General features: G+C 70.1%; 46 protein-coding genes (2 of these 46 only partly in view). 32 read left to right on the forward strand and 14 right to left on the reverse strand.

Annotation, left to right across the window (positions count from 1 at the left end; genetic code table 11):
- The 3 genes from VZQ01_RS06065 to VZQ01_RS06075 form a co-directional block, all read left to right on the forward strand.
- On the forward strand, window positions 1-105 hold the 3' portion of the coding sequence (locus VZQ01_RS06065) for a sodium-translocating pyrophosphatase (protein WP_426747135.1). It extends 1,914 nt beyond the left edge of the window; the window shows 105 of its 2,019 coding nt (coding positions 1,915-2,019); its start codon lies beyond the left edge, outside the window; it ends in the stop codon at window positions 103-105.
- Window positions 106-387: 282 nt separating this feature from the next.
- Window positions 388-585 (forward strand): hypothetical protein, encoded by a 198-nt coding sequence (locus VZQ01_RS06070; protein ID WP_223748913.1) that lies wholly within the window; start codon window positions 388-390, stop codon window positions 583-585.
- Between the two features lie 86 nt (window positions 586-671).
- Entirely contained in the window at window positions 672-4,190 is a 3,519-nt protein-coding gene (locus VZQ01_RS06075; protein ID WP_426747136.1) for an Ig-like domain-containing protein, read from the forward strand.
- A 69-nt stretch (window positions 4,191-4,259) separates the two neighbouring features.
- On the opposite strand, the gene VZQ01_RS06080 is transcribed toward VZQ01_RS06075, so the two are convergent.
- Window positions 4,260-5,360, reverse strand: a complete 1,101-nt coding sequence (locus tag VZQ01_RS06080; RefSeq protein ID WP_426747137.1) for an alkene reductase — start codon at window positions 5,358-5,360, stop codon at window positions 4,260-4,262.
- 396 nt (window positions 5,361-5,756) lie between these two features.
- On the opposite strand from VZQ01_RS06080, the gene VZQ01_RS06085 reads away from it, so the two are divergent.
- The 3 genes from VZQ01_RS06085 to VZQ01_RS06095 are packed head-to-tail and all read left to right on the forward strand — an operon-like array spanning window position 5,757 to window position 7,465.
- A complete protein-coding gene (locus tag VZQ01_RS06085) occupies window positions 5,757-6,497 on the forward strand; it encodes an SDR family oxidoreductase (protein WP_426747138.1) in 741 nt (246 codons plus the stop codon).
- A gap of 24 nt (window positions 6,498-6,521) precedes the next feature.
- Window positions 6,522-6,839 carry a DMT family transporter gene (locus VZQ01_RS06090; RefSeq protein ID WP_426747139.1) on the forward strand — a complete coding sequence of 106 codons (318 nt, stop codon included), beginning with the start codon at window positions 6,522-6,524 and terminating at the stop codon, window positions 6,837-6,839.
- Window positions 6,836-7,465 (forward strand): TetR/AcrR family transcriptional regulator, encoded by a 630-nt coding sequence (locus tag VZQ01_RS06095; RefSeq protein WP_223748908.1) that lies wholly within the window; start codon window positions 6,836-6,838, stop codon window positions 7,463-7,465. The genes VZQ01_RS06090 and VZQ01_RS06095 overlap by 4 nt, the downstream gene beginning before the upstream one ends.
- 75 nt (window positions 7,466-7,540) lie before the next feature.
- Here the strand turns inward: VZQ01_RS06095 and VZQ01_RS06100 are convergent, their stop codons facing one another.
- The 5 genes from VZQ01_RS06100 to VZQ01_RS06120 form a co-directional block, all read right to left on the reverse strand.
- Window positions 7,541-10,195 (reverse strand): SBBP repeat-containing protein, encoded by a 2,655-nt coding sequence (locus VZQ01_RS06100; RefSeq protein ID WP_426747140.1) that lies wholly within the window; start codon window positions 10,193-10,195, stop codon window positions 7,541-7,543.
- Between the two features lie 286 nt (window positions 10,196-10,481).
- On the reverse strand, window positions 10,482-11,432 hold the full coding sequence (locus VZQ01_RS06105) for a hypothetical protein (protein WP_223748906.1): 951 nt from the start codon (window positions 11,430-11,432) through the stop codon (window positions 10,482-10,484).
- A 127-nt stretch (window positions 11,433-11,559) separates the two neighbouring features.
- Window positions 11,560-14,025, reverse strand: coding sequence for an ABC transporter permease (locus VZQ01_RS06110; protein WP_426747141.1), 2,466 nt, complete (start codon window positions 14,023-14,025; stop codon window positions 11,560-11,562).
- Window positions 14,026-14,155: 130 nt separating this feature from the next.
- Entirely contained in the window at window positions 14,156-15,367 is a 1,212-nt protein-coding gene (locus VZQ01_RS06115) for an erythromycin esterase family protein (RefSeq protein ID WP_426747142.1), read from the reverse strand.
- A gap of 150 nt (window positions 15,368-15,517) precedes the next feature.
- Window positions 15,518-17,356, reverse strand: coding sequence for a bifunctional metallophosphatase/5'-nucleotidase (locus VZQ01_RS06120; protein ID WP_426747143.1), 1,839 nt, complete (start codon window positions 17,354-17,356; stop codon window positions 15,518-15,520).
- Window positions 17,357-17,914: 558 nt separating this feature from the next.
- Between VZQ01_RS06120 and VZQ01_RS06125 the strand changes: the two genes are divergently transcribed.
- Genes VZQ01_RS06125 through VZQ01_RS06180 form a run of 12 tightly spaced genes read left to right on the forward strand, consistent with a single transcriptional unit; the run spans window position 17,915 to window position 32,144 of the window.
- Window positions 17,915-18,781 carry an HpcH/HpaI aldolase/citrate lyase family protein gene (locus VZQ01_RS06125; protein WP_223748902.1) on the forward strand — a complete coding sequence of 289 codons (867 nt, stop codon included), beginning with the start codon at window positions 17,915-17,917 and terminating at the stop codon, window positions 18,779-18,781.
- 31 nt (window positions 18,782-18,812) lie between these two features.
- Entirely contained in the window at window positions 18,813-20,045 is a 1,233-nt protein-coding gene (locus tag VZQ01_RS06130; RefSeq protein WP_223785277.1) for an aminotransferase class I/II-fold pyridoxal phosphate-dependent enzyme, read from the forward strand.
- Between the two features lie 30 nt (window positions 20,046-20,075).
- Window positions 20,076-20,606 carry a MaoC family dehydratase gene (locus VZQ01_RS06135; protein WP_223748900.1) on the forward strand — a complete coding sequence of 177 codons (531 nt, stop codon included), beginning with the start codon at window positions 20,076-20,078 and terminating at the stop codon, window positions 20,604-20,606.
- Between the two features lie 4 nt (window positions 20,607-20,610).
- Window positions 20,611-21,609 carry an NAD(P)H-quinone oxidoreductase gene (locus VZQ01_RS06140; protein ID WP_267697091.1) on the forward strand — a complete coding sequence of 333 codons (999 nt, stop codon included), beginning with the start codon at window positions 20,611-20,613 and terminating at the stop codon, window positions 21,607-21,609.
- The gene (amcB, locus tag VZQ01_RS06145) at window positions 21,602-21,874 is read left to right on the forward strand and encodes a cispentacin biosynthesis acyl carrier protein AmcB (protein ID WP_426747144.1); all 273 of its coding nucleotides are present in this window, start codon (window positions 21,602-21,604) and stop codon (window positions 21,872-21,874) included. Before VZQ01_RS06140 ends, amcB begins: the two co-directional genes overlap by 8 nt.
- Window positions 21,871-23,265, forward strand: coding sequence for an amipurimycin biosynthesis protein AmcC (gene amcC / locus VZQ01_RS06150; RefSeq protein WP_426747145.1), 1,395 nt, complete (start codon window positions 21,871-21,873; stop codon window positions 23,263-23,265). The genes amcB and amcC overlap by 4 nt, the downstream gene beginning before the upstream one ends.
- Window positions 23,262-23,699 carry an acyl-CoA thioesterase gene (locus VZQ01_RS06155; RefSeq protein ID WP_426747146.1) on the forward strand — a complete coding sequence of 146 codons (438 nt, stop codon included), beginning with the start codon at window positions 23,262-23,264 and terminating at the stop codon, window positions 23,697-23,699. Before amcC ends, VZQ01_RS06155 begins: the two co-directional genes overlap by 4 nt.
- Window positions 23,648-24,178 (forward strand): cispentacin biosynthesis cyclizing decarboxylase AmcE, encoded by a 531-nt coding sequence (gene amcE, locus VZQ01_RS06160; protein WP_408891110.1) that lies wholly within the window; start codon window positions 23,648-23,650, stop codon window positions 24,176-24,178. The genes VZQ01_RS06155 and amcE overlap by 52 nt, the downstream gene beginning before the upstream one ends.
- Window positions 24,172-25,293, forward strand: coding sequence for a cispentacin biosynthesis acyltransferase subunit AmcF (gene amcF / locus VZQ01_RS06165; RefSeq protein ID WP_426747147.1), 1,122 nt, complete (start codon window positions 24,172-24,174; stop codon window positions 25,291-25,293). The genes amcE and amcF overlap by 7 nt, the downstream gene beginning before the upstream one ends.
- A complete protein-coding gene (gene amcG, locus VZQ01_RS06170; RefSeq protein WP_426747148.1) occupies window positions 25,290-25,853 on the forward strand; it encodes a cispentacin moiety biosynthesis protein AmcG in 564 nt (187 codons plus the stop codon). The genes amcF and amcG overlap by 4 nt, the downstream gene beginning before the upstream one ends.
- A gap of 6 nt (window positions 25,854-25,859) precedes the next feature.
- Window positions 25,860-27,260: an adenylate-forming 2-oxoglutaryl-ACP ligase AmcH gene (gene amcH, locus VZQ01_RS06175; RefSeq protein ID WP_426747149.1), complete on the forward strand. Its 1,401-nt coding sequence runs from the start codon at window positions 25,860-25,862 to the stop codon at window positions 27,258-27,260.
- Window positions 27,261-27,317: 57 nt separating this feature from the next.
- Window positions 27,318-32,144 carry a non-ribosomal peptide synthetase gene (locus VZQ01_RS06180; RefSeq protein WP_426747150.1) on the forward strand — a complete coding sequence of 1,609 codons (4,827 nt, stop codon included), beginning with the start codon at window positions 27,318-27,320 and terminating at the stop codon, window positions 32,142-32,144.
- On the opposite strand, the gene VZQ01_RS06185 is transcribed toward VZQ01_RS06180, so the two are convergent.
- The gene (locus tag VZQ01_RS06185) at window positions 32,141-32,446 is read right to left on the reverse strand and encodes a hypothetical protein (protein WP_426747151.1); all 306 of its coding nucleotides are present in this window, start codon (window positions 32,444-32,446) and stop codon (window positions 32,141-32,143) included. The genes VZQ01_RS06180 and VZQ01_RS06185 overlap by 4 nt on opposite strands.
- Before the next feature lie 129 nt (window positions 32,447-32,575).
- A complete protein-coding gene (locus tag VZQ01_RS06190; RefSeq protein ID WP_426747152.1) occupies window positions 32,576-34,933 on the reverse strand; it encodes a hypothetical protein in 2,358 nt (785 codons plus the stop codon).
- A 168-nt stretch (window positions 34,934-35,101) separates the two neighbouring features.
- Between VZQ01_RS06190 and VZQ01_RS06195 the strand changes: the two genes are divergently transcribed.
- Both VZQ01_RS06195 and VZQ01_RS06200 read left to right on the forward strand, forming a co-directional pair.
- Entirely contained in the window at window positions 35,102-36,571 is a 1,470-nt protein-coding gene (locus VZQ01_RS06195; protein WP_426747153.1) for a S41 family peptidase, read from the forward strand.
- The gene (locus VZQ01_RS06200; RefSeq protein ID WP_267697100.1) at window positions 36,568-37,200 is read left to right on the forward strand and encodes a hypothetical protein; all 633 of its coding nucleotides are present in this window, start codon (window positions 36,568-36,570) and stop codon (window positions 37,198-37,200) included. The genes VZQ01_RS06195 and VZQ01_RS06200 overlap by 4 nt, the downstream gene beginning before the upstream one ends.
- A gap of 97 nt (window positions 37,201-37,297) precedes the next feature.
- Here VZQ01_RS06200 and VZQ01_RS06205 read toward each other — a convergent pair whose 3' ends face one another.
- Both VZQ01_RS06205 and VZQ01_RS06210 read right to left on the reverse strand, forming a co-directional pair.
- A complete protein-coding gene (locus VZQ01_RS06205) occupies window positions 37,298-37,732 on the reverse strand; it encodes a RidA family protein (RefSeq protein ID WP_223785272.1) in 435 nt (144 codons plus the stop codon).
- A complete protein-coding gene (locus VZQ01_RS06210) occupies window positions 37,716-38,147 on the reverse strand; it encodes a winged helix-turn-helix transcriptional regulator (protein WP_426747154.1) in 432 nt (143 codons plus the stop codon). Before VZQ01_RS06210 ends, VZQ01_RS06205 begins: the two co-directional genes overlap by 17 nt.
- A gap of 159 nt (window positions 38,148-38,306) precedes the next feature.
- Between VZQ01_RS06210 and VZQ01_RS06215 the strand changes: the two genes are divergently transcribed.
- The 4 genes from VZQ01_RS06215 to VZQ01_RS06230 all read left to right on the forward strand — a co-directional run bounded on the left by VZQ01_RS06215 (window position 38,307) and on the right by VZQ01_RS06230 (window position 41,233).
- Window positions 38,307-38,435, forward strand: coding sequence for an NAD(P)-binding domain-containing protein (locus VZQ01_RS06215; RefSeq protein WP_426748933.1), 129 nt, complete (start codon window positions 38,307-38,309; stop codon window positions 38,433-38,435).
- A gap of 308 nt (window positions 38,436-38,743) precedes the next feature.
- The gene (locus VZQ01_RS06220; RefSeq protein ID WP_426747155.1) at window positions 38,744-39,094 is read left to right on the forward strand and encodes an imine reductase family protein; all 351 of its coding nucleotides are present in this window, start codon (window positions 38,744-38,746) and stop codon (window positions 39,092-39,094) included.
- A 232-nt stretch (window positions 39,095-39,326) separates the two neighbouring features.
- Window positions 39,327-40,379 (forward strand): fatty acid desaturase, encoded by a 1,053-nt coding sequence (locus VZQ01_RS06225; protein ID WP_223748881.1) that lies wholly within the window; start codon window positions 39,327-39,329, stop codon window positions 40,377-40,379.
- Window positions 40,380-40,657: 278 nt separating this feature from the next.
- Window positions 40,658-41,233 (forward strand): hypothetical protein, encoded by a 576-nt coding sequence (locus tag VZQ01_RS06230; RefSeq protein WP_223748880.1) that lies wholly within the window; start codon window positions 40,658-40,660, stop codon window positions 41,231-41,233.
- 264 nt (window positions 41,234-41,497) lie between these two features.
- Here VZQ01_RS06230 and VZQ01_RS06235 read toward each other — a convergent pair whose 3' ends face one another.
- From VZQ01_RS06235 to VZQ01_RS06245, 3 genes are all read right to left on the reverse strand, one after another.
- The gene (locus tag VZQ01_RS06235) at window positions 41,498-42,721 is read right to left on the reverse strand and encodes a lipase family protein (protein ID WP_426747156.1); all 1,224 of its coding nucleotides are present in this window, start codon (window positions 42,719-42,721) and stop codon (window positions 41,498-41,500) included.
- Between the two features lie 192 nt (window positions 42,722-42,913).
- Window positions 42,914-44,131, reverse strand: coding sequence for an SGNH/GDSL hydrolase family protein (locus VZQ01_RS06240; protein WP_426747157.1), 1,218 nt, complete (start codon window positions 44,129-44,131; stop codon window positions 42,914-42,916).
- Between the two features lie 163 nt (window positions 44,132-44,294).
- Entirely contained in the window at window positions 44,295-44,681 is a 387-nt protein-coding gene (locus VZQ01_RS06245; RefSeq protein WP_426747158.1) for a hypothetical protein, read from the reverse strand.
- A gap of 184 nt (window positions 44,682-44,865) precedes the next feature.
- Here VZQ01_RS06245 and VZQ01_RS06250 point away from each other — a divergent pair, with 184 nt between their 5' ends.
- The 3 genes from VZQ01_RS06250 (at window position 44,866) to VZQ01_RS06260 (ending at window position 50,382) form a co-directional block, all read left to right on the forward strand.
- Window positions 44,866-45,891 carry a DUF3592 domain-containing protein gene (locus tag VZQ01_RS06250; protein ID WP_426747160.1) on the forward strand — a complete coding sequence of 342 codons (1,026 nt, stop codon included), beginning with the start codon at window positions 44,866-44,868 and terminating at the stop codon, window positions 45,889-45,891.
- 234 nt (window positions 45,892-46,125) lie between these two features.
- Window positions 46,126-47,754 (forward strand): alpha/beta hydrolase, encoded by a 1,629-nt coding sequence (locus VZQ01_RS06255; RefSeq protein WP_426747161.1) that lies wholly within the window; start codon window positions 46,126-46,128, stop codon window positions 47,752-47,754.
- Between the two features lie 189 nt (window positions 47,755-47,943).
- Window positions 47,944-50,382, forward strand: a complete 2,439-nt coding sequence (locus VZQ01_RS06260; protein ID WP_426747163.1) for an aminotransferase class V-fold PLP-dependent enzyme — start codon at window positions 47,944-47,946, stop codon at window positions 50,380-50,382.
- Window positions 50,383-50,693: 311 nt separating this feature from the next.
- On the opposite strand, the gene VZQ01_RS06265 is transcribed toward VZQ01_RS06260, so the two are convergent.
- Window positions 50,694-51,065: a hypothetical protein gene (locus tag VZQ01_RS06265; protein WP_223748873.1), complete on the reverse strand. Its 372-nt coding sequence runs from the start codon at window positions 51,063-51,065 to the stop codon at window positions 50,694-50,696.
- 388 nt (window positions 51,066-51,453) lie between these two features.
- On the opposite strand from VZQ01_RS06265, the gene VZQ01_RS06270 reads away from it, so the two are divergent.
- The 5 genes from VZQ01_RS06270 to VZQ01_RS06290 form a co-directional block, all read left to right on the forward strand.
- Window positions 51,454-51,738: a hypothetical protein gene (locus VZQ01_RS06270; protein ID WP_370640378.1), complete on the forward strand. Its 285-nt coding sequence runs from the start codon at window positions 51,454-51,456 to the stop codon at window positions 51,736-51,738.
- 31 nt (window positions 51,739-51,769) lie between these two features.
- Window positions 51,770-52,114, forward strand: a complete 345-nt coding sequence (locus VZQ01_RS06275; RefSeq protein WP_223748872.1) for a hypothetical protein — start codon at window positions 51,770-51,772, stop codon at window positions 52,112-52,114.
- Between the two features lie 135 nt (window positions 52,115-52,249).
- Window positions 52,250-56,326 carry an IPT/TIG domain-containing protein gene (locus VZQ01_RS06280; protein WP_426747164.1) on the forward strand — a complete coding sequence of 1,359 codons (4,077 nt, stop codon included), beginning with the start codon at window positions 52,250-52,252 and terminating at the stop codon, window positions 56,324-56,326.
- A 30-nt stretch (window positions 56,327-56,356) separates the two neighbouring features.
- Entirely contained in the window at window positions 56,357-57,043 is a 687-nt protein-coding gene (locus VZQ01_RS06285) for a response regulator transcription factor (protein ID WP_223748870.1), read from the forward strand.
- A 2-nt stretch (window positions 57,044-57,045) separates the two neighbouring features.
- Window positions 57,046-57,418, forward strand: partial view of a sensor histidine kinase gene (locus tag VZQ01_RS06290; protein WP_426748934.1) — the beginning only. Its footprint extends 998 nt past the window's final position; the window shows 373 of its 1,371 coding nt (coding positions 1-373); it begins with the start codon at window positions 57,046-57,048; its stop codon lies off the right edge, out of view.

Raw genomic sequence — 57,418 nt, forward strand, 5'->3', positions numbered from 1 at the left:
GTGGGCGACCCGTTCAAGGACACCTCCGGCCCGGGCGTCGCCATCCTCATCAAGGTGATGAGCGTCGTCTCGCTGCTGGTCGCCTCGCTCATCGCGCTGCGTTAGTCCCCGAAGCAAGCGGCACGGGCGCCCCGACTCACCGGGGCGCCACGCCGACAGGCAGTGCCCCATCCCCTCGGGAAGCCCGTAGGGGGTGGGGTCCTCCCCCCAGTCCATTGGAAGCGCTCGCGCCCGTCGATGACGCGCGACGCCGGCCGGGACTCGGGATTCAGGCTGTGGGCCAGCCGACACTCCGACAGGCATTGGCGCCGGGCGCGGTTTGGGGGCGCCGAGCACACGCATGCTAGGCTTTGCCGTGTTCCGCCTGTGCTGACACAGAGGTGTCCCATGGTCCTGGAGCTCTCCCAGCAGCAGATGAACCTCCTCAATGCCAATCTGGCGGAGAGCATCGAGGAGCTGCACGACGAGGTCCTCCACACCGACGAGCGGGAGATGCGCCAGGAGCTGAAGGCGAAGCTCCAACAGCTGCAGGCCCTCAAGCGACAGGTGGCGGCCCAGCTCCAGGGACACCAGCCCACGCTCTGAGCGGGAAGCCCCCGGGCGGCACGTGACAGCCCAGGCCCGCGACGCGGTGGACGCCCCCGCAACGACAGGCTAGGAACTGTCATCCTATGAACTCAGGAACAAGCCGCCTTGTCGGGTGGATGGGGCTGTACGCCGTGCTCGTGCTCCTCGGATGCACGAAGACGCCAGACGCGCCTTCCACCACGGAGAGCCGCGCTCAGGCGGTGACGACGCCGGTGACGGCCTCCGAGGCCGTGGCCATCACCAGCCAGGGCATCACCCAGAACGGCGCGGCGCACCGCAACGAGGCGCTGCTGGGGGTGTTCCAGACGGAGGACTACGAAGTCCAGACGCTGCTGCGCTTCCCCCAGCTGGGGATTCCGAGCGGCGCGGTGGTGCAGGGCGCGACGCTGCGCGTGGCCGTGGAGACCTACAACGGCGACTTCGAGCTGCGGGGCACCTATGTCCAGGCGCCCTGGAGCGCGACGGCGGCGGGGCTGGGCTGGCAGTTCCGCGACGACGGGCTGGAGTGGGAGCGGCTGGGCGCCGTCGGCGCGGGGACGGACCAGGTGGCGGGGAAGGCCTTCGTGCTGGATGCGTTCCCCGTCGTGGTGAACGTCATCGACGTGCCGCTCGACGTGGCGGTGGTGCAGTCCTGGGTGGATGACCCGTCGACCAACCAGGGGGTGATGCTGGCGAACACCCGCGTGGGCCGGGTGGCCAAGGTGTTCACGGGCCTCGCGACGCAGCCGGAGCGCAGGCCGGTGCTCACGCTCGAGTACACCCCGCCCGTGCCCCGCACGGACACCACGCCGCCCACCGTCGCCATCACCTCGCCCGCCCCGGGCGCGACGGTGGCCGGAGTCATCAACGTCGTCACGAGCGCGAGCGACAACGTGGGCGTGGCCCACGTGCAGCTGCGCATCGACGGGCGCAACCTGTCGTCGGCGGCGCTGGACACGCGCCTGCTGCGCAACGGCGCCCATGTCCTGACGGCGCACGCGCGCGACGCGGCCGGCAACCTCACCACCTCCGCCTCGGTGCGCATCACCGTCGACAACGTGCTGGTCGACACGGCGCCGCCCCAGGTGCAGGTCACCCTGCCCGCTCCCAACGAGACGGTGAGCGGCCCGTTCACCGTGCGGGCGAGCGCGACGGACGACGTGGGCGTCACCCGGGTGCACGTGCAGCTCGACGGCGTCCAGGTGGGCGAGGCGGACCTGGCCGCGCCGTGGGCCGTGACGCTCGACACGGAGACGCTCCAGCCCTACGGCCCGCGCCAGCTCACCGCCGTGGCGCGTGACGCCGCGGGCAACGTCACCGTCTCCGCGCCCATCTCCATCACCGTGAGCGCGCCGCCGCCGGACACCACACCGCCCCAGGTGCAGATTGTCTCGCCCGCCACGGGCACCACGGTGGGCGGCACCGTGCAGATTCGCGTCGACGCCCACGACAACATCCGCGTCGCCGGCGTGCGGCTGCGCGTGAATGGCCAGGACCAGGGCGCCGAGGACACCAGCTACCCGTACTGGTTCAACCTCTCCACCACGCTGGTGGGTGACGGCACCTTCCCGGTGACGGCGGTGGCGAGGGACCGCGCCGGCAACCTCACCACCTCCGCGCCCATCCAGCTCACCATCGCCAACGGGCCTCCGGTGGTGCTCTCCATCCCGGTGGCGCATCCGCGCGTCTGGTTCAATGCGTCCCGGCTGGCGCGGGCCCAGGCGTACTTCGCCCAGAACCCGTACACGCCCGTGGCGAACGTGCAGGGCCCCGAGCAGGCCATCGACGCCGCCATGCACTCGCTCATCACCGGCGCCGCCGCGTCCTGCCGCTCGGCCATCACCTGGGCGGTGAACACCCAGGTCCCCATCAGCGAGAACACCATCTCCAGCGACCCGGCCCGCTGGTACGGCGAGGCCGTCATCCTCACCTACGACTGGTGCTTTGCCCACCTGCTCCCGGCGGAGCAGACGCTGCTGCTGACGCGGTGGAACTCCGTCATCGCCGCGCTCAATGACAATCCCTGGGGCGGCATCGGCATGGAGGGCAACAACTACTACACGGGCTACTTCCGCAACTCGCTCCTGTGGGCCATCGCCAGCTGGCACGAGAACCAGCCCTACGCCCACCAGCTCCTCCAGTACGCGATGAGCTCGCGCTGGAAGTTCTCGCTCAAGCCCTATCTCGACGGAGCGGCCGCGGGCGGCGCGCCCCACGAGGGCTCCACGTATGGCCGGCGGACGTTCGGCTACATGACGGTGCCGTTCACCACGCTCGGCCTGTATGGCCAGGATTTGTGGGACCAGACCGACTTCTTCAAGGAGTCCGTCTTCTGGTCCATCTACTCCACCACGCCGGGCCCGAGCCGGATGGGACAGTTCCAGCTGTATGAGACCTTCCCGTTCAACGACGACGAGCGCTGGCTGAGCCGGTGGGACCCGAGCAACACCGCGCAGACGTCCTTGGGCAGCTACCTGGCGCCGCTCATCGAGGAGTGGGCGGACCAGCCCATCGCGGGCTACGCCAAGCGCTTCCTGGAGCTCACCGGCCACCCGATTGACGACCGGTGGGTGCGCTACGTCTACAGCGACACGCTGGCGTCGGTGCAGGCGCGGGACCTGTCCACGTTGCCGCTCGACTATCGCGCTGTGGGCCTGGGCCAGGTGTACGCGAAGACGGCGTGGGCGCCCGACGCGACGATGGTGAACCTGCAGTTCGGCATCACCTCCAACGCGGGCCACGCCCACCGCGACTCCGGCAGCTTCCAGCTGTGGCGGGCCGGTGAGTTCCTGGCGCGCGAGACGGTGGGCTATGCCAACCAGATTGTCGGCCATGCGGGCACGGGGGCCGTGGACACCGAGTCGCCGGTGGCGCACAACACCCTGCTCTTCGACGGGCTGGGCACGGTGGGCTACTACCACCACGCGCCGCGGATGCTGCGCCTGGAGTCGTCCACGCACGCCCACTACGCCGTGGTGGACCTCACGGGCGCGTACGACGTGAGCGACGACTGGGCGCACCGCGAGGCGGAGGTCGGCAATCCCTCCGCGGGCCGGGTGGTGCGCGAGGCGCTGTTCGTGCGGCCGCTCGACACGCTCGTCGTGTTCGACCGGATGGAGAGCTCGCAGGGCGACGCCTCGGTGGACAAGACGTTCCTGATCCACTTCCCGTCGAGCCCGGTGCTCACGGGCAACACCTGGTCCGCGACCAGCGGGACGCAGGAGCTGCGCGTGAGCACGCTCGTCCCGGCGAGCCCCACCCGGCGCGTCATCGACGAGCGCGGACCGCTGCGCCCCAATGGCACGTACACCTACCCCGTCGGCCAGTTCCGCGGCGAGGTGGAGACGCAGGGCCAGGTGGTGAGCCACTTCCTGCACGTGGTCCAGGCCAAGGACACGGCGGCCGCGAACCTGACGCTGGCGCTGGACGAGACGTCGACCGCGTACACGGTGACGATGACACACCCGACAAAAGGCAGCGCGGTGGTGCGCTTCGACAAGGGCATCCAGAGCACGGGCGGCGCGTTCGGCTACGCCGCCAGTGGCGCGGTCACCCTGACGCCACTGCGCTCGGACGTGCAGGGCATGAGCGTCACCCCGAGCGGACCGGTGTGGGGGCCCTGAGGGGCACCCTGCCCCGAGCCGAAGGCACGCCTCCACCGTCGAGGCGTGCCCGGCGCCGCCAGCCTCCGCTCAGAGCGTGGGGTAGTCGGTGTAGCCCTTGGCGCCGCCGCCGTAGAGCGTCTTCTTGTCCAGCGGGGCCAGGGGCGCGTTCTCGCGCAGCCGGCGCACCAGGTCCGGGTTGGAGATGTACGGCCGGCCGAAGGAGACCAGGTCCGCGCCCGCCTCCACTGCCTTGCGCGCCAGCTCCCCGTCGTAGCCGTTGTTGACCATCCAGGCGCCCCTGCCGCCCGCGTCGCGGTACGCCTTCTTCAACGCGACGTAGTCGAACGGGCGGTCCTCCAGCTCACGCGGGCCTCCGGTGGCACCCTCGATGACGTGGATGTACGCGAGGCCCAGCTTCGCCAGCTCGCGCACCACGTGCTCGAACAGCGGCTGGGGGTTCGCGTCGAACGCGTCGTTGGCGTTGGTGACGGGCGACAGGCGGATGCCGGTGCGCCCCGCGCCCACCGCGTCCACCACCGCGCGGGTGACCTCCAACAGCAGCCGGGCGCGGTTCTCGATGCTCCCGCCGTACGCGTCCGTGCGCTCGTTGGAGCCCGTCTTCAGGAACTGGTCCAGCAGGTAGCCATTGGCGCCGTGAATCTCCACGCCATCGAAGCCCGCCACCTCCACCGCGGCGCGCGCGGCCCGGACATAGTCCTGCACGATGCCGGGCAGCTCCGCCAGCTCCAGCGCGCGCGGGACCGAGGTGGGCTCGAACGTGGGGACGCCGTCCCGGAAGAGCACCGTCCGCGTCTTCGCCACGACAGCCGAGGGCGCCACGGGCGCCGCGTTGCCCGGCTGCAGCTCCGTGTGCGACACACGCCCCACGTGCCACAGCTGCGTGACGATGCGGCCGCCCGCCTCGTGCACGGCCTGGGTGACCTTCTTCCACGCGGCGAGATGCTCGGGGGCGTACAGCCCCGGGACGTCCGCATAGCCCTGGGCCTGATGGCTGATGGCGGTGGCCTCACTGATGAGCAGGCCGGCGGTGGCGCGCTGGGCGTAATAGGTGACGGCGAGGTCCGGCGGGATGGCGCCAGGCGAGCGGTTGCGCGTCAGCGGCGCCATCACGATGCGGTTGGAGAGTCGCAGGTCACCCGCGTTCGTCGGGTCGAAGAGGGTCGGCATGGGGCGTCTCGGGGGGACGGGGGAAAGTTCCGGCCAGCGTAACGACCCGCCCTCCACGTCACCACAAAGTGTTCGATTCGCCCTCCACGTGAAGATTTCCGCCGGGACGCGCATCGCGGAGGCGCGACTTCTCATCCCAGACTTCTCCTGGATGGATTTTCAAAACGCGATTTCCCGACCGAGCGCGAAACAGGAGACGAGATGCGCACCTTCGCGAACGACAGCGTGGCCGCGCCCAATGGCCCCGGGACCCGCCGGGTCCCCATGGTCCCGGACCTGGCCCCGCCGGCGCCCTGACGCAGTATTTTAGAACCGCTCGGTTCGAAAGTATTGCCGACGCGGCCCCCGGCTCGTAATCATTTCTGAACGACCGGTTCAAAAGTCGGGAGAACACACATGGGTGACTTCACGGGCAAGGCGGCATTGGTGACGGGCGGCGCGCGCGGAATCGGCGCGGCCATCGTCCGGCATCTGGCGAAGGGGGGCGCGCGCGTCGCCTTCACGTACGTGCGCTCGGAGGACAAGGCGGCCCGGCTCGTGGCCGAGTTGGAGGCGCAGGGACAGCGCGCCGTGGCCATCCAGGCGGACAGCGGGGACGTGGACGCCGTGCGAAGGAGCGTGGAGCGCGCGGCGGCGGAGCTCGACGGGCTGGACATCCTGGTCAACAACGCCGGGGTCTTCCCCTTCGGCCCCTTCGAGGCCGTCACCGTGGAGGAGCTGGACCGGACGCTCTCCATCCACGTCCGGGGGGTGTTCGTCGCCTCGCAGGCCGCGCTCGCGCACATGAAGCAGGGCGGCCGCATCATCTCCATCGGAACCTGCTTCGCGCAGCGGGTCCCCCATGGCGGCGTCACGCTCTATGCGATGACCAAGTCGGCGCTGATTGGCCTGACGAAGGGGCTGGCCCGCGACGTGGGCGGGCGCGGAATCACGGTGAACGTGGTCGACCCCGGGCCGACGGACACGGACATGAACCCGGCCGACGGGCCCCAGGCCGCAGCGGAGCTGGCGCTGATGGCCATCAAGCAGTTCGCCGGCCCCGACGACATCGCCGCCACCGTGGGTCACCTCGCGGGCCCCGGCGGACGCTTCATCACCGGCGCGTCCATCGCGGTGGACAGCGGCACCAACGCCTGAGCCCAGGGTAAGGAGGAGGCCCCCATGGCGTGGCTGCTCCTGGTGGTCGCGGGTGCCCTGGAGATTGCCTGGGCGCTCGCGCTCAAGCAGTCCGAGGGACTGACGCGCTTGTGGCCGAGCGTCGTCGGCATCGGCATCGCCCTGACCAGCCTCGTGCTGCTGGGCCTCGCGTTGAAGCACCTGCCCCTCGGGACGGCCTATGCGGTCTGGGTGGGCCTCGGTGCGTCCGGCGTTTCGCTCGTGGGGATGATGTTCCTCGGCGAGCCCGTCTCCCTGGCGCGAATCCTCTGCCTGGTGTTGATTGGGGTCGGTGTCGCGGGATTGAGGGCCCTGGAAGGATGACGACTCGCAAGGCGCGCAAGAAGTCCGCCGGTCCGCTGGGCCGGCCTCGCAGCTTCGACCGGGACGAGGCGCTCGAGGCCGCCATGCGCGTGTTCTGGGCCCGGGGCTACGAGGGGACCTCCATCCAGGACCTCGTCGAGGCCATGGGCGTCAACAAGCCCAGCCTCTATGCCATCTTCGGCTGCAAGGAGGCGCTCTTCCGCGAGGCCGTCGAGCTCTTCGACAAGACCGAGGGGCAGCCCGTCTCCCGCGGGCTGGAGGAGGCCCCCACCGCTCGGGCCGCCGTGGAGCAGATGCTGCGCGCCAACGCACGCGCCTACACGGCCAGCGACAAGCCCCGGGGCTGCATGATCGTCCTCGCGTCGTTGCTCGGCGCGCCGGAGAACGAGCCCGTCCGGACGTTCCTCGCGAAGAACCGGCGGAGCGGTGAGCGCGCGCTCGAGGGCAGGCTCCGGCGCGGCGTGGAGCAGGGGGAGCTGCCCGCCGGCACGCCCGTGGAGAAGCTCGCGGCGTTCTACACCGCGGTGCTGGAGGGCCTGTCCATCCAGGCCCGTGATGGCGCGTCCGCCCAGAAGCTGAACGCCATCATCGACACCGCCATGCTCGCGTGGCCTTCCGGGCGGTGAGCGCACGAGGAGGCCCCCTGCCTCCTCCGCGCTCCTCCGGCGGCCGCGGCCGGAGGAGGCGTCGGGAACAGGCCGCTACTCCTGGGCGAGTTCCACGTTGTCGATTCCCCAGGAAGGAGCCGCCAGCAGCGGGTGGGCGACCCCGTTGTTCCAGCGGGAGAAGGTCAACACGATGGGGGTTGTCCCGCTCGTGTCGAACCGCCACTTGAACCGGTAGGTGGAGTCCCCGTCCTGGTAGCCCAGCGTGTTGTTGGCGATGGAGCCGGTGCGGGCCGCGCTGCCGACACGCGGGTAGGACTGGGTGCTCGTCGTGTTGGAGAAGGTTCCGCCCACCAGGGCGGACCCCTGTTGCAGGTACCAGGTGTTCGTCCCCGGAGCGCTGTCACCCGTCCAGGCCTCGAGGATGTACAGGTCGAAGCTGAGCGAGACGACGCCGGGCCTGCCCGTGGCCGGCAGCGTCAGACGGACCGCCTCCGTGGTGAACGGGCCGAGGAAGGCCTGCGCACCATTCGGGGACCTGGAGATGAGGTTCGTGTTCCACTCCTGGCCCACCGCGGCGCCGAAGTTGGCGAAGTACAGCCGGGTCCCCGCGGGCACGGGGGCCGGCGCCTGGGGGCCGCGCTGGGCCTGGACCTGGGCCTGCAGCCGGACCGTGGACGCGATGAAGCCCGTGTCCTGCGTCACCGCGACGTCCACGGTGCAGCTGTCGAGGAAGACGCCCGTCTGGACGCCCCCCGCGAGGCACCGGTTGCGCGCCGCGTCCCGCTCCGTCGCGGGCAGGTCCGCGACCGTGGCGGGCGCCGCCGGGAAGTCCGGGATGGTGAAGGTCGCCGTGCTCTGCCCGGAGGCGTAGTCGAAGAGGGACTCCGCCTGGGAGATGCGCCAGCTCGCCGCGAAGCTGGTCGGCCCCACGTAGAGCTCGGTGAAAGACAGCGTCGGCGTCAGCTGGGTGCCGTTGCGCAGCGCGTACTCGTTCGTCGTGACGCCGTCGTAGTTGCCCAGCAGGCCGCGAATCCGGCCGCGCCGCGTCGGCTTCAGGGCGAAGTTGAAGTCCATGTACGTGCCGTTGAGCCTGACGAGCGCCTTGTCCCCGCCCGGGTAGGACAGCACGTAGGACGCGGCGTCCGGACGCAGGACGCGTCCGCCGCCCGCCACGGGAATGGTGTCCCCCACGGGCACGGAGGTCAGCACGCCGTCGACGCGCAGCTCGTGCCCGCTGGTCGTCAGGTAGAGGCCCACCCGGCTCGCGCCCAGCCGCGTCGCCACCGCCGTCATCACCGTCACCCGGTTGTTGTTCACCCACGGCTGCATGCGCGCCTGCGCGACCAGGGGCGCGTTGGTGTCCGTGCTCTCCACGAAGATGAACTCACCGGCGCCCTGGAAGTCGTAGTGGCGGTTGTCGAAGGTGACCAGGTGCGGGTCCCCCCAGCCGTAGCCGATACCGCACTGACCCGGGGTGTTGATCTGACAGCCATCCTCGTAGCGGAACACCACGTAGTCGTCGCCGCCGGCGTTCGGCAGCGGGGAGCTGGCGAACTCGCCCTGGGTGGCACCCGTGACGTAGACGCTGTCATTGATGTCCGCGGCCACGCCGTTGCCGATGTCATCCTGCATCGCGGGGTCGTTCATGTTGGTGGAGCCGAACTGACGCGTGAGCAGCAGTCCACCTCCCGAGTCGTACTTCTGCATGAAGAAGTCGTGCGAGGAGTTGGGCAGGTTGGTGACGAAGTCGTAGTTGCTGCGCCCCGTGATGTAGACGTTCGCGCCGCCGTCGGAGGCGATGCCGAGGGCCAGCTCACTGCCGGGCGTTCCGAACTGACGGGACCACACGCGGTTCCCGGCGCCATCGAACTTCACGACGATGGCATCCTGGCCTCCCTGGTGGGTCTGCAGGTCGAAGGCCGCGTCCGTGTAGCCCACCACGTAGACGTTGATGGCGCCGCTCGCGAGCCGCGACGTGGCGACACCGTAGATGGACTCCGACCCCGTCGTTCCCATCTGCTTTCGCCACTGCTGGACGCCCGCGCTGTTGTATTTCACGATGAACAGGTCCGTGGAGCCGGCATGGGTCGCGCCGAACGAGCCCGTCGTGGAGCCGACGACATAGACATCGTTGTTCGCGTCCGCGGCCACGCCCCGAACCACCTCGGACTGTGGCGAGCCGAACTGGCGGACCCAGAGCAGGTTGCCAGCGGAGTCGTACTTGGCCAGGAACCCATCCTGGCCGCCAGCACTGGTATTGAGCGGCAGCGTGCCCGCCGTGTGTCCCGCCATGTAGATGAAGCCCGCGGGGTCCGTGGCCACCCCCTGGGCCTGGTCCAGCGCCGGGGTGCCGAGCTGACGCACCCACTGGAGGGCTCCGTTGGCGGGATTCACCCGGGCCAGGAAGGCGTCCTGCACACCCTGGAATCCCCCACCCCAGCCTCCCGTGGTGTAACCGGTGACGTAGACCTGCGGCGTGGCTGGCACGGTGTACGTGGCGATGCCCGTCCCCACTTCCAGGGAGGTCGTGCCGAGCATCACGGACCAGACCTTGGTGCCGTTGGCCAGGTGCTTGGTGACGACGACGTCGGAGCCTCCCACGGGAAGACTCGAATCGAATGACCCCGTCGATTCGCCCGTGGAGTAGACGCCCTCGGCGGTCGCCGCCACCGCGCGCCCCCGGTCCGCGTTCGCGGTGCCTCGGTGCCAAATCCAAGCCGGGACCTGCGCCATCGCGGGCAATGCCACGAAGGCACACGCTCCTAGAATCCATGCACGCATCTGAACCCCCCACAATGAAAGACAGCAAGGTCGTCAGACCTCACGTCCCGCAATAGCAACTCGCGACGCCCGCAGCATTTCGCGATGCGCAATCCGAAACATCGATACAGGTTCGACACCCCCTCGAACCACGTCTTCGGGCGTCACACCTCGCGATGTCTTTTTTGTCCCTGCGGGGAAGCCCTGACCTCCAGCCTCCGCGAGCACGGCGCGGGTGAAGAGTTCTCGTGGGGAGCGCTCTTCACGTCACACGTCAGTCACCCTGTCCCGACACCGTGACGAGCTTCGTCAGGAGGACCTGGAGGTTCTGGTGGATGAGGCGCACGGCGGCCTGGAGCTCACCGAGCATGTTCGCCCGCGTCTGGAGGGCGTCCAGCGTGTAGCGCCCGCCCCGGCCGAAGTACGGCGCGTCGCCGCCCGTCTCCTCCACGTACCCGGACGCAATCCACCGCGCGCGGACGTTGTGGCGGATGGCGTGGCGCTGCGCGTTGCTGAAGTCCTTGTGGCTCAGGACAAACCAGAGGGACGCGGGGAAGTCCGCGGAGCGCGCGGGTTGTCGCCAGATGTCCGCGAGCAGGTTCCTGGGGTGCTCGAAGTCCAGCGAGGGGGACGAGAAGAGCGCCGCGAGCCCCAGCCCCGCGCCCACCGCGCCGCCGGTGATGTCGATGATGTCGTTGGCGCGGTCATTGTTCGAGATGGCGGTGACGGTGGTGGTCAGCGCGCCCACGACGATGGAGGACACGGTGAGCAGCGTCTGCCGCCGCGTCTCCTTCGCATCCAGGAGCCTCGCCATCTGCGCCGTGCGCCGCGCCTCGCACTCCAGCTCCGCCGACACGCTGGAGAGCGTCGTCGAGAACAGGAGCAGCCGCAGCTCGATGTCCCTCAACAGCGCGTCGCGCTGGGCCCGGGTGTCGGTCCCCGGCGCCAGCCGCGCCAGCGTCTCCAGGGGCACGAGCACTCCGGCCGCGTGCGCCAGCAGCAGGTCCTGGCGGGTGAAGCGAGCCTGGAGCTCGGGGGACTCCGGGAGGGGCGCCTCCACGTCGAGTCGCCCGGCGGAGTCGTCACGCGGGGACTGCGCGGGGACGCAGTAGTCCGGCTCCGCGCGCTGACGCGCCAGCCCACGCGACGAGGTGGCACAGCCGGACGACACGAGCGCGAGCCCGAGGGCCAGCGCGAACCGGAGGACGAGGAGGCGTGGGAGCACCCGTCCTCGCTACGTCGTCCGAGGAGGCAAGGGCCAGCGGATGGCTCTGGCCTATCTCACACGCGACAGCGCCTGGCCCCGGTGCGGGCCAGGCGCGTCATCCGGTGGACGGCGGCAGCGGCTGGCCTCACGCCTCCGAGCGGAGCACCGTCATCGGGTCCACGCGGGAGGCGCGTCGGGCCGGCAGCCAGCTCGCGAGCAGGGCCACGCCCAGCAGGAGGACCGCCACGCCCACGATGACCCACGGCTCGGTGGGGCTCACGCCGTACACCATGCCCTGGAGCACCTGCCCCAGCCCCAACGCCGCCACCACCCCGAGCGCCACGCCGAGCCCCGCGAGCACCACCGCCTGCCGGAGCACCAGTCGCAGCACGTCCCCGGCCGTCGCCCCCAGCGCGAAGCGGATGCCGAACTCCCGCGTGCGCTGCGCCACCGCGTAGGACACCACGGCCCCGAGCCCCGCCACCGAGAGCAGCAGCGCCACCGCGCCGAAGGCCCCCAGCAGCAGCAGGCTGAAGCGCCGCGAAGCCAGCGAGCCCGTGAGCAGGCTCTCCACCGTGCTCAGGCGCGAGGGCAGCTCTGGAGCGAGCTCGCGCAACACCGGCCCCGCCGCGCTCACCAAGGCCTTGGAGCCGATGGAGCCATGCACCGCGACATGGAAGCGGGAGAAGGCCCGCGCCCGCTGCCGGGAGCAGCCGTAGAACGTGGGCTTCGGCGCCTCGTCCAGCCCCCGCTCCCGCACGTCCGCCACGACGCCGACGATGGTGAAGGCCCGCAGGTCCCCATCCATGTTGCCGAACTGGATGAGCTTGCCCAGCGGATCCTCGTCGGGCCACCGCGCCTTCGCGAGCGACTCGCTGATGAGCGCCACGTGCGGCGACTCCATCGTGTCGTTCGCGTCGAACAGGCGCCCGCGCACCAGCGGGATGTCCATCGCGTGGAAGTAGCCCTCGCTCGCCACGCGGTACTCGGCCGCGCCCGTGCGCTCGGGCTCGTGCGCCAGCCGCCCGAAGTCGTCGAGGTTCTTCACCTCGTCGGGACGATTGAGCACCAGGAAGGTGCCGTCACCGCCCGAGCCGCCCTCGAGCGGGAAGACATTCACCGCCCCCACCGCGCGCACGCCGGGCAGCGCGCCCAGCCTCGACAGCAGCGCATCCTGAAGCTGGATGTTGTCCCTCGCCTGCGGCGCGTCCTTGTCCTTGACCGGAGGCAGCACCAGGCTCAGCACCGCCACATCCTCGGTGCGGTAGCCCGGGTCCAGCGACAGCAGGCCCAGCATGCTGCGCCCCAAGAGCGCCGCGCCCACCAGCAGGACCAGCGCGAGCGCGAGCTGCCCCACCACCAGGGCACGCCGCGCCTGGTCCGCGCTCCCTCCGCCCGTCTGTGTGCGCCCCGCCTGCGTCAACGTGGCCCACGGGCTCTGGCGCCCCGAGCGCAGCGCCGTCACCAGCCCCAGCCCCACCGCGAGCACCAGCGACAACCCCAGCGCGAACAGGAGCACCGTGGCGTTCACGTCCACCTCCGCCACGCGCGGCAGGTGGCCCGGCTCGAGCGCGAGCAACACGTGCACGCTCCAGGTGGCGAACAAGGCGCCGAGCGCCCCACCCGCCAGCGACAACACGAGCGACTCCGCGATGAAGCGCCGCACCAGGGCCCCCGGCCCCGCGCCCAGCGCCACATGCACCGCCAGCTCGCGCCCCCGCGACGCCGCCCGCGCGAGCAGCAGGTTGGTGACGTTGGCCCCCGCCACCAGCAGCAGGAAGGCCGCGGCGCCGAGCAACAGGTAGAGCGTGGGGCGCACGGGGCCCACCAGGCTCTCGCGCAGGGACACCACGGCGACATCGCGCATGTTGGTCTCCTGGCCGTGGAGCGCGGCGAGCTCACGCGCCAGGCCTGTGAGCTCCGCCCGCGCGGCCTCCAGGTTCACGCCGCCCGCCAGCCGCCCCACCACGCGCCAGTTGTGTGCGGTCCGGCTCGTCAGCCGTCGCTCCAGCTCACGGGGAATCCACAACTGGGTGCCCGCCGGGTAGTCGAAGGACTCGGGCATCACGCCGACCACGGTGTAGGCGCGGCCCTCGAAGGTGAGCGTCCGGTCCATGGGCAGTGGCCGCGCGCCCAGGTAGCGCTTCCAGAAGCCGTGGCTCACCACCACCGCCGGAGCGCCTCCCTCCTGCTGCTCGTCCGCGGCGAACAGGCGCCCCTGGGCGGACGGCACGCCAAAGGCGGGGAAGAACCCGCGCGAGACCCACGACAGCGCGGCGAAGGTGGGCTCGTCCGTGCCCGTGACGGCGACGCTGGCCGGCCCCGAGACCTGCGCCAGCGACTCGACGGTGCGGCTCCGGGCCTGCACGTCCTCGAAGTTGGGGTCCGAGAACCGCATCGTCTGGCCCTTCACCCCGAGCTGGGAGAGCTCCACGAGCCGCTCGGAGTCCGGATAGGGCAAGGGGCGCAGCAGGACGCCCTCCACCACGCTGAAGAGCGCGGTGCTCGCGCCGATGCCCACCGCGAGCAACAGGATGCACCCCAGCGTGAAGGCTGGGCTGCGTCGCAGCGCGCGCAGCGTCTGCCGCAGGCCACTGAGAAGGATGTCCACGCAAGAAACCTCCGGGCACCTCGGTAGGCGCCTCGATGGGCGCCTACGAAGGCGGTGGCCGACGATTGCGTCGCGGAGGCCCCTTTCCGACAGCGGCACACCGTCCGTGCGCGGCGGCTGTCGCCCGCCCTCACTCCGCGCGCGCCGAGGACGGCAAAGCCCGCGGACGCGGTGGTGCTTCTTCGCGGAAGACGAGCAATCCGTCGATGACCGTGGCCCAGGGAGCCATCATCCAGCGGTAGTTCACGGCGCGGGCCACCCTCGTCCCATTTTCGCGAAGCTGGTGTGCGTCCACGTACCGGCTGTCCGCGGAGGGGCTCGACAGGGCCCAGGCCTCCAGGGAGTCGGCGCGGGCGGGCTCGAGGTCGTACGTGCGGGGCGTGCTGGCGAGCGAGTACTTCCCCTGGAGCGCGGAGAAGCCCAGCACGAAGGCCTGCTCGCCGAACCTCGCCCGCACGTGGGAGCCGAAGGGCACCGGAGGCCCACCGCCATCGTCCATGTGCTTGAGGTCCTTGGCCGCGTGCACCGTGGCGAGCCAGACGATGGCCTTGCGCGGACCGGGTGAGCGAGACAGGTGCCATTGCAGGTTCGCGAACATGGACTGGTCGCGGTCGTTGAAGGTGCTCCAGTCCGTGGGGCTGCCCTCGGGAGGAGGAGGACGGGACATCACGGCCACCTGACGCGCGAAGAAGCGCTCCAGGTTTCGAGCCATCCATCCGTGGCTCCGGGAGGTCGAGGCCCCCGCCGCCAGCTCCGCCCAACAGCCCTGGATGCGCGCCGCGCTCGCCGCCGTGAAGCGATGCGCGTCGTCGTATCGCCAGGACAGGTAGCGCTCGATCTCCTCGCCGCACTCGGCCCGCCGCGAGTCCGCCAGCGCGGGGAGGAGCTCGGGAGCCATCTCCAGCTGTGCGTAGGTGCCCCGGTTGACCTGGTCGTCGATGCCCCCCGCGACGACGGTTCCCTCGCGGAGCCACCGCGTCAGCAGCGGAATCAAGGGCGCCACCTCCTCGTTGGCCCACATGCCCCCCACCGCGTCCGAGACCATGTCCTCGGTGATGGGCTGGCCCGCGTCCAGCCGCTCCTGGATGCGCAGGAAGTCATAGACGCCCGCCTCGATGAAGAAGGCGTCGTACTGACACTCCTCCACCAGCCTGCGGGTCAGCTCCACCTTGACGTCGAGCGTCCTGGCGCTCCCGTGGTGGGAGTCCTCTCCGAGCAGCGCCACGCGCTTGTCGCAGAGGTCCCGGACGACGCGGTCGACCTCCGTGGCGCCAGGTCCCTCCGCGCGCCTGGGGGGCGTGGCACAGCCTGCGAGCAGCAACAGGAACAGGACGCTTCTCATGGTCGTGGGGCCCTCCGGGGCATCGCGTCACGGACGCGCCCTGCCTCAACGAACGTCCCACCCCGAATCCCTCACCCCCACGCGCGGGGGGACGAGCGCGCCCAGGCCGCGCGCGCCTCCCCCCAGGACTCCGACGTCAGCGCCCCGGCTTCAGGGCGCGCACTTCGCGGGGCCGAGCGTGGCCGCGAAGTAGCGCGTGTACAGGTCCGGCGCGAGCGTGAAGTTGCAGGTGTTCACCCGGTCCGGGGACAGCCCCTGGTTCGCCTGCATGTAGCGGGCGACGTAGTCACGCACGCCGTCGGCGGAGGTCCACAGCACCTTGCCCTCCTTGAACATGGAGTACCCGCCGCCGCCGCCCGCGCGGTAGTTGTTGATGGCGACGACGAAGACCTGGTCGTCCCGGACCTCCGCGCCCTCGAAGCGCAGGTGCGTGAGCCGGGAGCCCGCGGGCTTCGTCAGGTCGTAGCCGTACTCGATGCGCGAGTAGAGGTCCCAGTTGTAGTCGGCCACCACCGGGGAGCTGGCCTTGGCGCCCTCGGGCCGCTCGGGCAGGTTGGCCGCGTCGAGCCTCGCGAAGTAGAGCGTGTTCATCTCCAGCGCGCGCCGGAGGATGGAGCCGTTGATCTCCATCACATACAGCGTGTTGTCGTAGATGTAGATGCTGTACGCGTCGCGCAGGGTGACGTCGCCGGCCGGCAGCGCGCCGTCGTTGGTGAAGATGGCCGCCAGGGAGAAGTCCACGTCGAAGCCCGCCTCGCGCGCGGCCTCCTCCTGGACGATGTTGATGAGGTCACCCAGCGGGCTGTCCACGTAGCGCGCGGCGAAGCCTCCCGGGAACGCCGCCGTCGTCGAGCCGATCTTCTGGTTCACGTACGTCACCGTGGTGTCGTGGTAGCTCTGCGCCAGCTGCGTCACGGCGGCGTCCGCCGCCACCTTCTCGTCCACCACGTGGAGCTGGGAGTCATGGGTGTCCACGCCCCACCGCTCGCCGCGCCAGGTGACCTGGAGCTCCACGTCCGCCAGGTGGCTGCCCCAGCGGTTGGGCTGGGTGAGGAGCACCTCGCGGCCCTCCGGGTTCTTCAGCAGCATCTTCGGGATGGGCTGGTGCGTGTGGCCGGTGAGGAGCACGTCGATGCCGGACACCCCCTGGGCAATCTGCACGGCCGGGTTCTCTCCGGGCAGGTTGCCCCGGTCCGCCCACTTCGACTCGTCCGCGTAGTCCGCGAGCCACGAGTCGGGGTTGCTCGCGCTGCCGGTGGGCTGCTTGTCGGGGCCACCGTGGATGGCCACCACGATGACGTCCGCGCCCGCCTCCCGCATCCTCGGCACATAGGCGCGCGCCGTCTCCACCGGGTCGTCGAAGCGCAGGCCGGGGATGTTCTCCGCGCGCTCCCACGTCGTCACGCCCGGCGTCACGAGGCCCAGGATGCCGACCTTCACGTCGCAGACCTCCGTGAGCACATAGGGCTGGAAGGCCTCGGTGCCGTCCGCGCTCTTGCGCACGTTGGCGCCGAGCACGGGGAAGTCGACCTCGCTCTTGAACTTGTCGAGGACGCCCAGGCCATAGTTGAACTCGTGGTTGCCCACGGCCATGGCCACGTACCCCAGCTCGTTCATCGCGACGGCCATGGGGTGGCGGGGCGTGTTGTCCACCAGCCCGTAGTAGGTGCCCAGCGGCGTGCCCTGGATGGTGTCGCCGGTGTCGACCAGCAGCGTGCAGTCCGGGTTCGCCTCTCGCGCCTGCTTGATGAGCGTGGCCACCTTGGCGAGGCCGCGCTTCGCATCGGGCTTCCCGCTGAAGTAGTCCCACGGGAAGATGTTGGTGTGCAGGTCGCTCGTCTGCAGCAGCGTCAGCTTGCGCGGCGAGGTGTCGGGGGGCGTGGGCCGGGGCGGCTTGTCATCGGAATCACACGCGGTGAGGAACGAGCAGGCACCCACGAGACACAGAGAAGCGGCGCGCAACGCGCGCAGCGGAACAAGAAGACGCATCAGGAGACCTCGTTCAACGAGTCGTGCCAGGCGGATTGCCTGACGCGGGGCACCCTAGCGTCCTACTCTGACGTCTCCGGAAGGTCTTGTCGTGAGGGCTTCAACACCGCCTTGCCCTGGTAGTTCACGCGCCACGGGATCCCCAGCCCGGGACGCCCTGCTCTCGGAGCTCAAGTAGCGCCACCCGGCCATCACTGGCCACGGAGACGCTCCCCTGTGCGAGCGCCTCCATCCGATGACATGGCGTGTCACCCATTCACGGTGAATCGGGCGCCGTTTCATACGGGTTACCCGCCCCTGGGTCCTGACAACTCCAGTCTCAATCCAGTCTCACAAAAACATGGCAGCACGTGGATACACCTATTCACATGCAGAAAGACATATCAAGACATAGCACGAACCACCCCTGCAATTGCTTGCAGATTTTCTTGACGCCCCCCGGGCAACGAGAGTACCCAGACAGGCATTGATTCATCGCGCCTCGAGCGGGCCGCCTGGAGTCTCACGGGCGGCGACGTGACGGGTGCGAGCAGGGCAGGCCCACCTCCGGAGGCGACCATGAAGTTCACCCGGTATTGCCGCTCCATCCTGTTCACTCCCGCGCTCGTCGTGGACCGCTTCGCCCGGGGACAGCAATCCGGCGCGGACATCAGCCTGGTGGACCTGGAGGACTCCGTGGCCGCGAGCCACAAGGACACGGCCCGTCAGCAGGCGGAGGAGTTCTTCTCCGCGCCCAAGGGTCCCAGCCGCCGCGCCATCCGCATCAACACCGTCACCCGGCCGGAGGGGCTGAAGGACCTGCTCGCGCTGCGCCACTACGCCGTCAAACCGGACGCCGTGCTGGTGCCCAAGGTGGAGTCACCGCGGGACCTCGAAATCGTCGAGCAGGTGCTCGGCGCCAGCTGCTCGCAGGTGGACCTGCTCGCCCTGGTGGAGACGCCGCGCGGCGTGGAGAACGTGCACGCCATCGCCTGCGCGACGCCCCGCCTCAAGGCCCTGGTGTTCGGCTCCGCGGACTACTCCTTCAGCATCGGCGCGTCGCTGGCCTGGGAGCCTCTGTACTACGCGCGCTCCCGGCTCGTCGCCGCCGCGCGCGCCGCCAACGTGCAGGTGGTCGACTCGCCGCTGTTCGACATGTCCGACGTGGAGGGGCTGCGCCGCGAGTGCCAGCTCGCCCGGAGCCTGGGCTTCAGCGGCAAGGCCGCCGTCCACCCGCGCCAGGTGGAGGTCATCAACCAGGCCTTCTCCCCGGACGAGCACACGCTGCGCAAGGCGCGGACCATCGTCCAGGAGAGCCAGGCCCGCGACTTCAACATCTGCGTGGTGGAGGGGACCATGATGGGTGCCCCGTTCGTCGAGGCGGCGAAGCGCACGCTCGAGGAGTTCGGCCCCCGCGAGGCCGACACCCCGTCGCGCTCCCTCTGACACCCCACCCCATCCCCAAGGAGGAATCCACATGGAAACCAGCAGCGAGCAGAGCGTCCTGGGTCCCCGCCGCTATCGCAACAACGAGAAGCTCATTGCCGTGGGGGACCGGGGCTGGCAGCACGCCAAGGACAACGGGCTCATCGGCATCAAGGTGGACTTCGAGTCGAACAACCGCCTCGTCGACACCACGTCGGGCCACGAGTTCATGACGCTCTGCTCATGCTCGTACCTGGGCCTCAACCACCACCCGAAGATCCTCCAGGGCGCCATCGACGCGCTCCAGGAGGCGGGCACCAACAGCCTGGCCATGTCCACGCTGCGCATCCGCCTGAAGCTGATGGCGCGGCTGGAGGAGGAGCTGCGCGAGCTGTACGGCTGCCCCACCCTGCCCGGCGTCACCTGCAGCGCCCTGACGGCGGGCATCCTCCCGCTGCTCGCCTCCGGCCACCTCACCGACGACGGCCAGCCGCGCGTCATGGTGTTCGACCGCTACTGTCACTTCTCCATGGCCTACATCAAGCCCATCTGCGGCGATGAGAGCCTGGTGCTGACCAGTCCGCACAACGACCTCAACTACCTGGAGGACGTCTGCAAGAAGTACCCGCGCGTGGCCTACGTCGCCGACGGCGCCTACTCCATGGGCGGCCTCATCGCGCTGGAGGGGCTGCTCCAGCTCCAGGAGCGCTACGGCCTGTTCCTCTACATCGATGACTCGCACTCGCTGGCGCTGACGGGCGAGCGCGGCGAGGGCTACGTGCGCTCGCGGCTGAAGATGAATCCCCTGACGATGGTGGTCGCCTCGCTGGCCAAGGCCTTCGGCAGCTCCGGCGGCATCGCCATGCTGGGCAGCGAGAAGAGCTTCGACTTCCTCTACCGGAACGCGGGGCCGCTGGCCTGGTCGCAGAACCTCCAGATGCCGTCGGTGGGCGCGTCGCTCGCCAGCATCGCGCTGCACCGCACGCCGGAGCTGCGTGAGCTGCAGGGGCGGCTGGCGCGCAACATCCAGCTCTTCGACAGCCGCTTCCCCTCTCCCAACGCGGGCAACGGGATGCCCATCCGCCTCATCCAGGTGGGCGAGGAGGAGCGCGCCATCCGGCTGTCCTCGGAGCTGTACCGGCGCGGCTACTACTGCTCGGCGGTGTTCTTCCCCGTCGTCGCCCGGGGCGAGGCGGGGGTGCGCGTGATGATGCGCGCGGACATGAGCGAGGAGCAGGTCCGCGTCTTCTGCGACGACGTGCAGGACATCCTCTCCCGTTTCTAGGACGCGCCCCCGCCGACGAGGAGCCACGCCATGCACGCCAGCGCCATCACCGGTTACAAGCAGCTCGGCCCCCAGCGCTACCGCGAGGTGCTGGGCTTCCACTACGAGGACTTCACCGTGGGGGACGTCTTCGAGCACCGCCCCGGCAGGACGGTGACGGAGGCCGACAACGTGCTGATGAACACGTTGTGCATGAACCCGTCCCCGCTGCACCTGGACGCCGCGTACTGCGAGCAGACGGTGTGGGGCCGGCCGCTCATCTCCAGCCTCGTCACCTTCAGCATCGTCTGCGGGATGAGCGTGCGCAGCACCAGCGGCCGCGCCACCGCCAACCTGGGCTGGGACAAGATTCGCCTCACCCGCCCCGTCTTCGCGGGCGACACGCTCTACGCGGAGAGCCGCATCCTCGCCGCGCGGCTGTCCACCCGCCGCGTCGGCGAGGGAATCATCACCTGCGAGACGGTGGGCCTCACCTCCCAGGGAGAGGTGTTCCTCTCCTTCGAGCGCAGCTTCCTGGTCCCCGCCCGCGCGCACGCCGTCGAGGAAAGGGCCAGGTACTGACGCCATGCGCGCCGTCGTCTTCGAGGGCCTCGGTGGGCCGGAGGTGGTGAAGCTGCGGGAGGTGCCCCGGCCCGTGCCCACGCGCGAGGCGCTGCTGGTGAAGGTGCACGCCACGGCGCTCAACCGCGCGGACCTGCTCCAGCGCCAGGGCGAGTACCACGTGCCGGAAGGACAGTCCGCCATCCCCGGCGTGGAGGTGGCGGGCACCGTGGAGGCGTGGGGCGAGGACGTGAAGGGCTTCACCCGGGGACAGCGCGTCTTCGGCGTGGTGGAGGGAGGCGGGTTCGCCGACTACTGCCTCTTGGACCAGGGCATGGCGCTGCCCATCCCCGCCGGCTTCGACTTCGCCGAGGCCGCCGCCACCTCCGAGTCCTGTCTCACCGCGAACGAGACGCTCTTCACCCTGGGACAGCTCCGGCGGGGCCAGGCGGTGCTCATCCACGCGGCCGCCAGCAGCATCGGGACCACCATGGTCCAGATGGCCCGGCACGTGGGCGCGACCACGTACTGCACGGTGGGCACGCCCAGGAAGGTGGAGGCCGTGCGCGCGCTGGGCGCCGACGCGGTGTTCGATTACCGGGAGCAGGACTTCGTCCAGGAGGTGCTCCGGCTGACGGGCGGCGAGGGCGTCCCGCTGGTGATGGACTTCATCGGCGGCGCGTACCTGGAGCGCAACCTGGGCGTGCTGGCGCACGAGGGGTGTCTGGTCCTGGTGGGGCTGCTCGACGGCATGTCCGCGCAGGTGGACCTCCTGCGCATCGTCCAGCGCCGGCTGCGGCTCAAGGGCTCGTCGCTGCGGCTGCGGCCCCTGAAGGAGAAGCGCGAGGTGAACGCGCGCTTCCGGCAGCGGTGGATGGAGGTGCTCGCCATGGGCGGTCTCCGCCCCGTCATCCACGCGCGGCATCCCCTGGAGGACGTGAACGTGGCGCTGGGAGAGATGGAAGCCAACCGCAACATCGGGAAGCTCGTTCTCACATTGGAAAGGAATGACAGCCATGCATGAAGAGCTGACGGCAAGCATCAAGCAGATCCTCATCGACAAGCTGTTCGTGGAGCTGCCCCCGGAGCAGATTGGCGAGGACGACGGCCTGCAGTCCGTCATCGGGCTCGACTCGGTGGGGTTCCTGGAGCTGCGCGTGCTCTGCGAGGACGTGTTCAAGGTCCGCATCACCGACGAGGACTTCAACACCGACAACTTCCGCACGGTGAACCAGCTCGTGTCCCTCATCGCGGGCCTGAAGACCGCGGCCCAGGGAGGTGCGTGGTGAGGGCGCCCGCGCCCGGAGGCAGCCTCGCGCCCGCGGACCTGGAGCGCCTGCGCGCGGGCCAGGCCCTGCAGATGGACCACTATGGCGGCGGGCGCCTGCCCTTCGTCTCCCTCCAGGCCCGTGGGCTCGTCCAGCACATGGTGCCCCTGGAGGGCGAGAGCGCCGGTCAGGTGCTGGAGGTGCTGGACGCGAGCGGCGGCTATGCCAGCGCGTGCCTGGGCGCGGCGCACCCGTGTCTCCAGCCCGCGTTCCGAGAGGGGCTCGAGCGCGGCTATGTCACCGATGAGCTGGGCTCGCTGGAGCGCACGTTGCTCCTGGAGGAGCTGTTCGGCCCCGGCGGGCGCTGGGCGGACCGCTTCCCCGGCCGGGACTACCACGCCAGCGGCCGCAACTCCGGCTCGGAGGGCCTGGAGCTCGCGCTGCGGCTGGTGCTGGAGTCGGGCTTCGACCGGCGGCGGCTGACGGCGAAGGCGGGCCGCGAGGCGCGCAGGACGGTGCTCGCCTTCGAGGGCGCGTGGCATGGCTGGACGGGAGGGCTGGTCCCCCTGCTCAATCGCAGACACTACCGCCTGGGCCTGCCGCTGCCGGGCGCCGAGCCTCCCTTCGGCCTGGACGTGGCCTTCCTCCCCTTTGGCGAGGCGGCGCTCCTGGAGCGGTTCTTCGCCGAGCAGGGCGCCAAGCTGTCCGCGGTCATCGTCGAGCCCATCCAGGGCGACGCGGGCATCCTCGTCCCACCGCCGGGCTACCTGCGCAGGCTGGCGGCGCTGTGCCGCGAGCACGACGTGCTCCTCGTCGCGGACGAGGTGCTCACCTTCGCGAAGACGGGCCGCTTCTTCGCGATGACCGACGAGCAGGGGCCCATCCCCACCGACGTCACCGTCATCGGCAAGAGCCTGGGCATGGGCGCGGTCTCCACGTCCATGGTCATCGCGCGCCGGGAGCTCACCGTGCGCCCGAGCGGCGCGGTGTCCACCTCCGATTTGCGTCCGCTCACGTGCGCGCTGATGCGCTCGGGCCTGCGCTACCTCGCCGAGGAGCGCCTCATCGAGCGGGCGGGCACGCTGGGCACCCAGCTGCGCGAGCGGCTGCGGCGCGACGTGGTGGAGGCCTTCCCGGCGCTGTTCCTGGAGGTGCGGGGACAGGGCTACATGAACGGCGTCGAGCTGACCGAGCGCGCCTCGCACGGCCTGTCCCGGCTGCGCCAGTGCCTGCTCGAGGCGGGTGCCTTCGTCGAGTTCATGGCGGGCGCGGGCAGGCGCTCCCACGGGCTGCGCTACCTGTTCCCCGCCATGCGCGTGGCCCCGCCGCTCATCGCGAACGACGAGGACCTGCGCCGCATCGTCGAGCGCATCCGCGAAGGGGTGCGGCGCTTCGTGGAGGCGGGGCCATGAGGCTTGAGTCACCCGCGTCAGCGTCCCGGCGCCACCGGGTGGAGCACGTGGACACCGATGCGTCGGGCGTCGTGCACTTCTCGCGGTACGCGTCGCTGCTGGAGACGGCGGCGCTGGAGGAGCTGGAGCGGCGCGGCTCGGACCTCGTGAAACTGGAGGGGCAGGGCCTGGATTTGCGCGTGCGCGAGCTGCGCATCCGCTACCGCGAGGCCGCGCGCTTCCAGGACTGGTTGCGGTTGGAGGCCCGGCTGGAGCACGTGGGCCCCGCGAGTCTGAAGCTGGGCGTGGCGGTCTACCGCGAGGGCCCCGCGCCCGAGCCGGTGCTGCTCGCCTCCGGAAGTCTGGACCTGGCTGTCGTCAATCGTGAGAGCGGAGACCCCACATGCCTTCCCCCGAACCTCAGCAGCGCCCTCGAGCGGTCCCCGTCCCCCTGAACAAGGCGGAGCGTCAGCCCAGGCCCCTGGGCTTCACCGCGCTGCGCGAGTGGCTGCGGCACCGCCACCCGATGATCCTGCTGGACCGCATCGTCGACCACGAGCCGGGCGGCTTCCTGGAGGCGCTCGTCTCCATCTCCGGGAACCTGGACTGCATCGCGGGCCACTTCCCCGAGCGCGCCATCTACCCCGGCAGCAACCTCATCCAGGCCTTCGCCCAGGCGGGCATCATCCTCTACCAGATGAGCACCTCGCCCCTGGCCGAGGACGAGCTGACCTTGATCGGCTCGGTGGAGAGCCGCTTCCTCCAGGTCGTCGTGCCCGGGGACCAGGTGGTGCTGCGGGTCCAGGTGAACCGGCTCGCCGGAGGGCTGTTCGTCTACTCGGGCAAGGCGATGGTGGGCACGCGCCGGGTGGCGGCGTTCCGCGCGAGCCTCATCCGCGCCAAGGTCTCCGAGCTGGGCTCGCCGCTATGGTAGCGCCCGTCGCGGTGACAGGGGCCGCGTGGAGCACGGCCCTGGGCCATGGGCTCGACGACGTGTGGCGGCGATTGCTCGCGGGTGAGCACGGCTTCGTCGAGGTGGCCTCTCCGCATCGGCTTCGCAACACGCTGGCCGCGGTCATTCCCTCGCGTGGGGAGGGCCCCGCGCCCCGACTGCGGAGGCTCGCGGTGGAGACGCTGGGTCGCGCGGTGGGCGAGGCCGGGCTGGAGGCGAGCGGAGCGGCGACGCGGCTGGTCCTGGGCACGAGCCTGGGTGCGTGGCTCGACGACGAGGGGGAGTGGACGGCGCCGCTCCACGCCTGGGCGGACGAGGTGGCTCGGGCGGTGGGCGCGCGTGAGCGGCCTGTGAGTCTCTCCACGGCGTGCTCCTCGGGGGCGGACGCCCTCCTCGTCGGGGCGGAGCTCATCCGCTCCGGGGCCGCGGAGGTGTGCGTCTGCGGCGGGGTGGATGTCATGACGCCGAGCAAGCGGCTGGCGCACTCGGCGCTCTCCACCATGTCCCCCACCCGCTCGCGCGCCTTCGACACGCGGCATGACGGCATGCTGCTGGGCGAGGGCGCGGGGTTCCTCGTGCTGGAGTCGCTGGAGCACGCGCGGGCGCGCTCGGCTTCGCTGCTCGCGCTCTTCCGGGGCGCGGGCTCGGCCAACGACGCGGCGAGCATGACGTCGCCGGACCCGGCGGCGTTGGGGGCGCGGCTGGCGATGGAGCGGGCGCTGCAGGACGCGCGGGTGTCGCCTCGGGACATCGGGGTCATCAACGCGCATGGCTCGGCGACGCCGGCGAACGACCGCGCGGAGGCGGAGGCGTTCCGGGCGCTCTTCGGGACGGGGCCGCGTCCGTGTGTCTTCGCGACGAAGGGGGCCTTCGGACACACGTTGGGGGCCACGGGGGCCATGGAGGCGATTGCCCTCATCCTCGCGCTGCGCGAGGGCGTGGTGCCGCCCATCGTCGGACTGGAGCAGCCGGACGAGGATTTCCCCTGCCCGCTCCCCGTGGGGCGGCCGGTGCGGCACGAGGAGCGGCTCGGCCTGAGCCTCACGCTCGGCTTCGGTGGGTTCGATACCGCGCTCGTCTTCGAGGCGTCGCGATGAACCCGACGACCTCGCTGGTGCTCCGTGGCGGCGCGCGGGCGCGCGGTGGTGGGGCGAACCCCTACGTGGCGCGAGTGAAGGGTTCCGTGCGCTACGCGGACCCGATGGCATGGGCGCTGGTGCTCGCGGTGGGAGAGGTCCTCGAGTCGCTGGGGGAGGACTTCCGCGCCTCGGCGGACCGGTGCTCGCTCATCCAGGTGGGCCCCGAGGCGCCGCCGGAGGCCATGTCGAGCGCCGCCAGGGAAGCCTTGCGTGGCTTCGCATCGCCCATCCGGTTCCCCGCCGCGCCGCCGAGCGCGCCGACGGGGCTGGCGTGCATCGTCCACGGGATTCGCGGCCCGACGCTGGCATTGACGTTGCCCGTGGCGGAGGGAGCCGGACTCGCGCTGTCTCTCTCCACAGCTTGGCTCACACGCGGTGTCGTCGATTACGCGCTCATCGCGACGGCGGCCTCGGTGCCCAGCGAGGAGCCCCGCGCCGCATGCGTGGTGCTCTCACACGGCGAAGGTCCTCCCGTGGACCCGGCGCGGCTGGTCCAGTCCCTTCTGTTCTCCAGGTGATGCCCCATGACCGAGCTCGCTGACATCCCGCTCTCCTCCATCCAAGCGTTCCTGGACCGCGTCCGGGACCTGACCTGTGAGACAGGTATGTCCACCCGGCACCGGGTGGAGTCACTCGCGGAGGCGTGGCGAGCACGTGGCCTGAGGCCGGGCGATGTCGTCCTCCTGGCCATGCCGAACGGAGCGGAGTTGCTCACGCAGCTCTTCGCCATCCTCGCCGCCCGGGGCGTGCCCGCGCTGGTGTCGCCTTCCGCGCCCGCATTGCGACAACAAACCCTCGTGGAGGCACTCCCGGCACGCGCGCTCGTGACGATGCGCCGCCCCGCGCCGCTGGCTCACGATGCGGACCGCTTCCACCTGGGAGGCGCGGAGGTCGCCCTGTTCTCGGAGGCACAACCTCCCGGCGCCCAGCCTGGAGAGATGGTGCTGCTCACCTCGGGCACGTCGGGCTTCGCCAGCGGCTGCGTGTTCGACCTGGAGGCGCTCTTCCGCAACGCCCGTCGTCACTCGGACGCCGTGGGCCTGCGTGCGGGCGACACCGTGCTGGTGAACCTTCCGCTCTACTACTCGTACTCGATGGTGGCCCAGGCCTTCGCCTCGCTGCTCCGCGGCGCGGACCTGGTCATCAGCGGCCCCCCCTTCCAGCCCGCGGCTTATCTGCGACTGCTCGCCGAGCAGGGCATCACCGTGTCCGCCCTCACGCCCCTCCTGGTGCGCGCGCTGCTCCAGCAACGCGGCGCCTTCCCCGAGGGCCTGCGCTCGCTCGGCGTCGGCGGCGACGTCCTCTCTCCCGAGCACGTGGAGCAGCTGCTCCGCCTGCGTCCACGCGGAGAGCTGTACCTCACCTATGGGCTGTCCGAGGCCGGGCCCCGGGTCGCGACCCTCTCGGCCCACGCGGAGCCCGCGCACCGTTACGCCTCCGTGGGACGGCCCCTGCCCGGCACGCAGGTGTCGCTCGCCCCCCGAGGTCCCGGCGGACAGAAGGAGCTGCTGGTCTCCTCGGACACGCTGATGAAGCGGCGCATCGGCCTGGTGGAGGGCGACAAGCTGCACGCGTGGCGCGGTCCCCGGCTGCTGGCCACCGGCGACATCTTCGACATCGACGCGGATGGCTACCTGTACTTCCAGGGGAGGCTCTCCGACTTCCTGGTCCGCGGCAGCGAGAAGATCTGCATGGCCTCCGTGCGGCGCCTGGCCACCACGCTCCCGGGTGTGCTCACGGCGCGCACCCAGGTCGTCTCCGGCACCGAGGGAGATGACTACGAGATGATCCTCACCGTGGCCGACGAGGGCCGACCCCTGGAGCACGTGTCCGAGGCGCTCTCGCGGCTCCTGCGGCTCGCCGAGCGCCCCCGACGCATCCAGGTCGTCTCCGCCGACGGCAGCACCGCCGCCCTGCACAAGTGAGCGGCTGACGCCACGCGCGTCGCCCCCAACCCGTCCCACCCGAGAAGGACCCTTCCGATGACGCTCGCCTCCGCGCACACCGGCAGCAATCAGTCACCTCGCACCCAGACGGAGCAGGTCCTGTGCGAACTCTGGAGCGTGCTGCTGGAGGTCGAGCAGGTCGGCGTCCACGACGACTTCTTCCAGCTCGGCGGCCACTCGCTCATCGCCACCCAGCTCGTCTCGCGCATCAACGAGATATTCCAGCTGCGCCTGCCCCTGCCGAGCATCTTCGATGCGCCCACCATCGCGCAGCTCGCCTCGGCCATCGACGCCTCACGAGGAGCCACCGCCTCCGGCATGGACCTCAAGCTGCGCCCGGGTGCCCGGACGAGTGAAGCGCCGCTCTCCTATTCGCAGGAGCGGCTCTGGTTCATGGAGCAGCTCCACCCCGGGCAGGCCACCCACAACATCCCCCTCTCCTATCGCATCACCTCCGCGCTCGACGTCGGCGTGCTCCAGCGGGCCCTCGACGAGGTCTTGCGTCGCCACGAACCGCTCCGAGTCACCTTCGCCTCCACCGAGTCGGGCCCCATCGCGCGCATCTCGCCTCCTGGCGCCTTCCCGCTCTCCGTCATCGACCTGGGCCACCTCTCCGCGGACACACGCGAGGAGGAGGCATCGCGCCTCGCCACGGAGCAGGCGCACACCCCCATCGACGTCCGCACCGGCCCCATCATCCGAGGCACCCTGCTGAAGCTCGACGCACGGGAGCATCGACTCCTGCTCACGATGCATCACATCGTGTCCGACGGCTGGTCCGTGGGCGTCCTCCTGCGCGAGCTGCGGACCCACTACGAAGACTTCGCCGCCGGCCGGTCGTCCTCGCTCCCCGAGCTGCCCGTGAGGTACGCGGACTTCGCCGCATGGCAGCGACAGTGGCTGCCCGCGCAGGCCGAGGAGCGGCTCCTCCCCTACTGGCGCAAGCGACTCGCCCAAGCCCCCGCCCTCCTGTCACTCCCCGCGGACCGCCCCCGTCCGCCGCTCCAGCGCTTCCGGGGTGCTCGGCGGACGTTCCACATCCGCGAGGAGACGGCGCTGGCCGTCGATGCGCTCTGCCGCCAGGAGCGCGCCACGCTCTTCATGACGCTGCTGGCGGGCTTCTGCGCCCTGCTCCACCGCTACTCCGGACAAGAGGACCTCCTCGTCGGCTCGCCCATCTCCGGACGCATCCGGCCGGAGGTCGAGGGACTCATCGGCTTCTTCGTCAACACGCTCACGCTGCGCAATGACCTGTCGGGCAACCCCCGCTTCACCGAGCTGCTCGCGCGGGTGCGCGAGACGACGCTCGGAGCCTTTGCCCACCAGGAGCTCCCCTTCGAGAAGCTGGTCGAGTCCCTCCAACCCGAGCGCACGCTCAGCCACGCGCAGCTCGTCCAGGTGATGTTCGTGTTGCAGAAGGCGCCCGCGCTGGAGGAGGACCCGTCCGCCTCACTCCAGCTCTCCGCCCTGGCGGAGCCGTGGGAGACGGACACGGGGACCTCGAAGTGCGACCTCGTCCTCTACATGGCGAGGAGCGCCGAGGGCCTGCGCGCCACCTTCGAGTACGACACGGACCTCTTCGACGAGGCACGCATCGAGCGCATGGCCGGGCACCTCCAGGTGATGCTCGAAGCGGTGGCCGCCGACCCGCACCAGAGGCTCTCGGCGCTGCCCCTGCTCACGCCCGTCGAGCGCAACCAGGTGCTGCGCGACTGGAACAGCGCCTCCGCGGACTTCCCCCGGGACGTCTGCGTCCACGAGCTGTTCTCGCGCCAGGCCGCGAGGACTCCGGACGCCATCGCCGTCTCCTACGGTGGGCAGGACCTCACCTATCGGGAGCTGGACGCGCGCTCCAATCAGCTCGCCCACCACCTGCGCTCACTCGGTGTGGGGCCCGAGGTGCTCGTCGGTCTGTGCGTCGAGCGCTCCGTGGACCTGGTCGTCAGCATGCTCGGCATCCTCAAGGCGGGAGGCGCGTACCTTCCGCTCGAGGCCTCCTATCCCACCGAGCGGCTGGCCTTCATGCTCCAGGACTCCCGCGTCTCGCTGCTCATGGTCCACGCGTCCAGGCTCCAGCAGCTGCCCCCCTTCGCGGGGCCAGTGGTCCGCATCGACGAGGAACGAGAGGCCATCGCCCGGTGCTCCGAGCTGCCGGGGGTCTCCACCGTCTGCTCCGACAACCTCGCCTACGTCATCTACACCTCCGGCTCCACCGGCCGGCCCAAGGGCAGCGCCATCCTCCATCGAGGAATCGCGGCCCTGCTCTTCCAGACGAACTTCGTGCGCTTCTCGCCGAAGGACCGCGTCGCCCAGGCCTCCAACGCCTCCTTCGACCCGAGCACCTTCGAAATCTGGGGGGCGCTGCTGAACGGGGCTCGGCTGGTCGGCATCACCGCGGACCCGGCGCGTGAGCCTCACGAGCTGGCCGCCCAGATTCGGGACGAGGCCATCACGGTGATGTTCGTCACCACCGCGGTGCTCCACCTGCTGGCGCGGCAGATTCCGGAGGCGTTCCGCGACGTGCACACGCTCGTGTTCGGAGGCGAGGCCGCGGACCCGCTGGCGCTGCGAGAGGTGCTCCGACACGGCCCTCCTCGCCGGCTGCTCAACGGCTACGGCCCCACCGAGTGCACCGTCTTCTCGACCTTCCACGCCATCGACTCACCGCCGCCGCTCGGACAACCCGTCCCCATCGGGCGGCCCATCACCAACGGCCCGGTCTACCTGCTGGACGAGCACCTGAGGCCGGTGCCCGTCGGTGTCCCTGGGGAGCTGTACGTCGCGGGTGAGCGGCTGGGCCGTGGTTACTTCCATCGTCCGGACCTCACCGCGCGCACCTACGTGCCCGACCCCTTCACCACCCAACCGGGCGGGCGGCTGTACAAGACGGGCGACCTGGGCCGCTATCTCGCCAACGGCCGCATCGAGTACCTGGGCCGCGCCGACCTGCAGGTGAAGATTCGCGGCTTCCGCGTGGAGCTGGGCGAGGTCGAGGAGTCGCTGCGGCAGCACCCCTCCGTGGAGGACTGCACGGTGGTGGCGCTGGAGGTGGGAGGGGACCGCAAGCTGGCCGCGTACCTCGTGTCGCGGGGACAGGCGCCCGCGCAGTCGTCCCTTCGTGCGTGGCTGCGGGAACGATTGCCCGAGCACATGGTGCCGACATCCTTCACGGTGCTGCCCGCGTTGCCGCTCACGCCGAACGGCAAGGTGGACCGGCGGGCCCTGCCCTCGCCCGAGGCGCCCCAGGGAGATGCCTCCACGCAGCAGGCCCCACGCACCTTCACGGAGGAGACGCTGTGCCGGATGTGGGCGTCCCTGCTGGGGATGGCCCGCGTGGGCATCCACGACAACTTCTTCCAGCTGGGTGGGCACTCGCTCCTGGCCACACAGGTGGTCTCGCGGGTGCGTGCCGAGCTGGGAGTGGAGGTCTCGCTGCGCACGTTGTTCGCGGCGCCCACGGTGGCGGACCTGGCCAGGCACGTCTCCCGCGCGGAGCCTCCCGTGACGCTCGCGCGGCCGGTGCCTCCGCTGCGCAAGGTGTCCCGGGAAGGAGCCCTGCGGGTGTCGTTCGCGCAGGAGCGCCTGTGGCGGTTCTTCCAGCGGGCTCCCGAGTCCAGCGCCTACAACATCCCGCGCGCGTTCCGGTTGAAGGGACGATTGGAGGCGCGGCACCTCGAGGCGGCGTTCCAGGGGCTCATCGCCCGACATGAGACCTTGCGAGTCACCTACTCCGAGGAGGACGGAGTGCCGCTCCAGCACCTCCATGCATCGATGGACTTCCCCTTCCGGGAGGTGGACCTCCGAGGGAGGGAGGACCGCGAGGAGGAGGCGCGACGCCTGATGTTGGAGTCCGCGCTGCGTCCGTTCGACCTGACGCGCGGGCCGCTGCTCCACGGGATGCTGCTCCGATTGGAGGACGAGGAGCACCTGCTGTTCTGCTGCATGCACCACATCACGGCGGATGGCTGGTCCATGGGCGTCATGGCGCGAGAGCTCGGCCGGCTCTACACGGCCAGCGTCACGGGGGGAGAGCATGGGCTGCCGCCGCTGGTCATCCAGTATCCCGACTACGCGGCCTGGCAGCGCGACTGGCTGTCCGGGGCGGAGCTGAAGGAGCGGCTGGGGTTCTGGCAGAAGGCGCTCGCCGGAGCGCCCACGCGGCTCGACCTCCCCACGGACAAGCCGCGGCCCTCGGTGCGGACGTTCAACGGGCGCAATCTGACCGTGGCGCTGGGCGTGGAGCGCAGCCAGGCCCTGAATGCGCTCTGTCGTCAGGAGCAGGTGACGCCGTTCATGGCGTTGCTCGCCGTCTTCGGCGCGGTGCTGGCGCGGAATGCAGGGCAGGAGGAGGTGGTCATCGGCTCGCCCATCGCGAATCGCCTCCGTCCCGAGCTGGAGCCGCTCATCGGGATGTTCGTCAACGGGCTGTGCTTGCGGGTCAACCTCCAGGGCCGCCCCGCCTTCCGGGAGCTGCTCCAGCGCGTGCGCGAGGAGACCCTGGCGGGCTATGCCCACCAGGAGGTCCCGCTGGACCAGGTGATGGCCTCACTCGGGGTGGAGCTGCCCGCCAACCGCCCGCCCGTGTTCCAGGTGATGTTCGTGCTGCAGAACGCACCCACCGCGCCGCTGGAACTGCCGGGGCTCACGGTCCTCAACGAGCCCGTCAATCGCGGCTCTGTCACTTATGAGATGACGTTGGCGCTGACGGAGACGCCCGAGGGGTTCTCGGGCATCCTCGAGTTCAACACCGACTTGTTCGAGCCCACCACCGCGGCGCGCATCCATGCGGAGCTGTTGGAATCGCTGGACGCCGCGCTGGCGGACCCGGATGCGAGCCTGGGACCGGAAACGCGCGCGGGCTAGAAGCAATCCCCGCAGGCGTAGGTGCTCGTCGGGCCCGCGTCGTAGGACGCCGAGCCCGATTCACAATACAGATGCAGGACGTTGTAGTTCCCGGGCCCGGCGTAGTTGCAGGGCGCGGTGTGTGCCGCCAGTCGCCTGCACTGCCAGAGATAGAGCGAGGTGTATCCCGAGGGACAACTCGGCTCGAGGGTTTGCTCCTGTGTGGCGTCGGCGGGCGCGGGCGCCTCTGACTCCACCCCACCACATCCCATCAACACACCCGCCACCAGCAACGAGACACCCATCCAAGGCACTCTTCGCATGTGACCTCCGGGAAGCAGTCATGTCCAGACAGCGCGGCCATGATAGTGGCCCCCCTGCTCGAAAAGGAAAGACCCGGCCGGCCACGAGTGCCGACCGGGTCTGGATGAACCCGAACAGGGGTTGTCCGCTCAGTGCGAGGCCTGCAACGCCTTGCGCTCCTTGGCGCAGAGCTGGATGAGCTCAATCATGCTCATGCTGCCGTTGCCGGTGTCGAACTTCTGGTCCTTGAAGTCGGGGTACCCGTTCTCCAGGATGCGCCCCTCCGCGATGCAGTCGTTGAGCTGCGCGAGCGCCTCGGGCTTCTTGCCCTTGGAGAGCAGCGCCTTCGCGGTGTCATACGCCTTGCGCTGGCCCTCCTGGAAGCGCAGCTCCACGTCCGCCTTCTTCTGCGGCGCCTGGATTGCCTCCGCCGTCTGCGCGCACTGGGCCATCACGTCCTGCGGCCGGGTGGGAATCCCCTCCACCAGCACGTCCACCCCGGCGAGGCTCGCGTTCTCCTTCACCATCCTCGCGCCCTCGTCCTGGCAGGCCCGGAGCTTCTCCGCCGCGCTCGCGTACAGCTCCTTGCGCTTGCGCAAATCCTTGGTGGACGCGGCCGACGCGAACGCCTTGCCGGCGGCGGTCAGCGCCTCACCCGTCAGCTGCCGCAAGGCCCTCGCCTGCTTCGCGAACTCCAGCGCCTCCACCAGCTTCAGCCACTCGGCGCGCCCCCGCTCCGCGTTCGCCGCGTAGCCCGCGTCCTGCCGCTCCAGCGCCGCGTTCGCCTCGAAGAACTGCATCACCTCGTCCACGCCCTTCGACGCCGTCTCCACGTCGCCATCCGTCGCGGAGATGCTCTTGGCCGCCTCCAGCTTCTCCTTCGTCAGCGCCAGCCGCGTGGACAGCTGCGCCCGGGCGTCCGCCGCGGACAGGACGATCTTCCGGCGGTTGATCCGCTCCGCCAGCTCCGCCATGCGCTCCTTCGTCTCCTTGGCGTAGATGGCGTAGTCGCGGTCCTTCTTCACGAACGCGGCCCCCGCCTCCAGCACCACGCCAATCTGCTTCACGGCGTTGTCCGCCTCCTGCAGCTGCGCCGGGGTGGGCGCCTCCTTCTGGATCTGCGTCACGAGCGCCGCCGCGTTCTTGCGCGCCTCGTCCACCTTCATCCGCTGCTGCGTCAGGTCGACCTCGTACCGGCGCCGCTCCATCGTCGCCCGGCCGTCCTTGAGCAGTTGCCGCGCCTCCGCCGCCGAGGGGCTGATGGCCGGGTTCTTCACGTGCACCGTCTCGAGCGTCTTCTCCAGGACGACCATCGCCGTCTTGGCCTCCTCGAACTGCTCGGGCGTCACGGCCCGCTTCTCCACGTTGCGCAGGGCCTGGACCACCTCGGCACGGGCCGCGTCGAGCGTGCGGACCTGGAGCGCCACCTCCACCTCGACGAGCGTGTTCTTCACCTCGCCCAGGTACTGGCCGATGGCCTGGCTCCTCGCCGCCTGGGGCTCGTACTTGTCCACCAGCTTGCGCGCGACGAAGGCCGCCGTCTTCGCCTCGGCGAGCTGCTCGGGCGTCGGACGGCGGGCCCGGAGCGCCTTGGCGGACGCGCGCAGCTCCTCGTGCGCGGGCTCCAGCTCCACCTTGACCCGGGAGACGCCCGCCTGAACGACGAGCTCATCCATCCGGCGCCGCGCCTGGGTGATCTCCGCGCGGGCCTTGTCCGCCTCCGCGCGGTACGCCTTGTCACGCGCCTCCAGCGGCGTGCCCTCGTCGAGCGTCTTCTGCAGGGCCACCGTGGCCTTGTCCGTCGCGGAGAACTTCTCGTCCGACCAAGCCTTGTTCACCTCGGCGAGCGCGTTCGCCAGCGACTTGCGGCTCTCGTCCAACAGCCCGCGCTGCTTCTGCGCCGACTGCTGCAGCCAGCGCTCGTCGAGCGTCTTCTCGTGGCGGGCGATGGTCGCGTCGACCTCGGTGAGGTACTGGGCGAACTTCGGGTCCTGGCTCTTCAAGGGCCGCCCCTCCTCCGCCAGCTTCTTGAGCCCATCCACCGCGGCGCGCGCCTCGTCCATGCCCTTGGAGCCGGAGTCCTCCTTCACGAGCTTCGCCATCCGCTCGTTCAGGGGCGCGAGCGCGCCGTCGATGCGGCGGCGGAACTCGTGGATGTGGACCTTGGCGCGGCGCTCGTCCACGTACTCACGCTGCGTGCGCAGCTGCTTGCGCGCGGCGAGGACGAGCTTGGCGTACTCCAGGTCCTCCGTCTCGAAGCTCGCCCCCGCGTTGAGCGCGTCCTTCAGCGCCTCCACCGCCACGACGGCGGCGTCGAGGTCCGCGTTGCGCGGCGGCTCCACCTCGATTTTCTGGACGGCCGTCGCGAGCGCCGCGCGAGCCGACTCCACCTTCTTCGTGGCCTCCGCGATGGACTTCGCGGCGCCGGGCTCCGGAGGCGCGGCGAAGGCCTCGGCGGAGGCGAGGATGCACAACACCATCAACACCAGCACAGAAGTACGTACCATTCACACCAACCTACTACAGCGAGGCCGGGGGAGCCCCGGCATAGTGGAAGCGTCCTGAAGGCTGGCGGGAACTGAACGCGAGGTGGGAGACCCACGGACTCCCACCTGGGCCAGCAGACGACCAGGCCCCTGGCCACACGCGCATCCCCGGGCGGGAGTTGGTCTAGCGTGGGCCGCACCCTCGTGCGCCCTCACCTCGTGAAATCCACCGTCTTCCTCCTGCTCGTCGCGGGCCTTCCAGGCTGCGCCACCTCCCCTTCGCGCGTCCGTTCCACCTCGGCGGAGCCCGTGCTCCTCGTCCAGGACGGCGTCACCGCGGAGGCAGCCCGGGGGGTCTGGCGCTCGCGCGGCCATGGGCACGTCCTGACCGTCTCCGCGAAGGACCTGAAGCTGCACCATGCGACAGCCGCCGGCTGCTACCCGCAGCCCGGCGAAGAACCCGGAGCGCTGTCGGGCTTCGTCCACGTGATGCCCGATTCGGCTCCCGACAGCCTGTCCCTCAGCGCCGTCCCCGGCGACACGCGGTACCTCTTCGAGCGGCTCCCCGCCCTGCCCCCGGAGTGCTCGGCGAACACCGAGTGGACGCCACCGCGGCTGTTCGAGCTCTTCGCCGCGACCTTCACGGAGCACTACGCCTTCTTCGCGGAGCGCCACGTGGACTTCAGCGCCCGTGTCGCCGCGCTCCGCCCCAGGGTCACCGACGCGACAAAGCCCCGTGCGTTGTTCGGAGTCTTCCAGGCGCTGACGACGGGACTCGGGGACGCGCATACCCGCATCGCCGCCGAGGTGGATGGGGAGACACTCGGCCACGCAGAGGGAGAGGCCCGGACGCTGGAGCGCGTGGACGCCGAGGGGAGCAAGGCGGGACAGTCATCCCGGGACGCCCAGCGCGCCTGGCTCGCCGCCTACCGCGACGGCATCCTCCAGACGGTGCTGAAGGGCGCGGGCCACCACGTGGCGAACAAGCGCATCTTCCATGGGCTCGTGGGCGACGTCGGCTACCTCAACGTGGTGACGATGGGGGGCTATGTCGACGAGGACGATGTCCCGCCGCGCGAGGAACTCCGGGTCCTCGACGAGGCGCTCGACACGGCGCTGCAATCCTTCCAGGGCGCACGGGCCGTCATCGTCGACGTGAGCAACAACCGGGGCGGACATGACGTCATCTCCCGAGCCATCGCCGCGCGCTTCACCGACACCCGGCGGCTCGCCTACACCAAGGTCCCCTTCAACTCCGACGTGCCTCCCCAGGCCTTCCACGTCGAGCCCGCCTCCGGACCGCGCTACACCGGTCCTGTCTACCTGGTGACGAGCGACATCACCGTGAGCGCCGGGGAAGTCTTCACCCTCGCCATGCGCGCGCTGCCGAATGTCACCCACGTGGGCACCACCACCCGAGGCGCCCTCTCCGACGTGCTCGTCAAGCCGCTCCCGAATGGATGGAGCGTGGAGCTCTCCAACGAGCGCTATCTCGACCCGAAGGGGCAGCTGTTCGAGGCACGCGGCATCCCTCCCCAGCAGGAACTGGAGGTCTTCCCCGAAGACGACCTGCACGAGGGCCACGCCAGGGCCGTGCTGTCGGTGGTGGACGTGGCCTCGGGTCGACGGAACGCAATCCCTGGAGGCGCTCGCGAATGACGGCGGCCTACGAGTTGTTCCTACGGGAGGTCGATGCCCAGGGACGGGAGCGTGCCGATGGGTTCTCGCTGGGCAACCTGCGACACCTCACGCCAGAAGAGCACCTCCAGGTGCTCGCCACGTTGACGCGGCTGCTCTCCGAGCGGGAGGAACGGGCCCCCGTGGCGCTGGCCCTCCTGGCCCCGACACCAGCCACCGTCACACTGTTGCGTGAAGCACTCCCGCTGCCGTGGAAGCCCGGAGCGAGGCGCGAGTACTTCGACCTGGAGGTCGCATCAGCGCTCGGCGTGCTCACGGGCGAACCGCTGGCCCTGGACCTGCTCGAGGACACCGTGGCCCGAATCCAGGACCCGTGGGCCAAGGGCATCGCGACGGAAGGGCTGCGCCGGGCCTCGCCATCGAGCGATGCCAGCGCGCGTCTGGCGCGGCTCATCCGCACGCGGCCTCGGGAGTCGATGCTGCTCGACGCCGCCGAGATGCTGATGACGCGACATGGCCTGTGGGCCTACGACCTGGCGCACCAGGATGAGCGACTGACGCTCCTGCGCGCACTGACGGAAGACGATGACGCCGCCCGGGACGAAGCCCTCGGGCGGATTCTCGCCGCGCCCGTCAAACCCTGGCCCTGAGTCACCGAGGAGAGCCCGTGGAGCCCCCCCTCCATCGGCAAGCGTGACGACGAAGGCCGCCTCGCACGAGGGTCTCCCGAGCCGGAGCGTCGGCTCCTCAGGTCCGAAGGACGGCGACCGCCTCCACCTCGAAGAGCATCCCGTCCAGCGCCAGCCGGGGCACGGGAATCAGCGTACAGGTCGGCTTCATTCCATCCCCCCAGGCCGCGTCCAGCTCGGGGCCGATGATGCGGAGCTTCTCCTCCGTGTGGTCCACCACGAGCATCGTGAGCTTGGCGACGTCGCCGACGCCCGCTCCCACCGACGCCAGCGCCGTGCGGACATTCTGGAGCGCCTGCCTCACCTGGAGGCGGAAGTCGGGCTCCAGCGCGCCGCTCTCACGCTCGCCGCCCTGCCCCGCCAGATAGATGAGCCGGGTTCCGGCCGCCACCTGCGCCACGTGCGAGAAGCCGTAGGGCGCCGGGTCGAACAGCCCCTTCGGATTCGTCAGGACCAACGGAGGAGTCTTCGAGGATTCAGTGCTCTGTCCCATGATTCACCTGTGTGGAGTCCGCCCCCAATATGCGGGCCGGCACTCCCGCCTTCAATCGAATCGGACCGGAGGCGTCCTCAGTGCGGCTCGGCCGATACCTGGGCCGCGTGACGCAATCCCACTCCACCAGGGGGTGGGTGGCCTGGGCGAGCGCGAGGCCCGTGGGCGTGAGCGAATACTCCTCCTTGGGCGGCACCTCGTCGAACACCGCGCGGCCGACGACGCCAGCGGCCTCCAGCTCCCGGAAATGCTCGAACAGGACCTTCTCGCTGACGCCGCGCACCCGACGTCCCAGCTCGCCGAAGCGCACTGGCCCCGCGTACAGCTCGCACAGGATGGCCGACTTCCACTTGCCTCCGATGAAGGCCCGCGCCACACCGAGGTCGCAGTCCGCGGCCGATTGCCTCCTCACCATGTTCCCGTCTCCTCATCGTCCGGCACTTACAATTCTGTAAGGACTTGTGCCGCGCCGCGATTCATCCGAATAACAGACGCACGCATCCAAAGTAGCGCCCCGGGGACAGCCAACATAAGCAATCCACGCGGCGACGTGACGGTCATCGGGCTGGGCAAGATGGGCTCGGCTCTCGCGGGAGCCTTTCTCCGGGCCGGGCACCGGGTGACGGTCTGGAACCGCACCGCGAGCCGCGCCGAGCTTCTGCGACAAGCCGGGGCCGTGGTGGCCCCAGCGCGGCGGCGGTAGAGGCCAGCCCGCTGGTGGTGGTCGCGCCATCCTCGAGGTGCCGGAGGTGACCTCGGCCTTGTCGGGGCGCACGCTCGTGCAGCTCAGCTCCAGCACACCGCAGGAGGCTCGCGACCTGGAGACCTGGGCGCGCGGACGGGACATCGACCTGCTCCGCGGGGCAGTCCTCGCCTGCCTCGACAGGCTGGCACCGAGGACGGCGCCATCGTGCTCTCGGGCCCCCGCGAGGTGCTGCGCCGACATGAGGGCGTCCTGCGTGCCCTGGGCGGCACGCTCACATGGGCGAGGCGATAGGCGCCGCCTGCCCGATGTTCTCGGCGGTGCTGACGTATCTGGCCACGCACTGGATGGGCTTTGCCCATGGCGCGCGCGTCTGCCGCGCCGAGGAGCTGGACGCGACGGCCTTCGGCGTGACGCTGCACGCGCTCGCTCCCACTCTAGGTCAGGACGCCCGCCACATGGCGAAGGAGCTCCAGACCGCGGGCTACGCCAACCCCGAGAGCACGCTGGAGACGGCGGGCAACGACATCCCCCGGCTGGTGCAGCTGTCTCAGGAAGATGGCATCAGCGATGCGGTGCCCCGCTTCGTCGCCCGCATCTTCCGCCAGGCCATCGACGCGGGGCATGGCGCCGCGGGCCAGATTGAGGGCAGCCGGTGAGGCCACCCCTCGCTGACAGCCGCGTGCCAGGCAAGAGGCTGAGTCATCGCGGACCGGCAGGATGAGGAGGGCCCCCCGGCACGTTTCACGAGGCCGGGGAGCGCGTCTCCTCCCTCGTGACGCTCGCGCCTGCCCCCTCGAAATCAAATATCGGGTGACACCTGGCACGACCGCCGGAGTTTCATGAGACACTCACGCTTTCCCACGCGTCCGGCAGCCTGCTCAGGATTTCATGTCATTTCTGGATCGCATCCTCGACCCTCCGAGTTACGGCTACGAAAAGAACGGCGCGCTCCATGTGCCCACCCACCGGGAAATCCTCTCGGAGTTCTTCTCCCGACTGAACATTCTACGAACCCGTAAGAACTGGCTGGCCCTGACGGGGTGGGCCACGACGTTGGGGTTCGGCATCCCGCTGGCGCTCTTCTTCACCCATCACTTCAGCGTGTGGCTGCTGCTGGCGGGCTTCGTCTACAGCATGGTGGTGTTGGGCACCCACGGCACCATCTGGTTCCACCGCTATGCCACGCACCGTGCGTTCAAGTTCAAGAACGCCTTCTTCCGGGAGCTGTGCCGCAACCTGGTGGTGAAGACCATCTCGGAGGAGGCCTATGTCATCTCCCACCACGTGCACCACGCCAGGTCGGAGCAGCCAGGCGACCCCTACAACGCGAAGGCCGGCTGGCTCTACTGCTTCCTGGCGGACGCGAATCATCAGGGTATCCGCAAGGACTTGAACGCCAGGGATTACGCGCAGCTGTGCAAGCTGATGGAGCACACGGGGGTGCACCTCAACAGCCATGCGCAGTACCAGAAGTGGGGTTCACTCTGTCACCCGGCCTGGACGGTGGCGCACTTCCTGGCGAACTGGGCAGTCTGGTACGGCGTGTTCTTCCTGCTCGGCGGGCACGCGCTGGCGTTGGCGCTCTTCGGCTGGTCCGGGGTGTGGGTCGTGGGCGTGCGGACGTTCAACTATGACGGGCACGGGGGTGGGAAGGACCGTCGGCGTGACGGGGTGGACTTCAACCGGCGCGACCAGTCCATCAACCAGCGCTGGCCGGGCCTCATCACCGGGGAGTGGCACAACAACCACCACCTCTATCCGCAAGGCGCGCGCGCGGGCTTCCTGCCGTACCAGTTCGACCCCGCCTGGCAGTGCATCCGCGGCGCGCACTGGCTCGGCGCCATCAGCAGCTACCGCGACTTCAAGCCGGAGTTCATGGCGCGCCACTACCTCCCCTGGCTGGAGGAACAGAAGGCCAAGGCCGTCGCGGTGGCCGGATGAACCCGAGTTCGTGATTCTCGGACGGCCTCGGACGGCGCGCCTGGGGTCCACCCTGCGTGGAGATGGGCTGACAGAGCGCTGGGCGTCGCCCTTCGCCCCTGGTGCCTCGAGCAGGCGAGGAGGAGGTGAGCGAGGGGGGGGAGCAGCTGCTCCATGCAGGGAAGATGGGACCATCGTACAGGGCCATCGTCAGGCGACGAACGCTGCCGCGGACCGCTTCGGAGACGCTGAGTCGGGCGCGCCGCTAGCCTCGTGGAGCAACCACTCTGGAGGTCTCGATGGTCAAGCCTGGCTGGCTCGTTGCGGTGGTTTCGACCGGGATGCTGTACGTGGGCTGCGGTGAGCATCAGGGCGGCTCCGCGGAGGGCGAGGTGCCCGCCTCCGTCGAGCAGGGCCTGTCGACGCTCGTCACCTGTCCGGTGGGCTCCGTGACGGTGACGTTCGACCCGCCGCTGCGACGGACACCCCAGGACGTCGTCACCACCTCGACGGGCGTCCTGAGCAACTGCGTCACGCTCCTGGGCTCGCCGGTGACCTCGGCGACCGCTTGGAGACAGCTCAACGAGCCGGGCCTCTCCTGCGCGAACCTCCTCAAGACGCCTTCCACCACGCTGTCGCTGACCTGGAATACAGGCGAGACCTCGACCCTGCGCAGCACGCAGGTGCGGGTGGCTTCCGAGCCGGCCGTGGCCATCGCGGAGGAGACCGGCACCGTCCTGTCGGGGAAGTTCGAGGGCGCCACCTCGGTACGAACCGCGACTTTCGTCTCCACGGACCTCGCGGCCTGTGATTCGCCCGAAGGGCTGTCCTCGCTCAACGGGCTCCTGTCCCTGAGCCTCGTTCAAGTGCTCTGACTCCAGGTGGTTGCCCGTGGTCACCTGTCCCGTGGGCACGGTGAGCGTGACAGCCGCTGCGTCGCTACGCCCCCTCCCGCGGGACGTCCCCACCCTCGCGAGCCAGCTCCACGGCAACCGCCCCCTTGACCGGGCCACATCCCGCTCATGCGAATGCTCGTCATCGTGGAGACCTGGGGCCGCGCAGCGTGGCGGTGCTGGCGCCGCTGCTTTCGAAGCAGGCCCCCGCCGATTGACCGACGGGGGCCGCTCGCCTTCTCGACCTCAGGCGATGTTCCGCACCGCTGCGGAGCCCTCCTTCGTCCCCGCGCCGGGTGAAGCGCTCAGGAGGCTCACCTTCGGCCTGGCCACGGTGGCGGGCACCCCGAAGAAGGCGTCATAGGCGTCGATGTGCTGCTGCCCCACCGTCGTCATGAAGTCCGCGAAGTCCGCCGGCTGGGCGGGCAGCGGCGACGGCATGAAGAACTGCGAAGGCAGCCTGACGTAGGGATTCGGGTCCGGGACCCGCTCGTACAGCGGGTGGATGGTCCCATAGGCGAGGTTGGCGTCGAGCCCGAAGACACCGGTGAGGGGGCCGTAGAGCGTCTGGATGGACTGGTTCTTGACGTAATCCCACACGACGTCATTCTGCACGCTGTGCGGCTGGACGTTCATCAGGTTGGTCCAGCCATGCGGCACCACGTCGTACACGTTCGTGATGACCTGGTTCCAGTAGCCATAATTCGCGATGCCGGTGATGTACGTCGGAACGAAGAGCCCGCTGAAGTAGTTGACGAAGCCCTGGTCTCCCGTCGTCGGCGCGGCCGTCGGCAGCACGAAGACGTCGTTCCAACGCTTCACATCGAAGATGCTCGGATAGAGCCAGCGAGCCAACGTCGGACTGAGCGAGCCTCCCAGGCTGTGCCCCGTGAAGACCAGCGTCGACTTGGACGACTCCTTCGTCCCCAGGAAGGTCTGCAGCGACTGATTCGTCCGCGGGTCCAGCATGTTCAGCAGATTCGTGGTCCCCCAGGCCGCCCCTTGGGAGACGTTCCCGATGTTGGAGCGGCTGGGGTTGGTGCTGTTCGTCGGAGTGATGCCCATCGGATAGGGCACGGTGACCGAGACGTTGTTGTCCAGACAGTCCGTGTCGTACCAGTTGTACGTCGTGTCCCGATTCCCGTTGGTGCCAGCAACCGCCACGACATAGCAGTCCGCTTGCGCGTTGTAGGCCACGTACATGACGTTGTCGGCCACCTTCGACACGCGGCCCTTCCCCGAGCAGTCCTTGTCCGTTTGATAGACACAAGGACCCCACACCCGCGTCCACACGCCCAATTGCTGCGCATTCTGGGTCAACGCGCCGTCGATGATGGGCCCCAGCGCGAGCGCGATGTTGGAGGCCGTGTCCTCGAGCTGGTCCCCCAGGCCGGAGAACCGCGAGAGCCGGTAGACCGTCTGGATGATGTTGTAGCTGCCGCCTGGATTGATGGGCTGCACGACCTTCATCTGGAATTCCTCCATTGGGGGTGGTGAGCCCCCTCGGAGCAGAAGACATGCCAGCACGCCAGAGCCGGGCCCCAATGCAAACACAGGCATTTGCGAACCCCCTCCAGACACTTGACGCGTCAGGGCGGGCACTTGACGTGTCAGGCCTGTCCGGCATTCGTCGACAGGAGAACTTTCCCATGCCCTGGCACATCACTCGAGCAGGTGGAGGTCCACGGCCTCCGCCATGAGCGCGTGGCCCGCATCGTTGGGGTGCAGTCCGTCCACCGTCAGCGTCGCTCGCATCGCGTCGGGGTCCGCCGGGTCCGTCAGCACGGCCTCGAAGTCAATCACCGCGTCGAACCGGCCCGCCGTGCGAATCCACTGGTTCACCGCCTCGCGCGTGGCCTCGTTCGCCGCCGTGAAGTAGGGATGACCCTTCATCGGCGTCAACGTCCCGCCATACACCTTCATGCCCCGGGCCCTCGCCCGCTGGATGAGCTGCTCGTAGGCCTGGGTGATGCGCTCGGCCCCGGATGCCGCCCCCGGGCGGCCGATGTCGTTGATTCCCTCCAGCAGGATGACGGCCTTCACGCCGCGCTGGGTCAGCACGTCGCGCTCGAAGCGGCGCAAGCCGCTGGGGCCATAGCCGTCCTCCAACAGCCGGTTGCCCGACAGCCCCGCGTTGAGCACGCCCACGGCGCGTCCGCCTCGCGCCCTCAGGCGTTGCGACAGGCGCGCGGGCCAGGTGCGCTCCTGGTCCGCCGTGGTCCCCACACCATCGGTGATGGAGTCGCCGAACGCCACGACCAGGGACGCATCCGCCACGGCGTCGACGTGCAGCGCGGTGAGGAAGTAGAGGCTGCGCGTGGTGAGCGCGGGCACGAAGCTCGCGGCCCCAGCGTGGTCGCCACGGCCAGAGACATAGGTGCTCCGCGTGCCCTCCAGGTGCCAGGACACGGCCCCCGAGCGCTCCAGGAAGTAGAGCGACACCGCCACATCCCGCAGGCCATCGACCGCGAGCTCCACGGGCTCGCTGGTGGCCGTCCTCCCCGGAGGGATGCTGACGGACGCCGTGCCGGCGAAGCGGACCTGCCGGTCCGTCGAGGGGTCGATGGAGACGCCCTGAGTCCTCAACCCGACGCGAACCGCCGCGACCTGCAAGGGTTGCGTACCGTACTGGTTGCTCAACACCAGCCGCAGCCGGGGGCCCGCCAGCGTGGGCCGCACGAACATGCGCACCGTCTGGTCGCGGAAGCTCGGTCCGGCGAGCTCATCCCCCACCGTGGCCGAGGCCGACGGGTGCATCGGCGCGGTGAAGGCGGGCAGCCAGTGCGGCGAGGCGAGCGACGCCTTCTCGCCACACGCGCACACGACCCACACCATGACGGCCCACCCGAGGTGACACAGGCTCCTGAACAGGCGCGACATGGTGCCTCCCGAGGCTCAGGGCTCTCGTCCAGGCGGAGCCCACCGCACGGCGCGCCGGGTGGCCATCACCCTCTGGCGCCACCAGCAGGCCTGGAGGCGCACGCCGGACCTCCCCCAGACGTGCGACGCGACGTCGAGCGACCTGGCAAGCGCCCCCGAGTGCTCACGAGGCCACGGCGCGACCACCCGCGCCGCGCTGGAACAACCAGGCAGCCCCCAGGAACAGCGAGACGAAGCCCGCGGTGAGCCCCAGCACCTCGGCCGGAGGACTCCACGGCAAGCCCCAGCCCGCGAGCACCGCGACGAGGCCGATGACGGCCTGGGTGACGGCCATCGCGACCAGCGTCCGCGCCATGCCGGCCGCGCGCAGCCGGGTGATGAAGCAACCGGCCACGCCGATGAGCACCACCCCGCCATGGAGCAGGTTCACGCGCGCACCGTCAGAGCCGATGATGCCGACACCGAGGCTCAGCCAGACGAGGCAGGACACGGCGAAGAGCGCGAGGCCGACGGCGGCGCGGTACGAGGTTCGGGGAATCGAGATGGACATGGAGGGTCTCCGGTTCGACGGGCGATGAGCACGGCGTGAAGCCCTGACAAGGTGGCACCTCTGCACGAGGACGGAGGCGACGCTCCCGACCAGCGGTCGGAATCCGCCGCCAGACGTCGCCAGGCGCGGGCGGCCGGCCTCCCCCTGCCTCGTTGATTCCGGAGGACTCCAGTAGACTCGCGCCATGCTTGCTCGCGCGGGCTCCGCCGTCGTGCTGCTCGTGTTCGCGTTGCCGTGGTGGGCCATCACCGGGTTCGCCGACTACATGGCGGGCTCCAGCGTGAGGCGTCAGGCCCAGTCCGCGAGCTGGCCCACCGCGCAGGGCACCATCACCGCGAGCGAGGTGCGCTCGGTCCGCGGCAACAAGAGCACCACGCACGGCCTCGAGCTGACCTACACGTACTCCGTCGACGGACGACAGCACGAGGGCCACAAGTACCGCATCATGACCTCGCGCTCGGGGGACCTCGAGGAAGCCCAGGCGCTGGTCGCCCGGTACCCCGTCGGGGCTCGCGTCACCGTGCACCACGCGCCGGGCGCCCCCTCGGAGGCGGTCCTCCAGGCGGGTCTCGGGGGCACGGAGCTGGTCGTGCTCCTGATACTGCTGCCCTTCAACCTGGTGGCGCTCTGGCTGTTGAAGCTGGTGGTGGGGTCCTTCAAGCCGGAGCCGCCGCTGCTGTCACCCTTCACACGGGAGGACGGCAGCGAGTGCGTGGTGCTCGACGCACCCGACACGGCCACCTCGGTGGCCGTCACCATGGCGACCTCCGCCCTGCTTTGCGTCGTGCTCACGAGCACCCTCGCGGGCGTCAACCCACCCCTGGCCGCGGGCGTGGCGGCCTGGGTCGTCGTCTTCGCGTGCGGACTGCTCGTCGGGCGCCACCTCCACGCCCGGAAGAAGGCCGGCCACTACGAGGTCCGCCTCCACCGCCGGGAGCGGAGGCTCTCGCTGCCGCCCATCCCGGGACGCAAGGCGCGGCTCGACCTCCGGTGGAACGACGTGCTGTCGCTGCGTGTCGAGTCCCAGGTGTCCGCGAAGAACAAGACGCGCTACCGCGTCACGCTCGAAGTCGCCACCGCCGACGGCACGGCGCGACAGGAAGCCGTGTGCGGCCATACCCGACAGGAGCAGGCGGAGGCGCTGGCGCAGTGGCTGAGAAAGGACCTCCAGGTGGGGGAGGTCGCGCTCCAGGCGCTGCGCTCGGCCTGACCCGAGGCGCATCGGGCCACCGGGACGCGGCGGGCGCGTGCACGGAGGCTCGCCCGCCCCATCCATCGCGCCGGGCAGGAGCGGCGAGCGCACGCTGTGGGCCGCGCCCTCCGCGCCTACCCTTTCCCAGGGACGAGCAGGGCGAGTCTGTCTTTCGGGGGTCACATGGAGCGCCTCATCGGAAGCCCCGCGCGAGCAGCATCCGCGCGTGGGGGGTGGCACCGGAGTCGGGCCATGGCCTGGTGGCGCCACTTCACGCTGCCTGGTGCGTGGGTCGCGCTGGTGTTCGCGTGTCTGTCATTCACCCCCTCGCTCCTGCCTCGCGGCGGCCCCTTCCAGGGGCTCGTCAGCGGCATCAGCGCGGTCATCGGCTACGGGCTCGGGGTGGCGGGTGCCTGGCTCTGGCGGGAGTTCGCCAACCGACCTCCGCGCACACCCAGCGCCCGGGCCTGGCGAGGGTTCCTCGGGGTGGCGGCCGTGGCCCTGGCCGCATCCCTGGTGCTGGGCTGGCATTGGCAGGCGAGCATCCGGGAGCGGATGGGGATGCCCCACCCGGGCCGTGCGGGCTACCTGTTCGCGCCCTTCATCGCCGCGCTCCTCTTCCTCCTGCTCATCGGTGCGGGCCGAGGGCTGCGCGCGCTCTCCCATCGACTGAACACGCGCCTGTCGCGCCACATCGGCCCCCGCGCGGCCCGGGCGACGAGCGGGTTCGCGGTGGCGACGCTCACCTTCCTGGTCCTCAGCGGCGTGCTGTGGGACGGGCTCATCTCCCTGGCGGACCGCGCCCTGGCCCTCCAGGACACGACGACCGCCGAGGGTGTGTCGGCTCCACGAAGCCCGCTGCGCTCCGGGAGCCCCGACTCCCTCGTGCCCTGGGAGACGCTGGGCCGCCAGGGCCGCAGCTTCGTGGCCCAGGGCCCCTCGGTGGAGGAGCTGTCCGCGTTCCATGGCGCCCCCGCGAAGGAGCCCATCCGGGTGTATGCCGGTCATGCGTCCGCCCCGGATGCGGAGCGCCGCGCCGAGCTCGCCGTCCGCGACCTGGAGCGCGCGGGCGGCTTCGAGCGCGACTTCCTGCTGGTCGTGACGACGACGGGCAGCGGCTGGGTGGTGCCCGAGTCCGTCGAGGCCTTCGAGTTCCTGACAGGTGGCGACTCGGCCATCGTCTCCATGCAGTACTCGCATCTGTGGTCATGGCTCTCCGTCCTGGTGGACCAGGAGCGGGCGCGCGAGGCGGGACGGGCCCTCTTCGACGCCGTCTACGAGCGCTGGTCCCGGCTCCCCGAGGACCGGCGCCCCAAGCTGTTCGTGTTCGGGGAGAGCCTGGGCTCGTACGGCGGGGAGACGGCCTTCAGCGGCGAGCGGGACCTGGCCAATCGCACCCACGGCGCGCTCTTCGTCGGCCCACCCCAGTTCAACACGCTGTACCGCGAGTTCACCGACCAGCGCGACGCCGGCAGCCCCGAGGTGGAGCCCATCTACCGCGAGGGCCGCATCGTCCGCTTCAGCCGGCGCCCCGGGGAAGAGATTCCCCCCGCCATGGCGCCCTGGGCAGACGCCCGGGTGCTCTATCTGCTGCACCCCTCGGACCCCATCACCTGGTGGAGCCCCCGATTGCTCTTGCGACGGCCGGACTGGCTGCGCGAGCCCCGCGGTGACGACGTCGTGGACGCGATGGTGTGGCTGCCCTTCGTCACGTTCTGGCAGGTGACGGCCGACCTGCCGCTGGGGATGGCCGTGCCGCCCGGCTACGGACACGTCTACACGGGCGAGCACGTCGACGGATGGCTGGCATTGCTTCGCCCCCAGGGATGGACCGGACAGAAGACCGCGCGACTGCGGGCGAGACTGCGGCCGACGCCCTGACCGTGCGGGCTCCTGGCCCGCACAATGACATCCATGCGGGCCACCCCGAAGACAGCCCACCCCGGGGATACCACCAATCCCCTGAGGCATCACACCACCATCACCGCCAGACATTGACCCTTCCGGACCCCAATGAGATACAAACACAACAAGGCGGCCACGCGCCCCGGCTGCCATTGGGAGCCCGCAATGCACAGCACCGCGCCGCACCACTGCAAGACCGTGTCGGAGCAGAAGTGGTCCCTGAGCACGTTCATGGAGTTCTACGAGCGTGTCCTGGGCCCCCGGCTCTTCAAACCCTATGGAGAGCTGCTCGTCCGGGAGATTCGCAAGGACATCCGTCCGGACGCTCCCCCGACGAGCATCCTGGAGGTCGCGTGTGGGACGGGCCGCATCACCACCCACCTCTACGAGGACCTGGCCCGGCCGCTGGGCTTGCGGCTGGTCGCCACGGACCTGTCGAAGATCGCCATCGACATGGCGAGGAAGGTGGTCAGCGAGGAGCTCCGACGGGACGTCGTCTTCCACGCCGACGTGGACATGGTGGACATGCCCTTCGCGGACAACAGCTTCGACATCATCGTCTGCGGCTTCGGGCTGATGTTCCCGCCGGACAAGGCCCGCGTCGCCCGGGAGTTCAAGCGGGTGCTGCGTCCGGGCGGGAAGCTCTACGGCACCGTCTTCCACTACAACGAGCTGTTCGACCTGGCCCGGCGGCAATCCCAGAAGCACTTCGGGACGCCCTCGGCCATCATGGACGCGGCCCTCAGCCTGACCGACCCCTCCGCCATCACCCACGCCTTCTCCCTCGAGGGGCTCTGTCGGGGCGTCAGCGAGGTCGCGACCTCATGTCCCCTCGCCTTCCATCTGGACGACCCGGACACCCGCGAGTTCCTCTTCAACGCCTGCATCCTCCTGGAGGAGTTCAACCAGTGCGACACCCTCACCCGGGAGGGGTACCTGGACACGATGCTCCGGGAGTTCCACGAGCAGGTCCCCACCCGGAACTACCAGGTCAAGGCCTGGCTCCTGCGCGGCCAGGTGGACCAGGCCTGCAAGGAGTCCGTGGCCCCCAGTCCCCGGCCCGACTTCTCGGCCTTGAGCGCGTTCCGACAGCTGCCGCCCCAGCTCGTCGAGAGCCCCGCGGACAGGCCGCTCCCGCTCGCGGAGGCCCAGCTGCTGCGCCCCTACCACGCGATGAAGGCCGCCTTCCTGGCCGAGCACCCGACCTACCCCGAGGCCGAGGTCGAGGCGCTGCGCGACACCGAGTTCTCGCGCCTGGATGCCCTCCAGGAGGCGTACCTGGACCACGTGGGCGGCACGCTCGCCCCGGAGAGCCTCCTGACGCAGGACTACCAGGTGCTCAAGAGCACCATCCTCGGCAACCCGCACACCGGCTCGAAGTCCTCCGACGCGGCCTTCGAGAAGGCCCGCGCGGAGATCTATCGGTTCTTCCGCTGTGCGCCGGAGGAATACGAGATCATCTTCACCCCCAACGCCAGCGGCGCCATCCGCCTGGTGGCGGAGTCGTTCCCCTTCGAGAGCGGCTCGGAGGTCCTGCTCACCAAGGACAACCACACCTCGGTCCACGGCCTGCGCGAGTACGCGAAGTCCAAGGGCGCCTCGGTGAAGTACATCCCGCTGGACAAGGAGCTCTTGATTCTGGACAGCTCGATGCGGCGCTCGCTCGAGAAGCTCGCCCCGGGGCACCCGCATCTGCTCGCGTACCCGGCGCAGTCCAACGCCACGGGCGCCAGGCATGACTTGAAGTGGATTCCGCTCGCGCAGGAGAAGGGCGCGATGGTGCTGTGCGACGCGGCGGCGCTCGTCCCCCAGTCCCGGCTGGACTGCTCGGTGCATCACCCGGACTTCGTCGCGGTCTCGTTCTACAAGATGTTCGGCCATCCGACGGGGACCGGGTGCCTCATCGCCAGGCGCTCCTCGCTTCGCAAGCTGACCCCGCCGTCCTTCGCGGGCGGCGCGGTGTGCTACTACTCGGGCCCGTGGTCTCCCACGGACCGGCTGCTGCACCGTGACGACGGGAAGCGGTTCGAGGTCGGCACGCCCAACTACGCGTCCTTCCACGCCATCGCCCAGGGGTTCGAGTTCCTCTCCCGGCTCGGACTGGATGAGCTCCGCGCGCGGTCGACGGCGCTGGCCAGGTGGCTGGAGACGCGGCTGTTGGAGCTGCGGCACGACATCAAGGCCCAGGCCCCGCTCTGCCGCATCTACGGCCCGCCGCCCGAGCACAAGGGGGCGACGGTCATGCTGAACTTCTTCGACTGCTACAACGCCGTCTTCCCGCACGCCCTGGTCAAGCGGGCCGCCGAGTCCTTCGGCATCACCGTGCGCAACGGGTGCTTCTGCAACCTGGGCGCGGTGCAGCAGGCCACGTACACCACCGCCGGCGCGGAGCACTGCGAGCTCGACAAGACGGAGAAGATCCTCGACTGCAAGACCTTCGACGACAAGATCCTCAACAAGGGCAACTGCGGCGCCATCCGCGTCTCGTTCGGGCTGGGCTCGAACTTCCGGGACGCCTACCGCTTCTACCTGTTCGCGAAGTGCCTGCTGAACACCGAGGGCGCGCGGCTGGCGGACACCCTGGCAGACGCTCCGGTGAACTGAAGGTCCGCGGGCGCGAATCACTCCCGAGCGGGGGGCGGGATGACGTGGGGCCACCCGCCGTGGGCGCACGGTAGCCCCGTGAGCAGGAAGTCGCGCACGGAGGTCTCGAAGTCGAGCCAGAGAGGACCCACGACAGCGTCCAGCCAGCACTCCTGGTTGTGGGCCAGGAGGCTCGCGGCGGTGTGGAGAACGGGGGCATCCTCCTTCACGGCGACGGGGACTGGGCACGCGGCGCCTCACGCGACAACGGGCGGCAGCCACCATCAGGCAGTGACTCCCGCACCCCGCCCAGCCCCGTGGGGACGACCGGGTCAGTTACAGACGGTGGCCTGGAAGTTGTGGTCGTAGAAGTACGCCCACGAGCGGCGCACGTAGCCCGCCGGGTCCGCGTCGTTCACGCCCGGCGTGAAGGTCTGCCAGGTGCCGTTGAACCACTGGATGGAGTACTGGACCACGTCGCAGCCATAGGCTCCCGAGCACTGGGCCGGGAAGTAGTTGCGCAGCAGTCCATTGTCCGTCAGCAGCGACGTGTCATCCGCGCTGGGCACGTTGTCCAGCCCCGCCACCCAGCGGTTCTCGAACGTCGGCCCCGAAGACCAGGACCAGCACGCCGCGGACGCCGTGCCACTGACCAGGACTCCCATCACGACACCCCATCCCAACAGGTTCGTCTTGATGCGCATGGCTTTGCACCTCGTATTCCTTCGGGTTTGTCGTCACGACCAGGCAACGACGCCGAGCACGGACCTCTACCGCGGCCCGACCGCGCTTGAGCGCATTGCACGAATTGCACGACTCAACGACTCAACGACCATGACAAGCATTTCCGCCACATAGACAACCAGTCGCCGGCCCGCGCGCGAAACGATGCGAGGAATTGCGTAAGGGTTATCCAGGGCGCCTGGTCGGAAGCCGCACGTCGCGCTGCGAGCGGACGCCGGCCCGCTTGTTCGCGCCACACCCCAAAAGCAACAAACCTATTAAAACCAGAAATTTGCTCGAAACCCCACAAACACAATAACCTTCGGGGGCCGGTCATCTCGCCGGCACACACACCAAGGACAATCACCCGTGAAGATGAAGTCACTCATCATCGGTCTGGCGTTTGGAGGGATGTTGGCGGCGTGCGGCGGCGCGCCGGAGGAGCTGACGGACGCCGAGGGCACGCTCGGTGAGACGGAGCAGGGCATCTGTGAGGGGTACGCCAATGGGGCGCGGCACTGCACGTTCAAGTGCACGGCCAACGACTGGCGTCACTGGTACGGCTACAACGACGTCGCGTGGGGTCAGTGTGAGGACGTGGCGCGGCGCGACTGCGGCCGCGAGCCGTACAGCGTCTGCTGGAGCATCCCCTGAGCCTGCTTCCCTCACCCCCGGAATCCCTCCCATGAAGAAGCCGACGAATCCCCTGTTGCTGGCGCTGACCTCCGCGATGTTCCTCGCCGCGTGCGGCGCCCCTCCGGAGGAGGCGACCGAAGCCTCCTCGCTGCCGGACCCGGCCTCCGTCGTGATGACGAAGGACCGCGTCCCGGGCGAGGTGAGCGCGTCCTGGACCGCCAACTGTGCCGGCTGGGCGCAGGGCGGCCGCACCTGTTCGTGGCGCTGCCGCAGCACCAGCGAGTGGATGTGGGCCACGCAGACCGTCGCGTACGGCGACTGCAACGCCTACGCGAACAACTTCTGCGGACGTGATGCCTACGCCGTCTGCTGGAGCAGCAACCCGCACCCGTAGTCCCCCGAGGCCGGAGGACCGAAGGCCCCGGGCTCGCTCGCGCGTCCGGGGCCGCTCCACACTTCCTCCACATCCTCCCCGCATCCTGCCCCCACTCGGATTGGCGCTTGGGGCGCCATGCAGGGGGAGATGGTCATGAAGGATGTCAATCAGGGGTGGAACACCGCGGTCAACGTCGATGCCTCGCTGCTGACGACGATGGCGGCCAATTTCGCCGCGGGCGCGCAGGACCCGACGGTCACCTTGCAGCAGGGCTCGGTGACGGTGGGGCTCCAGCAGCTGTCCGTCGCGCTCGACAGCCAGACGGACTCGGTCGTCTTCAGCGTCCCCTGCACGGGCACCGTGGCCCGGCAGGCCGTCGACGGGACGCTGAGCGTCGGCGTCCGGCTGGCGAGCCTCGCCATGGGGTGCGTGTATCCGACGGCCTACCTCGCCACGAACGGCCTGGCGGGTTGTGACGCCAGGGCCAAGGCCCCCTGGACGCTCGACAGCAACGCGCTGACCGTGGAGGTGTGGGTGCGAACCCAGGCGACGCAGGCGCAGACGCTGGTGTCCGTGCCCGACGCGGGCCTCTCGGTGGGAATCAATGGCGGCAGGCCCGTGGTGACCTGGGGAGGCCAGACCTGCGTCGCCCCCGGCTCCGCCGCGACGCTGGATGATGGCCACTGGCACTTCGTGGCCGTGTCCCTCGCCGCCCAGGTCATCACCTTCTACGTGGACGGACAGTCCAAGGGCACCGCGACGCTGTCCTCGCAGCCGCGGACGAACGGGCAGAGCCTGTGCATCGGCCAGGGCCTGGACGGCGAGGTGTCCTCCGTGCGGCTCTGGACGCTCGCGCGCACCGCCGCGCAGCTCCAGCAGGCGATGAACGCCACCCTCCCCCTCCCCCAGCCAGGCCTCGTGGGCGTGTGGACCTTCGACGACGGCCAGGCCGTCAACCAGGTCGACCAGGGCGTGGCCACCCTGCAGGGCGGCGCCACGTGCGTGACGACGGCGGACTCGGGGGACGAGGACGACGCCAAGGCCTGGAACACGCTCTGGTTCCTCGACCCGGAGCACACCTTCACCGTCACCATGAGCCCGAAGTCCGGCGTCTCCGCCCTCATCGAGACGGCGGTGCTCGGTCAGCTCCAGGCGGCCATCACCCAGGGCAAGGCGACCGGCGCGGTGAAGCCCCCGCCGCGCGCGCCCACGACGATGACCTTCTCCCTGACGGCGGGCGACGCCCCGGACCTCATCGCCCTGATGATGAGCGACCACGCGCTCCCGCCGGGCTGGCCCGCGCCGACGCCCTTCCCCTCCATGCCCACCTTCACCACGTCCCCGACGCAGAACCTGGCCATCCTGGTCGATGACACGTTCCTGCTCCAGGAGATGATTCCCGCGCTGGCCAAGGCCATGAAGGTGCCGGAGTCGGACTTCCAGGTGAAGGGGAGCCCTCCGGTGCTCTCGCTCACCCAGCCCGTCACCCTCCACGCGAAGGGGCAGAGCATCCACCTGAAGGCCTTCACCCTCGGCTTCACGGACAAGGGCCTGGCCCTGGTGATGAAGGCCACCGCCTTCCACATGGCCATCCAGCTCACGGGCACCGTCACCCTGACGGTGCGGCAGAAGGATGGCGTGGGGAAGCTCTACTACGACATCCTGGACCCCGAGGTGAGCTACGCCCCGGACTCGAGCGACCCCACGGTCCAGAAGTTCGAGATGCTCCTGGCCCTGCCGCTCGTCGGCGTCGTCGCGGCCCTCATCGTCGCCGTGTACATGGGCATCGTCATGTATGTGATGTCCAAGCTCCAGGACGCGCTCGACGACGCGGATGGCTTCGTCGACACGGGCTCGAAGGGGCAATCGCTGTCACTCCAGCGGGTCGCGTTCGACAACGGCGTGTATCTCTATGGACAGCTCACGCCCGCGAACAAGGGCGCCTCGCGCGGCGCCACGCCGAAGGCCGCGTCCGCCCCCGTCCTCACCGGGTTCAGCCCCGACGAGGGCGCCTCGGGCACCCAGGTGACGCTCACCGGCACGGGGCTCTCCAACACGCTCGAGGTGAGCTTCAACGGGACGCCCGCCGATTACTTCCGCTGCTGGAGCGACCGCCAGGTGGTGGCCCGCGTCGCGGACGGAACCACCACGGGCCCCATCCAGCTCACGACGGCCCAGGGCACCGCCGTGAGCGCCGCGCCCTTCACGGTGGCCGCGCCCCCGACGCTCAGCTCCGTGGGCCCCCCGAGCGGACAGCAGGGCGACGCCGTGAAGCTCTACGGCACGGGACTGCTGTCCACCAAGAGCGTGTACTTCCACGAGGACATCCTCGCGTCCTTCACGCTCGTGTCGGATGACCAGCTCATCATCACCGTGCCCCCGGGCGCCGTCAGCGGCCCCATCACCGTGTCGACGCCTGGCGGCACGGCGACGCAGGACGGCTTCGTCGTCAAGGGAAGCCAGGTGCCCGCCCTCACCGCCTTCACGCCCACCGCCGGCACCCCGGGCACCGAGGTCACCGTGACGGGCGCGGGCTTCACCGGCACCACGGACGTGACGTTCAACGGCGCGCCCGCGGCGTCCTTCACCGTCCTGGATGACCACCACCTCGTCGCGGTCCTGGGGAGCCGGACCACCTCCGGCCCCCTGCGCGTCACCAACAGCCGGGGCACGGGGGTCTCCTCCAGCGCGTTCAACGTCCTGTCCGCGCCGAGCGTCGACAGCTTCTCGCCCACCAAGGGCACGCCCGGCACCCCCATCACCCTGCACGGCTCCGGCTTCGCGGGGGCCACGGCGGTGCACATCGGCACGCCCGGGGTGCAGGTGCCCATCGTCTCGCTCGGCGACACGAGCATCACCGTCACCTCGCCCTCCGGAACGGGCAGCGGCCCCGTGTCCGTGGAGACGCCGGCGGGCATCGGCGCCTCGAAGGACGACTTCCAGGTGCTCAGCGTCGCGCCCCCCGTCCTCACCACGTTCTCTCCGCTCACCGGCGGCCGGGGCACGGCCGTCACCATCACCGGCTCCGGCTTCACCGGCACGACGGGCGTGGCCTTCGGAGGCGTCGCCGCCCCCCTCTTCGAGGTGCTGAGCGACACCGAGCTCACCGCGTACGTGCCCAACAAGGCGGTGAGCGGCCCCCTGCACGTCACCAACACGAAGGCGGATGGCTACTCGCCGATGGCCTTCACCTTCGTGGCGCCGCCCACCCTCAGCCAGTTCGCCCCACCGTCGGGCCCGGTGGGCACGCAGGTGGTCCTGACGGGGACGAACCTGGGGAGCGCCACCGAGGTGCGCTTCGGCAGCGCCTCCTCGGCGCAGGCGGCCTTCACGGTGCAGGGCAACACGAAGCTCACGGCCACCGTGCCGTCCGGCGCGCTCACGGGCGACGTGTTCGTGACGACGCCCGGTGGCAAGGCAGCCACGAAGAGCACGTTCAGCGTGAGCACGAACGTGAAGCCCGTCGTCACCGGCTTCACACCGGACACGGGCGGCCCGGGGACGAAGGTGACCGTCACCGGCAGGGGCTTCACGGCGACGAGCGGCGTCTGCATCGGCGACACCCCGGCGCGCACCTTCGAGGTGAACAGCGACACGGAGCTGGTGGCCGTCATCGACGCGGACACGACGACGGGCCCCATCAGCGTCACCAACGCCGCGGGCACGGGGAGTTCCTCCCAGTCCTTCACCGTCCCCAAGGTCGTGTGGGTGGACGGCTTCACGCCGCCGAATGGAGAGGTCGGAGCGCAGGTGCGCATCCAGGGAGGCGGCTTCACGGACGTGCAGCGGGTCAGCTTCGGGGACTCGGCCATGCCCGCGTCCTTCACCGTGCAGGGTGACACCGCGCTGACGGCCACGGTGCCCTCCGGCGCGGTGCAGGGGCCCATCCAGGTCGTCACCTCGCGGGGCGCGGCGCACTCGGTGCAGAGCTTCCAGGTGGACGCCTCCGCGGTCGCCACCCTCACCCGCGCGACGCCGGGCTCCGGTCCCATGGGCACGCAGGTGACGGTGGAGGGCGCCCACTTCACCGGGACGACGGGGGTGCGGCTGGATGGCGCGGCCGTCGAGCGCTACCAGGTGGTGAGCGACACCCAGCTCACCTTCCTGGTGCCCTCCGGCGGCACGTCGGGCGCCATCGTCGTGGAGAACAGCCGGGGCGCGTCCCAGGGCAGCGTCACCTTCCAGGTGACGAAGGCGGAGGGCTCCATGCCCAAGGCCCTGGCCGGCTAGGCTTGTGCTTCGGGCACGGAGGTCGTCCCCATGGATTCGCAAGGCCCCATCCTGGTCGTGGAGGACGACCCTCCCATCGCCGCGGGCATCGTCCGCGGGCTCAAGCTCGCGGGCTTCCAGGTGACGCTCGCCACCGACGGCTACCTGGCGCTGGAGGCCGCGCTGAAGGAACCTCCCGCGCTGGTGGTGCTGGACCTGAACCTGCCGGGCCCCGACGGCTTCGCGCTGCTCGAGGCCTGGCACCACCGGCTCCATGTCCCCATCATCGTCCTGTCCGCGAGGCAGGAGCTGGAGGCACGGCTGCGCTCGTTCGGACTGGGCGCGGCGGACTATCTGGCCAAGCCCTTCTGGATGGAGGAGCTGCTCGCGCGCATCCGCGCCCGGCTGCGGCTGCCGGAGACGAACGCGCGCCGGGTGCTGACGTGGGCGGACGTGCGCGTCGACCTGGATGCGCGCTCCGTCAGTCGGGAGGACCAGGGGCTGGTGCCGTTGACGCGCCACGAGCTGGACGTGCTCTTGTACCTGGTCGAGCGCCCCGGCCGCGCGCTCACCCGTGAGCAGATCGCCGACCAGGCCCTGCCCCTCAACGAGGAGCGGGACGCGCGGACGGTGGACTCCCACGTGGCGCGCATCCGCAAGAAGCTGGGCCCCGCCGGCGCGCGGCTGCGCACCGCCTGGGGCATCGGCTACCGCTTCGACCTGGAGGACGCGCCTTGAAGATGTGGCAGGGGCTGGCCTGGAGGACCGCCATCGCGTCGCTGCTGTTGGGCCTGCTCGCCACGCTGTCGGCGGCGTACGTCACGTTCAACAAGACGGCGGAGCTGGCGGCCCAGGGCAGCGCTCGCCTCTTCTCCGAGGCCATGATGCAGGCCCATGGCGAGGCCTGTCGCGCCGCGCCCCAGGGATGGAGCCACACCTTTCCCCAGGGGCTCCAGGTGCGCGCGTTCGACGCGGACAGGCTGCTCGAGCGTGGGGGACCGGACCCGGCGCTCGTGGAGCGGCTCGCCGCGGGCGAGTCCCAGCCGATGTCGCTCCACTACCCGCGCATCGAGGGAGGTGTGTGGGCCGGGAGCATCCTGATTCGCGCCGCGG

Origin of the sequence: Myxococcus faecalis, assembly GCF_050039385.1 — a bacterium.
Lineage (GTDB): Bacteria > Myxococcota > Myxococcia > Myxococcales > Myxococcaceae > Myxococcus > Myxococcus fulvus.

Bases quoted from the DNA above. Each gene is read 5' to 3' on its own strand.
- VZQ01_RS06080 (WP_426747137.1), bottom strand. From the start codon at position 5,360: ATGCCGACCCTCTTCGACCCGACGAACGCGGGTGACCTGCGACTCTCC.
- VZQ01_RS06240 (WP_426747157.1), bottom strand. From the start codon at position 44,131: ATGTCGCGCCTGTTCAGGAGCCTGTGTCACCTCGGGTGGGCCGTCATG.
- VZQ01_RS06190 (WP_426747152.1), bottom strand. From the start codon at position 34,933: ATGGTACGTACTTCTGTGCTGGTGTTGATGGTGTTGTGCATCCTCGCC.
- VZQ01_RS06235 (WP_426747156.1), bottom strand. From the start codon at position 42,721: ATGAAGGTCGTGCAGCCCATCAATCCAGGCGGCAGCTACAACATCATC.
- VZQ01_RS06250 (WP_426747160.1), top strand. From the start codon at position 44,866: ATGCTTGCTCGCGCGGGCTCCGCCGTCGTGCTGCTCGTGTTCGCGTTG.
- amcG (WP_426747148.1), top strand. From the start codon at position 25,290: ATGAACCCGACGACCTCGCTGGTGCTCCGTGGCGGCGCGCGGGCGCGC.
- VZQ01_RS06260 (WP_426747163.1), top strand. From the start codon at position 47,944: ATGCACAGCACCGCGCCGCACCACTGCAAGACCGTGTCGGAGCAGAAG.
- VZQ01_RS06185 (WP_426747151.1), bottom strand. From the start codon at position 32,446: ATGCGAAGAGTGCCTTGGATGGGTGTCTCGTTGCTGGTGGCGGGTGTG.
- VZQ01_RS06075 (WP_426747136.1), top strand. From the start codon at position 672: ATGAACTCAGGAACAAGCCGCCTTGTCGGGTGGATGGGGCTGTACGCC.
- amcB (WP_426747144.1), top strand. From the start codon at position 21,602: ATGCATGAAGAGCTGACGGCAAGCATCAAGCAGATCCTCATCGACAAG.
- VZQ01_RS06135 (WP_223748900.1), top strand. From the start codon at position 20,076: ATGCACGCCAGCGCCATCACCGGTTACAAGCAGCTCGGCCCCCAGCGC.
- VZQ01_RS06210 (WP_426747154.1), bottom strand. From the start codon at position 38,147: ATGGTGAGGAGGCAATCGGCCGCGGACTGCGACCTCGGTGTGGCGCGG.
- VZQ01_RS06180 (WP_426747150.1), top strand. From the start codon at position 27,318: ATGACGCTCGCCTCCGCGCACACCGGCAGCAATCAGTCACCTCGCACC.
- VZQ01_RS06120 (WP_426747143.1), bottom strand. From the start codon at position 17,356: ATGCGTCTTCTTGTTCCGCTGCGCGCGTTGCGCGCCGCTTCTCTGTGT.
- VZQ01_RS06245 (WP_426747158.1), bottom strand. From the start codon at position 44,681: ATGTCCATCTCGATTCCCCGAACCTCGTACCGCGCCGCCGTCGGCCTC.
- VZQ01_RS06095 (WP_223748908.1), top strand. From the start codon at position 6,836: ATGACGACTCGCAAGGCGCGCAAGAAGTCCGCCGGTCCGCTGGGCCGG.
- VZQ01_RS06255 (WP_426747161.1), top strand. From the start codon at position 46,126: ATGGCCTGGTGGCGCCACTTCACGCTGCCTGGTGCGTGGGTCGCGCTG.
- VZQ01_RS06205 (WP_223785272.1), bottom strand. From the start codon at position 37,732: ATGGGACAGAGCACTGAATCCTCGAAGACTCCTCCGTTGGTCCTGACG.
- VZQ01_RS06125 (WP_223748902.1), top strand. From the start codon at position 17,915: ATGAAGTTCACCCGGTATTGCCGCTCCATCCTGTTCACTCCCGCGCTC.
- amcE (WP_408891110.1), top strand. From the start codon at position 23,648: ATGCCTTCCCCCGAACCTCAGCAGCGCCCTCGAGCGGTCCCCGTCCCC.
- VZQ01_RS06155 (WP_426747146.1), top strand. From the start codon at position 23,262: ATGAGGCTTGAGTCACCCGCGTCAGCGTCCCGGCGCCACCGGGTGGAG.
- VZQ01_RS06275 (WP_223748872.1), top strand. From the start codon at position 51,770: ATGAAGAAGCCGACGAATCCCCTGTTGCTGGCGCTGACCTCCGCGATG.
- VZQ01_RS06070 (WP_223748913.1), top strand. From the start codon at position 388: ATGGTCCTGGAGCTCTCCCAGCAGCAGATGAACCTCCTCAATGCCAAT.
- VZQ01_RS06085 (WP_426747138.1), top strand. From the start codon at position 5,757: ATGGGTGACTTCACGGGCAAGGCGGCATTGGTGACGGGCGGCGCGCGC.
- VZQ01_RS06285 (WP_223748870.1), top strand. From the start codon at position 56,357: ATGGATTCGCAAGGCCCCATCCTGGTCGTGGAGGACGACCCTCCCATC.
- amcH (WP_426747149.1), top strand. From the start codon at position 25,860: ATGACCGAGCTCGCTGACATCCCGCTCTCCTCCATCCAAGCGTTCCTG.
- VZQ01_RS06140 (WP_267697091.1), top strand. From the start codon at position 20,611: ATGCGCGCCGTCGTCTTCGAGGGCCTCGGTGGGCCGGAGGTGGTGAAG.
- VZQ01_RS06215 (WP_426748933.1), top strand. From the start codon at position 38,307: ATGGGCTCGGCTCTCGCGGGAGCCTTTCTCCGGGCCGGGCACCGGGTG.
- VZQ01_RS06200 (WP_267697100.1), top strand. From the start codon at position 36,568: ATGACGGCGGCCTACGAGTTGTTCCTACGGGAGGTCGATGCCCAGGGA.
- VZQ01_RS06130 (WP_223785277.1), top strand. From the start codon at position 18,813: ATGGAAACCAGCAGCGAGCAGAGCGTCCTGGGTCCCCGCCGCTATCGC.
- VZQ01_RS06090 (WP_426747139.1), top strand. From the start codon at position 6,522: ATGGCGTGGCTGCTCCTGGTGGTCGCGGGTGCCCTGGAGATTGCCTGG.
- VZQ01_RS06230 (WP_223748880.1), top strand. From the start codon at position 40,658: ATGGTCAAGCCTGGCTGGCTCGTTGCGGTGGTTTCGACCGGGATGCTG.
- VZQ01_RS06265 (WP_223748873.1), bottom strand. From the start codon at position 51,065: ATGCGCATCAAGACGAACCTGTTGGGATGGGGTGTCGTGATGGGAGTC.
- VZQ01_RS06220 (WP_426747155.1), top strand. From the start codon at position 38,744: ATGTTCTCGGCGGTGCTGACGTATCTGGCCACGCACTGGATGGGCTTT.
- VZQ01_RS06115 (WP_426747142.1), bottom strand. From the start codon at position 15,367: ATGAGAAGCGTCCTGTTCCTGTTGCTGCTCGCAGGCTGTGCCACGCCC.
- VZQ01_RS06225 (WP_223748881.1), top strand. From the start codon at position 39,327: ATGTCATTTCTGGATCGCATCCTCGACCCTCCGAGTTACGGCTACGAA.
- amcF (WP_426747147.1), top strand. From the start codon at position 24,172: ATGGTAGCGCCCGTCGCGGTGACAGGGGCCGCGTGGAGCACGGCCCTG.
- VZQ01_RS06280 (WP_426747164.1), top strand. From the start codon at position 52,250: ATGAAGGATGTCAATCAGGGGTGGAACACCGCGGTCAACGTCGATGCC.